Origin of the sequence: Paenibacillus sp. NPDC058367 (assembly GCF_042723305.1) — a bacterium.
GTDB lineage: Bacteria > Bacillota > Bacilli > Paenibacillales > Paenibacillaceae > Paenibacillus_AQ.
Map to the genome: position 1 here is coordinate 815,257 of NZ_JBHXIZ010000001.1, position 57,671 is coordinate 872,927.

Genomic DNA, 57,671 nt, shown 5'->3' on the forward strand with positions numbered 1-57,671 from the left:
GCTTGTTGCTCGAAGCGATCATGACATGAACTCGGACCATCCGAGAAAATCCGTGCCGGATCAAACATCGATGGTTCATTAATAAGATCCCAATCTACATTCGAAGACGCTTTATGACGAGATACAATAGAACGAATGAACCGCTTCTGAGCCTCAACACTTTGTGGGTCCAAATAAGGATTCACCCCACCCCACGTTTCCGGTGTGAAGGAGAAGAACGTGAAAGTCACCTGAAGATCATGCTTCTTGGCCGTCATGATAAAGGCATCAATCGCTCGCAGTACCTCTTCTGAAACATGACCATCGTCTTGCATCACGTTACGATAAGCAGTCCAGATTCCTGTTCGGATCCAGTTAATCCCTGCCTTCCGCATTTGACCCATATCGCGATCCCATACCCCAACGTTCGGCAGAAATAGAAATTTCCGTGCCACATCACTCGTCATATAAGTCATCCCCACAACAGGTAGCGGACGCCCATCTTTTATGAAATAATCTCTTCCACTCGTTACCGGTTCACCTGCTGCTAGAAGTTCAGGGGCATGCCCCCAGAACCCTTGACGTAGAATACGGACCTCACCATCACTGGCTTCCGCTTCGCAGATCACTTGGAACAGACCGCTCCTAATTTCCAGAGGAATAGGCACCCGAACGATGTTAAGCTCAGCATTAGCCTTCATCTCCAAACAATCGGACCAACGCAAGGAGGGATCGGATTCATGCTCAACATTCATTGTTAACTTCCAATTGTCTTCATTTCGCAAAGAAGGTTGTACCCGCTCAAGCTGCTGAATCTGAAGTGTCAGAGAAGCCCGTTCTCCTGACTCATATGACGCGTAATTTGGCTTAACCCACATTTCCGTTACACCCTTACTACAGAAACGAACCCACTCAGTCATCGCGGACAGCCCTTTTTCCTTCCATAAAGAAGCCGTTGCAGCCGTATTTACGAACAGCCAGCGTGAGCCTGCAAATAAACCAATCGTATTCTCCCAAAGAACTACTGGAGCAGCAGTTTCCCGCCCCTCATGCGTAATTCCCTTCAAAAGCGGGTAAATCCGTGTGCTCATCGGACCTGCTGACCCCATTTGATGGGGTAAATCACTCGTCTTCGTCGTATGTGGCACAAGGTTCCATGTCTCTTCACTCGCTATAAAAAGAGCTTCTTGCCCCTTAAGCAGAGGAATGACATCTGATGCAAGCAAGGACTGGTTGCGAGAACAATCAACACGCAGTACCTCATGAATAGACAGCTCTTGGTGATAAGAGGTCTGCTCTGCTTCCACATGCCATTGTTCATTTTTCCAGCGAACGGGTTGTTTGAAGGGGGCACCTCCAATGCTGATCAGCCCACCACCTCTTTGCAAATATCCAAGAATGTCTATCCATGCCGCTTTTGGAAAATAGGGTGCATGCAGATTAATGAAACATCCACCTTCGGTTTCCTTAAGCGTTGCTGCAAGCTGATTCGCATTCACAATCATACCGAACTCACGCATGGATTTAACCGCGTCACTAGGAATAGAATTGGAAATTGGGAAATCAGAATCATAGAATATGATTACAGGTCTGCTCATAGTAGTCCTTCCTTCATCGATTTGTAGACTAGTTGGGAGAACAGACTATTGGACCAGGCAAACCATTTTCTAGTGAATATATTCGGGTCATCGACATGAAATCCTTCATGCATAAAACCAGTCCCCGCATCCGTTGCCTCTAGCATCGCAAGCATGTCCAGCTTCTCTTCCTTCGTGGAAGCCGTCAAACCTTGCATAGACAATGCCATATGCCAGATATAATCTTTCGGAGTATGTGGACTGCCAATCCCTTTCGCTGCTGTTCCTTCGAAGTAAAAAGGATTCTCCTTGCTCAGCGCAAATCGCCGTGTATTCTGATAAATCTCATCATCTGCTGTAACATAGCCGAGATAAGGAATCGACATGAGCCCCGGTGTTCCCGCATCATCCATCAAGCAGTAGTTGCCGTAACCGTCGGTCTCATAGGCGTAGATTGGTCCGAATCTCGGATGACGATAAATACCATACAGCTTGATTCCATGATCAATGTCCGCTTCTAATGCTTTAAGCTCTTTTAGAAATTCAAGATCACGGAATACCCATTCTGCGAATTCCTGCATATGACGTAATGCAACAACGGCGAACATATTCCCCGGGATATTGTAATGGAAGTCGCAAGCATCATCGCTTGATCGGAACCCGGACCAGACCATCCCCGTGTAATTTACAGGCATACCAAGACCGTTGTTGCGTAACGTATCTTCAGGTATTCCATTATTACGCATAAAGCTGTAAGGAGATAATTCAGCATGGCGCTGCTCAGTTTTAAATAAGTTGTATATTTTGACCATTGCTGCCTTAAATCCGGCGTCGAATATATCAGTCTTCCCCGTTTCTTTCCAATAGGCATAAGCCAGACGCATAGAAAAACAGAGAGAATCGATCTCGAATTTACGTTCCCACACCCAAGGGGACATTTCCGTAATATCGCTAGTGCTCCAATGCCAATCATTCGCTGTTTCGTTAAACGCATTAGCATACGGATCAATATGTATATACTGAATATGTCGTTTAATTAGACCGCTAATGATACGTTGAAGATCCGGATCATTCTTCGCAAATGGCACATAGTGCATAACCTGCTCCACAGAATCTCGCAACCAGGAAGCAGGGATATCACCAGTAATGATGAATGTTGTTCCATCATCCATGAGCTTAGTCGTTGTCTCAAGTGTATTCGGGAAGCAGTTCTTGAAGAGCTGCAATAGTTTAGGCCGATGCGCTAATTTCTCCTCTGCTTCGTTCAATACTTCTTGAATCGATTGTGGAAGCGGAAGCTTCGGCATTGAGATGGTTGGCAGTCTGAATTGTTCCATATTCCCACTCCTCTTGATAAAAATGAGTATAGATAGAGAGACGGGCAGCATAGCTGCCCGTCTCCACTAATCCTATTTGTGTTACCTTTAGATTAATCGTAGGCGTGTTACGTTCAAAGCTTATTTCTTTGTCTGGTTCCACTCATCAAGTTGCTTTTGAACTTCAGCAATGACTTTTTCCAGTCCAGCTTCTTTAAATTTCTTGGTTGCTTTTGGCAGATATGTTTTAGGATCAACAGAACCTGTGTATAGAGCTGGCATAAATTCTTTAGTTACGTTGTTGATGGCCGCTACTTCTGTTTTTACAGGTGTAGGATCAAATGCAAAACCGAAGGTAGGGGCTTCTTTTGATGAATCATTAAACTTCTTGAAAGCATCCCATTTATCAGCAGGGTCATCAGCATGCAGATAAGTCAGTAACATATTTCCAAGCGTGAAGCCTGGCATTGCATAGCTATCTTGCATAGCTGGCAGATCTTCAATGACATTCTCGGAAATTTTCTTATAATGAGTGCCTTCGATACCATAGTTGAGCAAATTGCGTAAGTACTTATCTGTATTCAAAAGATTCAAGAACATCATAGCCCGTTCAGGATCACCTGAGGTTACGGAAATAGCGTGCATCGAACCTGCAGCGGACTGTGTATACACATAAGGCTCATGCATAGGCGAAGTTACAATTTCATAACCTGCTGAACGAGACCAACCTTTTTCTGCATAAGGCTGTGTGATTTCGCGATCGGCAAACCATTTACCGGTCTTAATGTTATCAATACCTTCAAGTGTTGCAACGTCTGGGCGTAAGTAACCTGCTGTGTAAAGTCTGCGCATCGTATCTAACGATGTTGCAAGTTCAGGTGTCTCCAGAATATTAACAACCTTGCCATCTGTGGAATCCATATAGACCCCGATAGGTAACTCATCACCTAGTACATAGTCAAATGGCATGAATGGTTTAAAGCCTTTAGGAACAGCTAGCGGTGTAATATCCGCAGGCTCATTCTCTTTAATCGTTTTAAGTAGTGGCTCTAGATCATCCAATGTACGAATGTTGGAAATGTCCATGTTGTATTTATCAACATATTTCTTATTGAAGCGCCATACCCATTGCTGTCCAAGCTCCTTATTTACAGGAACACCATAGATCTCACCTTTAATCTTAGTTCCTTCTAAGAAACGTGGGTCCAAAACCTCTTTTGTTTCCTTTCCATACTTATCTAGCAGATCGTTCAGACCCAAGAAGGTACCGTTAGCTGCATTACGGCGGAAATCATTTGTCCAAGAAGAGGTAAAGGCAATGTCATAAGGCTCACCAGAAGCGGTAATGACTTGCATCTTCTTATCGTAATCACCCCAATCGAACATCGTAATGTTCAACGTCGCATTAATTTTTTCTTGGGTATATTTATTAACTTCTTTTAATACAAGATCCAAATCCTTTTGAGGTCCACCAATTAAATACATCTTCAGCTCATATGGCTTTAATTCCGATGTACTCCCTGCTGAATTCCCTGCTGCTGCTGAATTGTTTGTTTCTTTAGCAGCATTTGTATTATTATTCGAACCACATCCAGCAAGAAGGCCAGAGAAAAGCATTGTTCCAGCAAGAGCGAGCGTTAAACTTTTTTTCACTTTCATTTCTATTTTCCCCCTTTAGTTTAATTAACTCTTTATTTATATCGACTCCTGTTCTAGCGATTCGAATAAATACATCTTAGTAGTGTTACTCTTTTAAAGAGCCCACAGTTAAGCCTTTTACAAAATACTTTTGGAAGAAGGGATACGCTAGTGCTATAGGCAAGGTCGCCAGTACAACCATCGCCATACGAACGGTTTCTGTCGGCAAGGTCGCAGCAATCTCAAAGCTTGATCCCATCTGCATGCTGTTCTGGATAACAAACTCCATATTATTCTGAATTCGCATCAGCATCGCTTGGAGCGGTACAAGACTCGCATCATCTATATACAGCAGCGCATTAAACCAATCATTCCAATAGCCCAGCGTACAGAACAATCCAATCGTTGCAATCCCCGGTAATGAGATCGGAAGTACAATTTGCAGGAATGTCCGAAACTCCCCTGAACCGTCGATTTTGGCTGCCTCAATGAGTGCATCAGGCACTGAAGTCTGGAAGAAGGTCCGCATCACTAGGATGAAAAAGGCATTCATCGCTATTGGCAATATTAAAGCCCATATCGTGTTGTACAAATGTAAAAACTGTGTGGCCACAATATAGTTTGGAACCATTCCGCCTGAGAATAACATCGTGAAGAAGGCGAAGAAGCTGAAAAAATTACGATAGCGAAATGATCTTCGAGAAAGAACATAGGCGTAAGTTGTAATTAGAAATAAGCTAATGAGTGTACCTAGTACAGTAACAAGTAAGGTAACTCCAAAGGAACGAAATAACTGATCACCTGTGTTAAAAATAAACTGATACGCCGCCATACTAAATTTTTCTGGAATTAAGCTAAATCCATTTAAAGCGAGTACTTTCTCATCTGTAAAAGAAATGGCTATGACAAACAAGAACGGAAACACACAGGTAAAGGCGAAAACTCCAATCACAATATTGAGTACCACATTCCAAAAAGGAGTAATGGCGTTGTTGTCGACTTCTTTCGGCTTACGTTTGAATACTTCCATAACGTCAATTGACTCCTTTCTAGAATATCGCGTTTTCTTTGCTGATCTTTTTCACAATAGAATTCGTTACAATTACCATGATAAATCCAACGATCGATTGATATAGACCCGCTGCTGTACTCATCCCTAGGTTTCCTGTCGTACTCATGCTTCGATAGATATAAGTATCGATAACATTCGTTACGGAGTATAGAACACCGGAATCCCGAGGAATTTGATAGAATAGACCGAAGTCAGATCTAAAAATACCACCAATCGCTAGAATAGTTAGCGTTACCATTAAAGGCTTAAGCAAAGGAAGTGTAATAAACTTAATTTGCTGCCATTTGCTGGCCCCATCAATCATAGCCGCTTCATAGTAGGACTTGTCGATACCCGCTATAGCCGCTAAGTAAACAACACTTGAATAACCAATTGATTTCCAAATTCCCATGAAAATTAGGATATATGGCCAAAAGCGAGTATCCCCATACCAGGAAACAGGATCGCCTCCGAAGTAAACAATCACTTGATTCAAGATCCCTTTATCTACACTTAGGAAGCTGAATGTAAAGAAGCTAATAATAACCCAAGAAAGAAAATAAGGCATAAACATCGCCGTTTGATAAACTTTGGCCATCCGTTTGTTCACAAGTTCGTTCAAGGTGATTGCAATGCCCACCGCAAGAACTAAACCGAGAGAGATCAACGCCACGTTATACAGTATCGTATTTCTTGTAATAATATAGGCGTCCTCTGTCGAGAACAAAAAGTTGAAATTTTCAAGGCCAACCCACTTACTATTTAAAACGCTTGCAAAGAATCCGTCCCGATGAATCTTGAAATCCTTAAATGCAATAATGGTTCCGAACATCGGTAAGTAACAAAAGATTAGGAACCATATTGTCCCTGGTAATACCATAAACCACAGTACTTTATCCTTATTTAAGCTTTTGAAAAATGCAGACACTATTCCACATCCCCCTTCTCTATCCCCAAACAATCCCCGTAATACCCTTTCGATCTTATTTCCTTGCCCCTTTAACTATCTTTAATTCTGCGCTATAAAAGCGGTTTCATAAAGTTGAAAAACTCCAGAATGATATGTAAAAATTAAAGATCGCAAGAAAAAACGACCTCCGTGAGGCTTGAAAATCCTTAAGATTTGAACAAAAAAAAGGAAACATTCCCGTGACCAACGTTCGTGAACCCTCCACTTGAACGTGATACCGGGGAACATTTCCTAAATCCTACGCCTTTTCTTTTTTATACATATTTCGAAGTTCTGTTGGAGATATGCCTACTGATTTTTTGAACTGGCGATAAAAATACGCTGGATCTAGATACCCTACTTCAGCTGCAATTTCATTGGTTAATAACGTAGTTTGAAGCAGCAGTTGTCTTGCTTTTTCAATTCGGAATTGGTTCACATAATCAGAGAAGCTTCGCCCCATCTCCTTCTGAAATAGCTGTCCCAAGTAAGAAGGATGCATATTCATTCGCTGACTGAGCGTCTTCAGAGATAGTTCTTCTCTATAATGTTTGCTCACTTGATCCACCATATATCTCATATTCGGACTGAGTTCATCACTCACTAGCGATAATTGGTCCAGCGTTTCATTCACACTTTCCTGCACATGATGGAGCAACTGCTCAATGGTATGGATGCGTAGCAAAGGATTAAACACAGCACTGAAATTACAGTTCTTCTCCATATTCTTAGCGATCAACATTAATTCAATCGCCACGTTGTAATTATCAATGCGTGTAATCACGCCACATCCGAACAGCTTTTGGAATGTTTCTGCGATAAATTGATTTGCCGCCTCACGCTCGCCAGATAATAATAGTTTAGTAAATGCTTCATAATCAATTTCGAGCTTTTCCTCATGTAACACCATCTTCGACAGTTGGTCCACATCTATAATCGGGTAGCCCGGCAGCATCAGATGATCCACATATAAACTTTTCGCTTTTTTATAACTTTGTGGTAATTCTTGAAAAGTATATTCCTTACTTCCTATCGTAATCCAGACAGACTTTCCTAATTCATGCATAATCTCACATTGCACTTGTTGCAGCATGCAATACATTTCTTCTTTGTTCTCATCTTCAGCCGACTCCGCAACAATAAGAACAAGATCACCTTCCATATCTATAAATACAATAACTGTTCCGCGCTCTGCTACGGACTGCACAGCGATACGATAACATTCTTCCATAAGTTGATTAGGGTGCAGTTGACCCTCATCCTCTTCATGTTCCGTAATAAGCCGAATCGCAGCCACCGTAAAACATGAACAGTCCAGAGAAATATTTAAGACTTTTGAACGATGCAATAGCTCCTGTCGATCTATATTTCCAGTGACCCAACGATTTAAAATATTGTTACGTAAAACTTGCTGATCCTCCTTCGCATGAAATTGTTCAACATCCTCTTGATTAAGGACCTCAACAATTTGCTCAATGGTTGATTCCAATTCTTTTATGTTAATGGGTTTAAGAATATAATTTTCAATGCCTAGACTCATTCCAGCTTTTAAATACTCAAATTGTTCATAGCCGCTTAAGATAATAAATCTCATTTTTGAATCAAAAGACTTAATTTGTTGAATGAGTTCAAGTCCCGTCAGCTTTGGCATCGTAATATCTGTAATTAATATGTCAATGGCTTCGTTATGGCTATGCAGAAACTCTAAAGCTTCTTCCCCATTACTCGCTTGCCCTGCGATTCTTAGTCCATAATCTTCCCATTCGATCACTGAACGTAATCCTTCAAGAATAAGAGGTTCATCATCCACAATAAGTATGTTGTGCATTATTTAATACTCTCCCTTACCACTGGTATATTCATGATGACTGTTGTTCCTACACCGATCTCACTAGCAATCGATAATCCATATTCAATCCCATAATAAAGCTTAATTCGCTCATTCACATTACATAGTCCAAGCGAGGAAGGTGGTGCATCCATTCGCATACTGACTTGAAGTGTTTTTTGAAGTTCCGTTAGCCTGCTGGGAATAATCCCATTTCCGTTATCTCTAATAGCAATTTGAATGCTACCGTCTGATTCAGTTACTTCAATGCGGATTAAGTTATCGGAGCGTTCGGGCCTGAATCCGTGAACAATATAATTTTCAATGACCGGCTGAATCAGCAGTTTAACGATAGAACAATTCATAGCCACTGGACTTATTCGCGACTCGATTTGAAGCTTATCTTTATGCCTAATCTGAAACAGCTCAAGATATAGATTGCAATATTCAATCTCATCAGCGATGGTAACAACCATACTTTTCTTAATCATCGTTCGGAATAACGTAGATAAAATGTAAATCATCTGACCTACATCCTTCGCACCTTGCGAAATAGCCCGCATCCTTATAGCTTCAAGCGTATTATATAAAAAATGCGGATTAATCTGCGATTGAAGAGCAACGAGTTCTGCATTTTTTTGCGTAATTTCTGAAATGTAAACTTTATTAATATACAGCTCTAGTCTTTCACACATATAGTTAAAATTGTTGGCAATGAGCTGCAATTCATCCTCCCGGTTAAGATGAATGCGCGTGCTTAAGTCGCCTTCCTGTAAGCGCTTCATAGATTTGACAATGATCTTCACTTTTTTAGAGAAACGTAAAATTATTCCGTATGTAATGGACATTGCCGCAACAATTAGTGCTGCCGTAATCCCGATAATCCAATTTCGTACTACCACCATTTCTTTATTGACCTGCGACTTCTGAATGATTCCTGCCACAATAAGACCTGAGCTATTCGTTGTATTTAAGTTAACTTTGGATAATCCATCCAGTGCAGTCCAGTTGTCTGAATAAAGACCAGCGATATGCGGATACTGCTGTCCCATATACCTTCCTAAGGAATCATATATGACGTCACCGCTTGGTGTTAGAACCAACACTTGACCATTATTCTCTGTACCTTTCGTACCAAGCCATTTTGAAATAAGTTCAGCATCAAAATCTATAATGAGCATACCGATCGTTTTCAATGAAATCGGATCTTTAAGCTCCCTAGTCATTGTATACAAATTGTTATTGTCTTCCCTTATTTCCTTAAGTAATAATTTTTTCTCATGCGAAACCCAACCATTCTTGGGTATGGGTGATTTCTGCTCCGAAATATCTATATCTCTTTTGTAGAGCTGTCGTGTATTATTTTTATATAAATAATAAAATTCTTTCTCAGTGCTGTATAAGATAACATCAGAAATACCACTTTTCTGATTCAAATACGTTTTGAAGTAAGTATCGAATGTATGGGGTACGAAGCTCCCAATTTCAGCAAACTGATCTAAACGATATTTAAGATAATCTCCATAATCATGTTGCAAAAAGTAGGACAAATCCTCACTTACAGAAGCATCACTATAAATTTGCTGGATGGCCAATTGAATCCCTTCGTACTGCTGATTCATATATAAACTCACGTAATCCAGTACCTCTCGATTAGCATCAACATGTTGACGCGTGATCGTCTGTTCATAGTATTTATAAACGGTAATGGAAGAGGCAATAAGCGTAATAATGATGATGGATGAATATATAGCTAAAATTTTATTAAACAGCTTTTTTCGTAAATGATTTTGATAAAATTTCTTTATATTCAACAAATTCACCTTCCTTCAAAATCTAGCCTTTAGGATTAGAAGCTTAACACCACCTTTCTTTTTGTGCAATGGGAGCGCATTCATTTTTAGATGTAAATCTTTCCTCCTTGCAACCTTTTTCTTTATCATGAGTTTACATCTCGCTAAAAATCGTCTATAGTTGGTTTCTACCCCCCAAACAAACCTGTAATCATCCTATACGTCTTATAATCCTCGTCCCCCATCAAGATAATGGAGGGCTATTACTCATGTTTCTAACCAAACGTAAACTCAACTCCCAACTAAACGAGATTTCCGAATATCGTTACCGGGATCGAATACACATTCCTTTTTTCAATTCTATGATTGACGAACAAGGTGAAATTGCAGCGGAACCACCCGTGGATGGAGAATGGTCTAAGCTACAGGTTGGCGATACCTGGAAAGGCCGCGATTTGTATTTATGGCTAACGACACAGATAGACGTACCCGCCTCTTGGGCAGGACGCAGGGTACTGGGTCGATTTGATTTTGGCGAGACGGGTGCCGGAAACAATTCCGGCTTTGAATCTTTATTCTTCTACAATGGTAAACCCTATCAAGGTGTAGATTCCAATCATACAGAAGTGTTCTTGCCGGATGAAACGGTAGGTACGCAGCTTCCACTTACCTTCCGTTTATGGTCGGGTCTAGAAGGTGGCGGTCCTAAAAAAGATCAAACACATGGCATTCGTATGGCAGAAATTTGTTGGCTGGACGATGCAACGGATGATTTCTACTTTACTGCACTTGCTGTAGTTGAGACGCTGAACGTACTCGATTCAAAAACACCAGAATATACACAGCTGCTAAGTACAGTAGACCGCTCGTTTCTTCTGATTGACTGGTCTCGTCCAGGTTCAGAGGTCTTCTACGCTTCGATCGAGGAAGCTCGTAATTATTTGCGTGATGAAATTAATAAAATGGAAAAGTCTTCGCCAGTTACTGTTACCTGTATTGGTCATACCCATATTGATGTAGCTTGGTTATGGCAATTGAAGCATACCCGTGAGAAATGTGCGCGTTCCTTCTCGACCGTACTCCGTCTGATGGAAATGTTCCCTGACTATACTTTTTTACAGACTCAACCTCAGCTCTATGAATACATCAAAAACGATTATCCAGAAATCTACGAGAAGATTCGTGAACGTGTTGCTGAAGGACGCTGGGAAGCTGGCGGTGGCATGTGGCTCGAGGCAGATTGTAACTTGACCTCAGGTGAGTCTCTTGTCCGTCAATTGCTATATGGTACTCGCTTCTTGCGTAATGAATTTGGTGTTGAATGTGATTATTTATGGCTGCCGGACGTATTTGGCTACAGCTGGTCCTTGCCACAAATTCTAAAAAAATCAGGAATTAATACGTTTATGACCACGAAAATTAGCTGGAATCAATACAACCGCATGCCACATGATACCTTCCAATGGCGTGGTATTGATGGCACTGAAGTATTAACACACTTCATTACAACACCAGAGCCTTGGTCTGAAGAAGATTCTTGGTTCTACACTTATAATGGCCGCATCATTCCTAAGACTGTAAAAGGAATTTGGGATACGTACCGGGATAAAGAAGTGAATCGCAATTTATTACTTTCTTACGGATATGGTGATGGCGGCGGCGGGGTTAACCGCGAAATGCTAGAGATGCGCCGCAGACTCAACGATCTCCCAGGACTACCGAAGATTGAAACAGGAACAGCAGGAGATTACTTCCGTAATCTGCAAGAAACCGTTGCTAATACAGATCGTTATGTCCATGTATGGGATGGTGAGCTTTACTTAGAATATCACCGTGGCACGTACACTAGCCAAGCCTACAATAAGCGGATGAACCGCAAGCTTGAACTGCTATACCGCGAGGCGGAATGGCTAAACGCACTGCAAAGTGTTGTGTCTGAAGATTGGTCGAACTATCGTCAGTCCGATTTAGACGAGGGTTGGAGAATTATTTTGCGTAACCAATTCCATGATATTATTCCTGGTTCTTCAATTCGTGAAGTGTACGAAGACAGTACGATTGAATATGCTCAAGCCGAAGCCATTGGTCAATCTGTATGGGAACAATCTACGAAGGCACTAGTGAACGGAAGTGAAGCCGGTAAATATACCATCTGGAACAATGCTTCTTGGGAATTAACTGAGCTCGTAGAAATTACTATAGAGCCTGGCATGGAAACAGGACATTGGATAAACACAGAAGGTAAACCATTACAAGCTCAGCGTGAAGGTGACCGTTGGATCATTGAAGTGTCCGACATTCCTTCTCTCGGATACACCACCATTTCCTTCGTGGCAGATGTGAATTCTGAGCCACTAAGCACTCCATTCAAGCTGAATGAATCAGGAATTTCAACGCCTCACCTTGAAATAGCGTGGAACGAGCAAGGTCAATTGTCATCCATCTATGATAAACACGAACAGCGTCAAGTATTAGCTAATGGAAGTCACGGTAATGTGTTCCAAGTGTTTGAGGATAAACCATTAGCACATGAAGCTTGGGACATTGACATCTACTATCAGCAAAAAATGCGCGAAGTGATCGACTGCACTAGCATTGAAGTCATAGAAAATAGTTCATTGCGTTGTATTGTGCAATTCACATGGAGCTATATGGATTCCACGATTAAACAGCAAATGATCTTACACGCTGGGCATCGTCGTATCGACTTCGTGACGAACGTAGACTGGCATGAGAAAAAACAGCTAATGAAAGTTGCCTTCCCTGTTGCGATACGAGCTACCGAAGCCACTTATGATATCCAGTTCGGTAATGTTAAGCGTCCAACACACTGGAACACTAGCTGGGATTACGCTAGATTCGAGACTGTGGGTCATCAGTGGGCAGATTTATCAGATCGTGGTTATGGCGTTAGCTTGCTGAATGACTGCAAATATGGCTACGACATCAAGGATAATGTGATGCGTCTATCCCTAATCAAATCGGCAACACACCCTGACCCTGATGCGGATCAAGGCGAACATTCATTCACCTACTCTATCCTGCCTCATACTGGGGATTGGCTACAAGGTGATACCGTCCGTCAAGCCTGGTCCATCAACAATCCACTGCGGAGCACCATGGGGCAAGCTGAAGTAGAAACAAAGTCCATGATTCGTCTTTCTACGAATACGGTTATGGTTTCTGCCCTTAAGAAATCTGAAGATGGTCAAAAATTAGTTGTACGTGTTCACGACTATTCCGGAAGCCGCCAGCAGATTGATATGACGAGCGACTTGAACATTATTTCGTGGCAAGAATGTAATCTAATGGAACGTCCTGAAGGTGAGGTTCACACTGAACCTGTCATTACCTTTGTACTTGAACCTTACGAAATTAGAACATTTGAAATCAAAGTATAGAATCTAATTAAATGAAGTAACATACAAAATCGGGGTGTCCCTGTAGCCATGTATAAAAGGCTGCGAGGACACCCCGTTTTTCGATTATGATTGTTTATTTTGAATTTAAGTATACACATTGCGCAATGAGTTAACGTAGCGTATACTCCAATTAAGGGAGAGATGTATATGAGAAGAATGGGGAAAATTACGATATTCACATGCATTGGATTATTGAGCCTTGCTTTGATTGCTATTCTTGCGATTAGCGCTTTTGTGATCAAGAGACCGGCCACCGCCACCCCCGTAATCACGGAAGTGAAGCCTTATGAGTGGAATAAAGTCAAGCTGGACGGAAATGTCATTTCAAGTGATGGATCAGAGTATTTTATCTGGAATAAAAAGGGAGAGACTAATAACTGGATCATCTTCTTTTCCGGGGGAGGGGCCAGTTGGGATGCCCAAAGCGCCGCGCACCCAATCAAGCTAATGAACTTCATTAAAGGTGGAGATACGGGCAACTATTTCCAGAACATCCCCTTCTATATGCTGACATTGCTGAGAGGCATGATGGATACGGATAACCCTGCCAATCCTTTTCATGGATGGAATGTGGTCTACCTTCCCTATTCGACGGGTGATTTCCATATCGGTAACCGTACGGCTGAATATAAAAAAGAGGACGGCAGCACCTTTACAATGCGTTATAACGGCAGCAATAATGTGCGAAGCAGCCTTGATTGGATATATGCCAACGTGGAAAAGCCCGGCAAACTGCTAATTGCAGGTGAAAGTGCTGGTGGATTCGGGTCCGCCTTCTGGGCTCCGGAGATCGCCTCTCATTACAAAGACTCCGAGATCTTCCAATATTCAGACAGTTCCTTCCTGAAATCAGACAAGTGGCCAAATGTTGTGAATAAGGAATGGCAGGCAGACTTCGTTAAGAATTTTGGGTATACCCCTGAAGCGGATATCATCGGGGCAGCATTTAAAGCGAACGGTCATCTACTGCCTGCGAATACGGTAATATTGCAATCCTACTCGGTATTTGACGAGATTCTGATCCACTTTCAGAACAACATCAACGATTACAAGGGGCCCAGAGATCAACGCATTATTAATGAATGGTCACAGGAAATGCGGCAATCTGTATCTTCTTTAGCTGCCACTTTACCTAATTATTATTACTATCTGACCGACTATGGGCTAAATGCTAAGACGGGTACAACCCCGCACACTTTTGCAACCAGAGAGACCTTCTTTCAGGCTGAACAAGATGGTGTGAAGCTTCTGAAATGGCTAGGTGATGCAGTCAACCATCAGAAACCCTATTCAGTTGGGAGCAAGTTCCTCATGACGTCGAAGCCAGCTCAGAAATAGCACAGAATTAGCGAAATACTCGCACAAGGCAGGAGAGAAAATTAATGAATTTGCGTGAAAAGCAGATGCAAATGACGAGGGAGATCATTAAGGATACAGCGCTCAGCTTGTTCTGTGCTCAAGGTATTGAGCGCACGGATATGGCTCAAATTGCAGAACAAGCCGGGGTCTCCCGGCGCACTTTGTATCATCATTATAAGGACAAAGAAGAATTAGCCGCTCAAATCTATGTCCTTAACCTGGAGCGGATGTTTGGACAGCTGCTGTTTGATTTTGATTTTGAACAGCCGGTACAATCACTGGAGAACATTCTGGATAAATATTTGGCGCTAAGAGATCATCAGGAATCACTGATCTACTATGATGCCATTTTTGGAGTTTACTACAGCACGCTTTCTAAGAATCCTGCAGAACTGCCTGACTTTAAGAAGGCTATGGAAGGCTGGTATTCGCGACTTATACTTCTTGAGACAATAGCAGTGGCTCCAGAGGAAAAAAATAAGTGGTTGAACATTCTACAGAAGTCCACCCACCTGTATTTCATGTATTTACAAAAAGCCGTTATTATTACGCATCAGCGGGGCGGTGTGGTTACGGAGGAAGACCGGGCAACGGACCGACAATTCAAGGATTTCATTATGCATGGCGTACGGCATTCCCGATGATTAAAAGGGTCTTTTCGTAATAGGTTTCATTTCGGTATAATATACCAATCGGTATTCATGCGGCTCTAGTTATATGGAAGGAGCAATGGCTGAAATGGACATTGGCAAATATGAGAATCTAGTTCCGAATGTTTTTTTGTTCGTCGACCGCAGATCCTTCCCGGATTGGGAGATAACGAGGAGCAAAATTGATTTCCATGACCTTACCTTCATTGTGGAAGGGAAATCAAACTATTTTATTAATGGGGAGAAATTTACGGTTGAAGCTGGTGATATGCTCTATGCACCTTCCGGAAGTATTCGGGAAGCGCAGACCTTTAAGGAGGCACCCATGCGTTCTTTTGCGTTTAATTTCTTCTGGCAGGGGGAGGACAATCATGTGCAGCTCCCTTTTGAGACCGTAACTAAAAACTGGAGAACTAAAGAGATCCTAGCGGACATCAAAGATTTCTCGCATGTATGGATGGGCAAACAGCCTTTTTATAAAATGAAGGCCAGAGCCATTTTTCAACTGATCGTGTATCGCCTGTTAAGCATAACCCACCATCAAGAGACACCTCTGATCGATCTGAGAATCCAAAAAGTAATGACCTATATTATGGATCATTATTCGGAGGAAGTTGCGATCAAGGAACTAGCTGATTTGGTTGCCTTAAATCCTGTATATCTTGGCAAGCTGTTCAAGCAAAACACCGGTTCCACCTATAAGGAATTCATAAATAAAGTACGGGTGAACAATGCCGAGATGATTCTGTCCGCAGGTGGCTTCAATGTGTCCGAAGTAGCAGCGCACTGTGGTTATCAAGATGTCGCCTACTTCAGTAATGTTTTCAAAAATATCAAGGGTTATCCTCCGTCATCTGCCTTGAAATAACGGAGGACCCTGAACCATTCGGGGATTCAGCCCTTCAATTAGCTCTAACTATGAATTAGTGCGTCCCCCTAGTATAGAAGCTCTCCTCTGGGCCCAAATAGGAATACGGCAGCTCCGCAGCGGACAACACAAGCTTTTGCAGGACCAGGCCCGCATCCAATCCGTAAAAGCGGAGGGTATGGATCCCCTTCGTTAAAGCATGAATGGTGGTCACGGTATGGATATTATTCATAACCGCGCGGCACCACGGTTCATTATCATGATTGCCGCCCGCAAAATCCGTAGGTAAAGCATCCGTAATCACTGCCGTCTGTGCATCGAAGCCTACCGCATATTTTAATCCACTGAACTGTGACAGGTTGTTTGTCGGAGCAATATACGCGGTTAAGCTGTAATCTGCATTCTGCTGTACTAAAACCTGATATTCCAGATAAGGCGCATTCTCCGGCTGTTCAAAAGATACCGTATCCGGAAACATTTTAACCGAGGATAAAGAACGCCCATAGTTAGCAATGGTCTTCCATTCCACCCCTGATTGTGCAACACGACTTGAGGTATGCTCCGCTTCAATGGACACTGTATTATGCGTCTCGATAAAGGTCATCGCTGGCACATCCTGAATGTCAGAGAAGTTCACAGCTACACTAACCTTAACGGTGCCTCCGGCACCAGAGATCGTAATTTCACCCGTCGATATCTCGTGAACTTTTTCCCAATCTACAGAAACCTGTAAGGTCTCCCCAGCCTTGATCCACCCCGATGTTTTCTCAAGCTTGATCCAAGCTGCACTGCTACTTGCCTGATATTCAAAGCCCGCTTCTCCACCGTTGCTGATAGTAATGCAATAGTTTTCTTTTTGCAGATTTGTAAATACCGGAAGCTTTGCCGTCCCCGCAACATACGCTTGCTCCGTACCTTCAACATCAACAATCAATATAGAGCCTTTAGAGGGAATCAACGTGCTCACCTCTGGATATTTCCACCCCTCTGCATTCCAGTGAACATACCCGACATGAGGGGAACTCATCATTCCTTGCCATTTTCCTTCTGTAATTCCGCTATTATAAACCTGCTCCAGGTGTTTATCCCTATCGATGGCTTCATGAGTCAGGGTAGCGTAGGTATTGGCCAATACACTGCCTCGTCCAGCATATAGCTCGTTAAGTCCAGCATATATTTGCATTTTGAGCACATTGGCTGATGCAGCAGCAGGGAAATATACAAGCTGGTAGTACGCATCTTTTAATGATTCAGGAATAAGAGCATAGTATTGGTCAGCGGCATTCTCCATCCTAATCGCCTGCTTCAGCACTCTCTGTGCCTCATTGTAATGGATTGGACTGAAGGTTGACGGATAAATAATCTCTGGCTTGCGGCGGCCGTTCATTCGGGTATACTCACTCAGCAATTGCGCGATGCCCAGGCATGTCTCATGTTCCAGTGCATATCCGAACTGCTGCTCAACCCAACGATTGGTATATTCCACAGTCCGGTTAATCGCTCCAGTACCCCAAGCTTCAAAGTCATAGGCCAATTCCATAAAGTAGGAAATAGGCAATTCCATAGGCTTCAAATCCCCGACGTTCACAATCCATACATCACGGATGCCATAGTCGAATGCCATACACATTTGCTCCCAAACCTTCTCCAGCGGAATCGTGTTTAACCATTCATAGGAATGTGGACCCCCATGATAGTCAAAATGATAGTACATCCCCCACCTTGCACTTCGATCGCGTTCGTGTTCCGTTGGGATTTTGCGGAGATTGCCAAAGTTATCATCTGCCAGCAGGATCGTAACCTCATTCAGGACTTCCCAGTCCTTCAAGCCTTCAACCTCAGCAGTGCCATACCAATACTTCTCCACTTCCTTGTATACGGCTAGAATTTGGGGCGAGTGCTCAAGATTATATTTCTTTAATAATTCTTTTTGCGTAAGGATGATATCCTTCAGCAGGTCAATATTCTCCTGGTCGGAGCCCTCCAGCGCAGAATCACTTTCTCCCCGCATCCCTAGTGTGATTAAATTGTCAAAGTCCTGATTCCGTTTGATTCCATCTTCCCAGAAATCCGTAATAGCTTGTTTGTTTCGGGCAAAATCCCATAAGTTACTTGTTCCATATTGGTTGTATACCTTCTGCCATTCACTGCCTGCCCGAAATAAAGGTTCATGATGGGAGGTTCCCATTATAATGCCGTATTCCTGTGCATGCTGGGCGTTGGCGATTGGATTGCTTTTACCGTTAAGGCTGAATTCGGCACTCCACATCGCTGGCCATAAATAATTCCCCTTTAATCGAAGAATTAGTTCAAACACCTTGTCATAGAAATCTTCATTAAAATCACCAAATCTTTGAGTTACCCAAGAGCCCAAGGACGGCCAGTCGTCATTCAAAAAAATCCCTCTGTATTTAACCGAAGGTTCTTTGGAAATCCTATGTAGCTGGCTATCAGGTAAGATCAAATCTGCTTTTTTCTCTGGTATAACATCTGCCCAATATTTCCACGGACTAACGCCAATTTTTTCAGAGATAGAATAAATCCCGTACATCGTCCCGCGTTTATCGCTTCCCACAATGACGAGCGCCTTGTCCACTCCTGCTGTCGGTTCTTCAACTACCTGAATTTTATAACATTCCCTTTTCCCTTGGATGGCGGACACATCCACTGTCCCCTTCGCAATTAAACGATCAATAAGCTCATTACTTCCGATCGATCCAGCGATTACAACGGTTCCATCCAATGCCTTCAATTGTGTATGTATTTCAGGTTCAACCTCTGTTACCTGTTTAACATCTGCTGCAAAAGACTGAGCCACGCGGCGCAAACCGGCATAATCCTTCCCTTTGGGATCCACGTAAATCTTAGCAGCTTTGCCCTGCTTCACAAGGATTAATTCCTGCGTAGGCATGATTATTCTCCCCTTAAGCATCCTATTTTCGTATGACTAGGCACATTATATAAGTAAGCGATTTCAACTTCCATGTGTAAACTAGCAAGTTTTTGTAATTATTAAATGAAACTTTGTTTATTGGTTGAACAATCTAGATATTTGGTGTTACTGTTAACAGGTATTCCCTTGTAGCAGAATCATTTCTTTTGCAAGCGTATCCATAACAAGAGAACCTTATAAAGCGAGGATGATCCATATGGAAAAGAATAACGAACTCATTGCACGCGAACAGATTGAAGGTCCGAAGGCTCCAAAGGACCCGGCTGATCGTAGAAACGGCTTTTTTGTGCTGTATGAAACAGCAATTGAAGCAACAGCAAGAGCCGAAGGCAAACCGTCACAAGAAGTTTATCTGGAAGGCAGCTATCTGATCGATAAGACCAAATTTATAGGCGGCGTCACAAATAAAGCAATTCTGGAGCTTCTGGGGAGCAGTGCAGGATTTCGCAAATTAGTCCACAGTATTGGAGTATCCGTGAGAAGGACTAACGCGCAGGAAGATCCAGTCACTTTTTTATTGCAGCACTGGGGCAAAACTAGTAAATATGAAACCGGCAGTTATTTACGTGTACCCTGCCCCGCCGATGGTTCAGAGGTTATTTTGAAGTTAGCAGATAATCCGGGTTCTGAAGAAGATGATGTGCTCGGAAAATTTGCTTTTGAATTTAATCACGCAGGCGAACTGGCGATTGCGAGTGTTATTTTTTATTTGCATGACGGTTATTCTGTTCCAGAGCTAATCCTTGAACCACCAGTTGCTTTTGAATCGAATGAGTACCAAAAGATCATTACACAATCCTTGCTGCATGCTGGCAATAATAAAAGATTAAAAGCTGCCATGAATAAGGCTATAAAGGGCGAGGAAGTCACGATCGCTTATATTGGAGGTTCCATTACTCAAGGAGCCGGTGCTAAGCCGATACACACGGAATGTTATGCCTATCAGTCGTATTTAAGATTTAAAGACTTATTCGGCACAAATGGTGGCGAGAACATCCATTTTGTGAAGGCTGGGGTCGGCGGAACACCCTCCGAGCTTGGCGTCATCCGCTATGAAAGAGATATTCTTAGAGACGGTTCCGTAACACCAGATATCGTGGTAGTGGAATTTGCGGTAAACGACGAAGGGGATGAAACGAAAGGCAATTGTTTTGAAAGCTTATGCTTAAAAATACTTTCCGCCGATCATCAGCCAGCCGTAATCCTTCTGTTCAGTGTGTTTATGAATGACTGGAACCTGCAGGATCGGCTCTCCCCCATTGGCCGCCATTATAATCTTCCTATGGTTAGTGTAAAGGATGCCGTATCCGAGCAGTTCCGCCTGAGTAAAGCTGAAGGCAACATCATCTCTAAACGGCAATTTTTCTATGATATCTATCATCCGACAAATGAGGGTCACCGGGTAATGGCTGATTGTCTCGCATATTTATTCACCGAAACCCATAAATCACTAATGAATGAAGATGAGATCTTATTGGATCAACGACCGGTTATCGGGAATGATTTTACAGGAACCCTCCTGCTGGATCGAAAAAACTATATTGACGCAGGTAAGATCGAAGTAGGCGGATTTTGGGGGATAGATACCGATTTGCAGCGGGTAGAAATGGATGCTGACTCTCACGGTACTCCGGAATTCCCTCATAATTGGATGCATTCAAGGGCGTCTGGTGAAGAAAGCTTCAAGCTGACAATAACGAGTAAAAATCTCATCCTCGTATACAAGGATTCCGGCAGCAGCGAATTCGGCAAGGCGGATATCTTCGTAGACGGCAGCCTTGCAGTTACTGCTGATCCTCACGTGAACAACTGGACACATTGCAATCCGGTAATTCTATATCAAAACGAAGCTAGCAGTGAGCATCAGATAGAAATCAAAATGGTGCCCGAAGATCAGGATAAGTGTTTTACTATACTAGGCTTCGGTTATACCCTTTAATCAGTTGCACCAGTTGCAAGACAGCCCCGATGTATTCTTCATCAGGGCTGTCTTTATTGTATCGCTTGGAATTTTGTCCATTTCCCACTAATATACCGCCAAATAAACAATGCTGCTTTAATCAACCAATCACAATAGACTGCAATCCACGTTGCAAACATATCCATATGAAACCAATATACTAGTGCATAAGCGAACGCAATTCTACAACAAATCATAGTAATCATGCTTACGACCATAGGAAATTTCGCATCTCCTGCCGCCCGAAAAACACTTGGCAGTGCATTTCCAAAAGGCCATATCAGCATCATGACGATCGCATGGCTCCATACGATCATGGTTGCCCATTGCTCCGCTTCCTCTGAAAAATGATACATACGTAGTAGGCTTGGAAACAAAGCTAGACTTACAACAGAACTAACGATCTGTGCCACATAGATCATGCCAATAATCTTCCTTGTATAATACCTAGCCTGAGCATACTCGCCAGCACCCACACATCTCGAAATCACAACAGACATTCCTAATCCAATAGCCATTCCAGGTAACGCTTGCAAGGAAGCGATCGTACTGCCAACTGAATTTGCTGCAATAGCCGCTGTTCCAAATGTGGAGACTAAACTCAATATCAATAACCGTCCAATATAAAACATTCCATTTTCCATTCCATATGGTACACCAATTCTCATCATCTGCTTGATCATCTTGCCATCAAATTTATGCCGCAAGGTCTTTTTCAAAGATAAGAGATTCTTTGGATTAGATACTAGAACAAGAATACAAACTGCAGCCCCCATTCTGGAAAATAACGTTGGAATAGCGATACCTGCCGTTCCCATGTCAAGTCCATATACCATCAAGGCATTCCCTGCTATATTCACAAGGTTCACAACCAACATTATTTGCATGGGTAGTTTGGAGTTCCCCATCGTTCTGAATACGGCTGCACCTGCATTATAAAGCGCTAAAAAAGGAACTGAAACCCCAACAATTAATAAATAAGTATTCGCGTGTCCATACACTTCAGTTGTAATCGTTCCAAATAAACCATGTAAAATAAATCCTTTCAGTAAATAAATCAAAACCATAATCACTAGCCCCACACTACCAACAAACAAAACTAATTGATTCGCTGCTTCTCTAGCCTGATTCTCCCGCTTACTTCCAAGATATTGACCCACAATTACAGTACCTCCAGTAGCGAGCGCTGCAAATATACTAATCAACAGTAACATCACCATTTCTACTAAAGATACACCCGATACTGCTGACTCCCCAACAGAGGCTACCATGACAGAATTCACCAATCCCATCATAGCTTCTAATAATTGCTCTATCATTAAGGGGAGAAATAATTTCTTTAGTTGTAGATTGGAAAATAATAATGGTTTCGTGATTGCAGTTTCTAGTTTGCTCATATGTTTAACTCCATTTTGTAGTCGTTTTAAGTCACAGAACTCATACTTCCATGGTAGTTTCTAAAGCAATAAATATCTAATGCCTATGATGAATTACGTATCATGCTTAATACGTATCGTTTAATCCGGGAATTCTAGATGTTATTATTAAATGAGGTAACAACAGAGGAGGAATGAACAATCATGGATGTTCGTGTTCTCAGATATTTTTTAACAGTGGCTAAGATAGGCAATATAACAAAAGCAGCAGAAATCCTCCACATTACCCAGCCCACTCTAAGCAGACAGCTAATGGATCTGGAAGAAGAATTGGATACCCGCTTGTTTATTCGGGGAAAACGGCAGATTACTCTAACAGACAGTGGACTTCTGTTTCAACAACGAGTAAAAGAGATCGTTTCACTACTAGATAAAACAGAAAGAGATCTGGCAGAACAAAAAGATTTGCTTGGTGGAGTTGTTTCTATCGGATGTGTGGAGTCCACCGTATCCAGGGCGTTGCCGGAGTTATTAGAGGAATTTTCCAATCGACACCCTAGGGTACAATATGAATTGTATAGTGCGGATGGGGATGATATTCGGGAGAAGCTGGACCGAGGTAATATTGACATAGGTATATTATTAGAGCCCATTGAAGCCGCTAAATATGATTATATTCGCTTGCCTTATCAGGAACAGTGGGGAATTCTGATGCGACGAGATGATCTTCTCGCCCAGAAGTCTTCTATTGGTATTCAGGATATTCTTACTTTACCGCTAATCCTACCTCGACGTACCATTGTGCAAAATGAGATTGCAAGCTGGCTTGGGGTCGAGAATGAGAGTCTTCGTATCTTTGCCTCACATAATCTTTTGACAAACGCCATGCTTCTAGTAGAACGAAAGCTTGGCTATGCCATTTGTGTGAGTGGCTCATATTCTATCCGGGAAAGTGAACGTACTTGTTTTGTTCCATTTGAACCTGAACGAACTACAAGTCATGTTTTGGCTTGGAAAAAAAATAATTTATTTAGCTTAGCCACTGCACATTTTATTCAATTTATAAAGGATACCTATAGTGCATAACATACTGAATAACCCGCTTAGTAAGCGGGTTATTCAGTATGTTATATGGACAGAATTGCTCTCATTCTTGCTCTCCTTACTCCAGCTCGGTCCCTATCCCCTTTTCTCTCGCCTTGTTCACGTAATACACCGCTGTAGCGATATCAAAGACGGCCATCCCCATCGGGCAAAAGAAGATCGGTTCATCTTCGCCGAATTCAGCTAGGCTGTGGCGCAAGACAACATCGGTAATCATCTGGGTGTCAGCACGAGTGAGCCCCTGCTCCAAATGAAGCTGCTCAATATCCGTATTCTCACGGCACACTTCATCCCAATCGTCGACGATAATGGCTTTTAACGAAGCTAACGCCTCCGGCTTATAATCACGCAGTGAAACATTCAACAGAAGACTACCTTTTTCAGGATATAGATCGATATACCGATGTTCGGATACAGTACAAGTAATAAAGATATTCGAATGCTGATAAACGTCCGCCCACGTCTCAGCCACTTCCATCCTATCTCTATAGAGAGATGAGATTCCTGATAAATCTACTCCCTTGATATCGAAAATCCGGATACGTTCGACTTGATCCCCATACAGAGCCATAACCATTTGACAATGAACCTGCCCAATCGGTCCCCAACCGATAATGCCTAGATGAATCCGCTCCACTGAACGCGCCTGCAAAAAGTAACGAATCATCAGTCCGCTGATGGAAGCCGTCCTAATAATACTGGGAAGCGGAGAGTTCAAGACGGCTGAAGGCTGGCCTGTACTTGGTTCATTCAATACAATGATGCTATGCGCGCGAGGAAGATCAGCCTCAATATTATCTGGGAAGCTAGAAATCCACTTTATCCCTGCCGCGTTCACCTCTCCCCCTACGTAAGCGGGCATTGCAATAATCCGGTTTTGTGGACTCTTATACCTTAGGTAAGGCTTTATCGGCTGCACATAATCACCTGAATCGATGATACCCACAGCAGTTTCTAACGACTCCACAAGAATAGGCCAATCAACACCTACTGCCCGTATATCTCGATCATTTAAGTACAGCATACCGTCACCTCCTTATGAAACATATCGTTTCTTACATCTCAGGGAGATCACCACATTCAGCCAATAGCTCCTGACCGAATTGGTTCTGAATCCATGAGTCAGAATATACGGTATCGAGGTAACGCTCTCCCTTATCATGCAGAATGACTGCGCAGACAGCTCCCGGGGTCAATTCTGGCTCCATCTGCTTAACGGCGGCAATGATTCCCCCGGAGGATGCGCCAGCCAGGATGGATTCGTTCTGTGCCAACATCCGGCAACCTTTTACGATATCCGAATCCGAGACATGCACGATATGGTCGATTATATCTGTTCTGCAAAAAGGTGGCACGATGCCTGCACCCAGTCCCGGGAAGCGCCGTGTACTCTTATTTCCGCCAAAAACCGCACTTCCCTCTGCATCAACAGCCACGATCTTGGTCCGAAGTCCGTGATCTCTTGCGTATTCCGCAAGACCCCGTATGGTTCCGCATGTACTAACGCTGCAAAATAAATAATCCACTCGTTCAAGATCAGTCACGATTTCTTTGATTGTCGTATGGTAGTGAGCTAAATAATTATTTGCGTTCGCATACTGATTCGGCCAGTAGCTGCCCGGTATTTCCGTCAATAACTGCTGTACACGGTTCAGCCTAGCAGGAAGAAACTCCCCTGTTACGGGATCGGGATTGGCGACATAGTCGATTTTGGCATCCAACGCCTTCAGAATTTGCAGATTCGTTTCCGTGGTTCTAGGATCAATAACGCTGATAAAACGCATCCCCAAATACTTACAAATCATGGCCAAGCTTATCGCCATATTACCAGAGCTCGATTCAATGATGGTGGTTCCAGGGCCTATTGTTCCTTCCTTCCATGCCGCTTGGATCATCCGCAGGGCGGGACGATCTTTGGCGCTTCCCCCCGGGTTCATCAGCTCCATTTTTGCATAGACGTCAAACTCACTTTTATAAAACAAGCTCTTCAGCTTGATTAAGGGTGTATTTCCGATAGTCGACAAAATACCGTCAGTGAAGGCCATCTCTGCGCGATCTTTATTTTTCTGGTAATATAGCTTTTTGTTCTTAACCTTTCCGCTGTCCATCGGCTCGTCTTTGCCTACTATAATGACCTCAATATCGTCCAGCAGATGGTTTCGAATCATCATGCCGATTTCCGGAATGCATTCCCTAATTTCCTCTTTGATCTTCGGGACAATGGTGTTATCCGCAGATTTACTTTTGATATAAACGGTCAGCGCATTCTTCCTCACTTTGACCCGAATGATCGCATCTTCAAGATGTCGGTATACGACCTGTTCGATATCGTACAGGCTTATTTTCTCCCCGTGCTTCAGCTCCCGACCCACCCGTTTGACGATGGAACTAAAGCTCTGCTTCTCCACACCATCTATCATCACAGACCTAAAGTCCCTTACAACATCATAGGTAACGAAACGAATAGCTGGCAGCATTTTGCGAACCATGGAGGTAAGAACAAGAACACTTTCATCATTACTAAGCGGACTTAGTTCTTCGCCAATCTCCTGCGCCCCGACCCCTTCCGCAAAAATCCCATCAGCAAAAATATACCTGCCAAGATCATGTGAATAATAAGCAATCGTGCCTATTTCAATAGAGCCATACGTATCAATGATGTCGCGCGGTTCAAGACCGAACAGACGGGCCATATTCCGCTGCCAACCTAATGAGGCGATTTCCCCAACCAAAATAATCTTTCGGATTCCAAAAGCCCGCGGATCTCTAGTAGCATGTACGATATGATCAAGGATGGAAGGCATTGTGTAGAGTAAGTCAGGCTTGAAGGTTTGAAGCTGTTCAATATGCTGCTCGATCGGCAATTCGAAGGGAATTGAATGATGTTCCAATCCTAACCGCTCAAAAATGGACAGTGCAGTGTTCGCCGCATGCCCAGTACCCATATCCGCCAAAGCGCTAACACATCCGCTTCCCGCAATAAGATCACCGTACAGCCTCGTTTTAATATCTATATAGTGCTTATCGTCTTCCTTAGAGTAAAGTATAGCTTTTCGACGGCCAGTGCTTGTACCCGAAGTCAAATATACGGTCAAAGAAGGATCAAAAGGTTGATTATAATAATAGGTATCTAGCGTTGTCGACGTCATAAGCGGAAGCGTGTCTAAGCTATAATTCGCTCTTTCGCCGCCGATCAGCCCCTTATACCAGGGAAATGCCTCAATTACTTTAAGTAACTTATCCTGCAATTTGTCTTTGTCGAGCAGCATGATGGCCGCCTCCTGTTGACCGCAAGCTGCAGCCCATAGATAAATACCTACCATAATCATATGTAGAGTTCTTTCAGTGTGTTCTACGATTCGGTGGTTGCCCAATCAAAAGCTGAGGCATTTCCGTAATATAGCCTATGGATCTTTTGAGACGGAGGGACAAAATGATGAAGCAGATAAGTCGTATATCCAATAAGCTGACGAAGACAAGGGTGCTGGTTAGAAATCAAGAGTTAAATAAACATGTCCCGCTCACAAAAAAAATGGATAAGAACACTCTCTATGAAATGCTACAAAAATATAAGATGGTGTACATTAAGCCTTGCTGCGGATCTTTAGGACAGGGCGTGATACGGGTTGAACATACTCGTGCACAATACAGCTATCAGTCCGGTACCCACGTACACAAATTCTCTAATTACGACGCGGCATATCGGGCCCTCTTACGAGAAGCCCAAGGGAAGTCCTATTTAGTTCAAAAGGGGATCAGGCTGTTGGTGTACGATGGCCGCCCATTCGATATCCGGGTGATGGTGCAGCGAAATTCTAAAGGTGGGTGGGAAGCAACAGGGGTTGCAGGACGCGTGGCGCATCCTCGCAAAGTAGTTACAAACGGGAGTCAAGGAGGAACAATTTATCCGGTTGAGGAATTATTGAAAGCCTACACAAACACAGAGAATTGTACAATATTGATCCGATCCCTGAAGCAAATTGGAGTGAAATCCGCCAGACAGCTTAGCACTGTCTATCCCGGCCTTCAGGAAATCGGTGTAGATATTGCCTTAGATCAACGTCTCAAGCCATGGATCTTGGAAGTGAATACGGCTCCTGATCCGTGCCCGTTTACTAAGCTGAAAGACACCCGTATGATTGACCGAATTGTCAGATATGCAAAAGTATACGGTCGCACATACAATCTTAAGTGCATGAAATCAAAACAGGGTGTCGTGTGAAGCATAGTAGAATCCATGTGCCGCGGCGAACTGTGAATTTACAAGTCCACAGCTCGCTTTTTGTACGGAGTATAGGGTCTGTGTATTCAGAGGATAGACGAAAAAAGACGAGAAATCCCCTCTTTAAATTTGATTATAAGGGATCTTTCTCTATAACGCTCAGGGGTAAGCTCTGTACTTAACTGGCTATCTTCCTGAAACAATTCTTGAAGCTGTTTAGCAACTTGCTCATCATAAACAATTGCATTAACTTCGAAATTGAGTCTAAAGCTCCGGGAATCAATGTTCATTGTCCCTACGGACGCTACTTCTTCATCTACCACAATCGTCTTGGCATGCAAGAAACCATTTTCATATAACAGAATTTTCGCTCCATAATTCAATAATTCACCTGCATACGCCCAAGTTGCCCAGTATACAAAAGGGTGATCAGGCTTATTTGGAATCATAATCCGTACATCCACACCGGATAGGAGTGCAATTTTACATGCATCCATAAAACTGCTATCTGGAATGAAGTATGGCGTCTGAATATACACACTCCGTTTGGCGTTCAAGATCAGCTTAATATACATATTTTTCAGATGCTCAACTAGCGAGTTAGGACCACTAGACACAATTTGAGCGGGACTTGATCCGGCATGACCTCCAGTAGTAAAGGAAAATTGATCGAAGCTTACCTGCTCGTGTTTCCGGGCATGTTTCCAATCCAGAAGAAACCTGCCTTGAATTTGATTAACGGAACCACCCTTCATTCTAAAATGTGTATCCCGCCAATATCCAAACTTTTTATCTATCCCTAAGTATTCATTTCCCACATTAAATCCACCAATATAAGCAATTTCCCCATCGATGATACATAGTTTTCTATGATTTCGATTATTCATTCGAAAATTTATCGGTCTAAGCAGTGATGGAAAGAATACCTCTACTTCTCCACCAGCAGAAAGTAGTTCTTTAAAGAACTTAAGAGAAAGTCTCTTGGAGCCGATTTCGTCATAGAGAACCCGCACTTTTACGCCTTCTTTGGCTTTTTTAGTTAATTCATCTCTTAATTTTGTCCCTAAATCATCAGGCTGGATGATGTAATATTGAATGTTGACCTCTTTTTTGGCATTTCTAATATCATTAAATAAAGAGTCAAACTTTTGTTTACCATCGTTAAAAATAGCTATCTCGTTATCTGTTGTCATTAGCGCATTCGATGAAACAAGGTTCATATGAATTAAATCAGCATATTTCGTTAACAAAGCGTTCTGATTCTCGCGTTGATCCTTTAATGTAGCCAATTGATGATCTACAGTTGATTGTAGATATTTACTTTCTTCAGCTGAAAGGCCAAAGAAATTCTTTTTTGCTAAATTACGACCAAGAAAGAGATAAATAATAAAGCCCAAAATGGGAATGAAATAAAAAACCATAAGCCACGCCCACGTATAACCAATATCTCTCCTCTCAAAAAATAAAAAACCAGCAGAGAGCAATATGTTTATAATCATAACAAATGAAAGTATCCACGTGACCAGACTGCCGTTGTCCATAAGGAGTTCCTGCCTTTCTTATCTTTCTATAGATGTCGGTATTTCTAGTTTTGCCAAAAGTCAGTTTATTCATCGTCTGATAAATCAATACTTCTGTAAATGACTAGATAGAGTACTATAGCATAATTGTCCATCTAAGAAAACATTTGATAAAAAACTCAATAATTAAAAGATAAAATCATAAAAATCCACATAAAAACAATAGCCCTAGTGCAGTAGTTCTGCATCAGGGCTATTATTGTGACTTTTCAATTAGTGTGAGAAATATTCAACAAACTCATTATATATTAAGAACGATTTCTCTCCCAAAATGAGTGACAATGGTTAACGTTCCCTCGCTGAACTTAACTTTCAAATCTTGCTCAGGTGAATGCTTGAGGACCTCATCAGCTTGATCAGCCTGAATATCCAAAGCCCCCTCTGAGGGACAACCATAGACGGCCGAAGCGTGCCAATGAATTCCCGGCTCAAGGGTGCTCGTCAGCATCGGCAGCACCGTTCGAGGGTGAAGCAGGTTCGTATTGGCGTTCGGCCAGACCAGCTCACCCTTCCGACAACCTAGCAAATCCTTGATTGCGCTGGTTCCCCAAGCAGTGGAGGCCATCGCACCAGCCACATCGATCTTCGATATCATTTCATTCTCTTGGCCAAGTGCGAATCCACCCTCTGCGGTATCCAGCGACCGTCCAGTTTCGACTCGATGAATCCGAATATGCCAAGGAAGTCCGGCGACAACCCAAGTCTGAACCTCGACATTGGCCCACGGTTTCCAGACGGAACGTAGGACGTTGTCTATCATCTCAGACTCTATATTCTGGCGTCGTACCCGGTATAAGTTGTCTCCGCGCTCGCTCAGCGCAAGCATAGCGTCGAACGCTCCTTGGGAGAGCCCCCATTCGGAGCGGGGCACGCTGAAGCCGAAGCCTGTTGAATACACGAATTTTTCGTATTTGGCCGAGGTGTGGGTATGTTCATTCGTGTATAAATGTCCGCTGTTGAAGGCTGCCACATGACCGGAAACGGAATCGCGGACGATGACAAGATGTGCAGGCTTCTGAACCATGACAGCCGGAATGGACGGTAGCGGCAGTTCCTCTTCCTTCCAGAACGGATGATCCACCCCTAGAGCCAGCGGCAAGAAAGTCTTTAACGCCCAATACGGAGATCCGGGGGCATTGTAATTCTCCGCCATGACCAGATTCGGGTAAGTATATCCGATGGTCAGTACGCCATCGGCGTCAACAATCGGCTGGCTGAACCACCAACGCAGATTTCGCAGCACTAGACCTTTCACCACGCCTGCGGGAAATCCTTCAACATCTGCGTAGGCAACGGCGCTCCAAAATGCCGACTGGGCAAAGCGGTAAGTCAAGCTACGTCCATAAGGAAGTGCGGAACCGTCGGGTGCGAACCAGCCGATGAAATCGACAGCAAACAATCGAGCCCGTTCTTTGAACACACGGGAACGTTCAGGGTCTTCCTGTTCCATCAGCTTTGCGTACAGCAGTGCGTAGTAATGAATAGCAAAAGGTACGTAATAATCGCTGTGACCATTAATCCCGTCGCTGTACCAGCCCTCTCCCAAATAGAAATCATCCATGCGCTTTAAATTGCTCTCCAGTTGTCCTGCGTCGTAGGGACGACCGATTTTGCGGAATCCGATATTGACTAGAACGTTAAAGAACAGCCAATTGCAATCATAGCAAGGATGGGCGTTTATTTGATTCAGCCAACGGTATAATTGATCCTGCTCATTCGGAGCAAGCGGCAACCAAATCTGTTCCGGAATGGCTGCCAATGCGAAGCCGAAGACCGCCATTTCGACCAAACGCTGATCGTAGTCCTTCACCTCTCCCCAATATTCTTCATTAGAAGGATCGGTGCCATGCCGAATGCCATCCAGCACGATGTCCCAGAGTTCGCTGTCTCCACCACCAATGAGCAGGGGTACCAAACCCCACAACACCCGTGAGAAACCTTCCATTTCAGCAGTTCCTGCCGAATAGCTCGCCCCTGTTTTGCCAATTTTAAGTCGTGAGCCACCTTTGCTGTAGAACGGCCGAAGTGGATCCGTAAGCTGCTCAAGAGCGATCACCAGATCCTCACGGGTCTTTAGCGGATTATCGCCAATACGAGAAAAAGATTTCTCATTGTTCATCATAATCCCCCCTATTCCCAATAGAAGGGTCCTGCTGCTTTTAGCCGAGCCAGTGCTTCGACATAGAAAAAATCACCGTAGATAAGAGGAACATCTATATTCCGGTTCTCAGGGTAGTTACTTGTACCATGAAGCAGCAACCCTTCCTCGTCCGCATTGTCCCAACTGCCATAATTCCTGTAGAGAGATTCCACTATTCTTATAGCCCCGTTCCGGTACACATGGGACTCCGAATCATCCACCTGGTCGGCTAGCAGCAGCAATCCACTCGCTGCGCAGGAACCAGCGGAGCTATCACGTATCTCGCCGACTTCACCGGGAGCGCGGAAATCCCAATGTGGAACGTGATCATCCGGAAGTCGGGTCAAGAAGAAATGCGCTACCTGCTTGGATGCATCCAAGTAGCTTTGCTTTCCCGTATGATGATAGGCAAGCGCTAGGCCGTAAATAGCCCAAGCCGTGCCGCGTGACCAAGCCGATTCGGGCGCAAAGCCTTGCCCACCAAGCTTCTCCACCACTTCACCCGTCTCCGGGTTGAATTTGACGATGTGGTACACGGAGCCGTCCGGTCGGATAAAATGCTCCAGCACAGTATCCATATGCGCCTCTGCGATATGACGATAGCGGGGATCACTTGTTGTCTCGGAAGCCCAGAACAACAGGCTGGTGTTCATGCAGCAGTCGATAATAGCAACTCCGCTATTGTCCTCCCCTTCACTCCATGGATTCCAAGCCCGAATATAATGTCCTTTCAGATTGAAGCGGGCTGCCAGGTAGTTAGCTGCCTTTAATGCCCGAATTCGCGACGCTTCGCTACCCGTTAACTTATAATTTGCCACACTGGTAAGAATCCACATGAAGCCTAAATCGTGATCCAGCTTATCGTAGCCGTCCAGTACCTCGTCGAGTCTCTCTTCGCAGCGCTCCGCGATCATTTTAAGGCTTTCGTCCCCACTTTCAGAATAAAACTGCCAGAGCATTCCCGGCCAGAACCCTGCTGTCCACCAGTTCGGTGCTTCAAGCAAGTATTTACCACCTTGACTCGCGTGTGGAAATTCTGCACCGATCTTTCCACTGTTACATCTTGTCTTTTCAAGTGCCTTGTTCCAAGCTTCATCCAGCCAAGTTGGGTTTTCCGTTATATTCATTTCAAACACCGCCTTCTTAGAATGGTCCACTATTTCTTTCATCATTTATATAAATTGAAAGGTGAATACTAATTTTCCTTCAGAACCGGGCTTAAGAGCATGAAAGTCTAGCGTATGCCAGACCGTATCCCTGCCAAAATGATCCCGGTACTCACGTGCAGTAATCTCTGGCTCAACGATCTGAACATCATAAGTCAGTTCCACTCCGCCTACTCCAGTTCCGGGCAGCAGCACAACACCAGCACGCAGCATTTTCGGACGACGCAAGGTAACGAACCGCTCTGTCCAACTCACTGACTTACCGTTATACTGGTACTCGTCCATTAACTCCAAGCGAGGATGCTGCCCCTTGTACCAAACCATAGAGCGGATCAGGGATTGAAGCTCTTCCACTTCGTATGCCTGAGACAGCTCCAGCTTCAGTTCATCTTTTTCAACCGCAGCCGACGCGTACAGAACTGTAGCACTATGCTTCCTGCCAGCCAGTTGATACTGGCCGCCGATGATCGGAACCGAATGTCCCTGCGAGCCGTTACAATCATATTGATAACGGCCAGCCCCAAAATATTCAGCCGTATACTCTCCACAGCCGAGATCAGCTGCATAGATTTCGCCTCCACCTGACAGAATGAACTGTCCCAGATCATTATGATTATGAGGTTCAGCGTTATGCCCTCCCTTAGCCGCAAAACCGAACGAACTTCCTCCGGACTGATAACGCGAGACAAGCCATCCCGCATCAGGAAGATAATAACTGGCGGCTCCCCAATCCTGATCCTGTTTCTCATCGCCGGTCCTTCTCCAGATGAGATTTCGAAAAGCCGGAGCCCAGCGGCTGCAGTGATCCTTAGCGTAAGGAGTGCGAAGCACAGGCGGAGGACATTCTACTTCTGGATAGGTATCAGCTAAATAATGGGACAAGCCCATATGTATGTGAATTCGAGGCTCTGAGTCAGAGAAATTGGCGACAAAATTGCCACCGATGAAAATTTTCTGTTGGAACTGAGCGATACTTCGCACTTTGTCCGTTGCAAACCAGTCTACTCTTCCTTCACTTCTAACCCGGAGAAGATCGCTGTAATACGTGAAATAGCCAAATCCGTAGTTCCAGTAACTCAGACCTTCCAGGCAGGCCCCATCATCCCCGAAGCCTTCCAGATAGTAGCTCATGCTGCGCTCTGTCTTCAGCAGGATATTCGTCAGCGCAGCAGGATCATCCAATATCAATAAGGCGGCTGCCCCGATCGACCCTGCGCACACTGCTGCCCAGTTATGACGTGCAGTCTCCCATTCATAAGGACCACATTCAATAAAAGGTCGAAATATTCTCTTTTCTACTTCATGTCTGATTCGGGATCGAAGAAGCAGCGGAAGTCGTTCTCCCAGTAATAGAGAAATTTCGGCAAGGGTAAAAGCGGTCTCCGAGGAGAACAGATCAATAAACTGATCAATATTCTCTGTATTATGATCTGCAGGAAGATGGGCTGGCAGGCACCATGTGTACTCTTCGCATATAGACCATAGGATATTTTCCAGGTTCTCCAGAAGTCTGACATTATCCGGCTCAAGCAAGGTCATAAATACATATGTATTCAGCCTTCTTCTCCGTTCGAAATAGACCCGTTCATATTCCAACCTCGAACCTGTGCGCGCAAAAATTGAAAATAGCGTATCCGTCAGCTCTGATATAGACTGGCTGTCTAATCTTTGAGCCTCCTCGCGGATTTGGCTGATATCTTCCTTTAATGTCTCGGATAATAAGGCTTGTTTCCAAAAAGCATCCGACTCTCCATCAGCATAATACAAGCTCAGATCTGCTGGCTTCATTTCTTGGACAATTCCGAAAAGCTCCTGTCTGTTCATGCTTTTCCCCTCCCTTTGACCGATTAGATCAGATCCCCCTATCTACTTAAGGCATGATCTCTCATAACATCCTCTCCGGCTGCAATTCTTTGTGCTGTCCATTTCAGTTCTGTCCCTGCCCAGAAAGGATCTGAAGGAAGTAACCCCAGAGGAAGAAATACTGAAGCGCATAAATAGAGACTTCCCGTATTGATATAGCTCTCCGCAAGCTCGGGCTGGTAACCATACACCCCCGGACGTAGCCACCCGTCCTCATCCAGCGTCCCTGGAAATCCCATAGTCCGTGTGATTACAGCGGTCAAGGCGCAGCGTACCTGTGCGGGTGATAGCGCATCCTCCAGAAAATGCTGTAGCGCCGCTTGTGATAGCAGCTGAAACGCACCAAAACGGTAAACGATAGAGCGCCCGATAAACGGATACGTTCCGTCCGGCGCAATCATCCGTTCCAGAACAGTTGCGTATCTTTGTGCCCGCTCCAGAATCAATGGCCTCAATACGGAGTATTGCTCCGAGTCCCGTTCAAAAAGTGTAACCACATCCACAAGCATCGGCTGAATGACAAAGCTATTGTAATGATCCCAGTGAAAGTCCTTGCCATCCCCGTAGATACCATCGCCTTTATACCAATCCATGAACATGTGGATCGCATAACCAACACGCATCCGGTCATATTCTGAATCGCCGAGTATATACAAAGCTGCTTCAACCATTGCGCTAAACAGCAGCCAATTGCTCCCGCTGGGTGCAGTCCGGCGTGTTCGCTTCAAAGCTGTTATTAAATTACCTTTGACCCGCTCATTCAGCCGCCCGGCAAGCTGCTTCGGTGCACGCACCAACGCGTGAGCGAGGAATGCCGCATCGACCAACGGTTGGCCTTCGGACTTAAAATCCATATAGTCAGGTGATGATGGATCAACAGCAGCATCGATGCATTCCAGCATCAATATGACATAACGAGCCCTGAGCTCTTCTTCTTCACCCTCCAGCCCTTCAAGCTCTAGCCATGGGGCCATTCCACAGGCAAACCTGGCGAATGCCTCCAAATGCGCAAACTTGCTCCTGTCACTATGAAACTCGGTGGGCAGCCGTTCCTTTAATTTTCTTTGCGACAAGGCGTCAAGTACTGGGTTCCCGATCTGTAGCATCGTATCCAACCAATATTTGCGGTGTTTCGTACTATTCATACACCATCCACCCTTTCAATTGCGTCTATTCAGCAGATGCAGATCCGTCCTACTCATATTCAGACCAGCTATATACTTGGTTTATTGCGTAATCTTCTTCTATAGTTTAGTGTTGTATTATTGCAATGTCTTTGCGATTAATGATTATTTATTGCGTTTGTTGCTATTAATCTGAAAGGGTTTATCCGGATGAAACATGCCCAGTATTATCAGCCGTTCGAAGGCGACATACTGGCGGGCATCGGCAATTCACCGATCTCACCCACCAAAGATTTTCATATTCATGATCACTTTGAAATCTTCCTATTTTTAGGCGGCACGGTGAACGGATTTGTGGATCAGTACAGCTATCCGCTTCAACGTGGCAATGTGCTCTTATTCAACAATCACGAGATTCATAAAATCATTAATCTATCTCCGGAGCCTTACGAACGATTAACAATTCATTTCAAAGCTCCACTTGTATATCCCTTCTGCACCGCAACCACAAATCTGCTCGCCTGTTTCCAGAACCGTCAGCCCGGAGAGCAGAATCTCGCTCAAATGGATGAAACACTGCTTGCAGAGTACATGACCCTTGCTTATCGCCTGATTGCAATTTTGGAGAATCCTCAATACGGCAGTGAGGTTCTGGCTTTAACTTATCTGATCCAGATTCTGGTCCTCATTAATGAGCTATATAGCCGTACTAGTTCCACCATACCCAGTATTATTTCATCGCATATTCAATCGGCCATGCGCTATATCGATAACCATCTGCATCTGAATCTGTCGCTAGAGCAGATCGCTGGTGAATTAAACATCGATAAATATTATCTTAGTCACCTGTTCAAGCAGCAGACAGGAGGAACGATCTACCGGTACGTCCTGCTTAAAAAAATCGCTTTATCCAAACAGCTCCTATCCTCCGGAAACTCCGTATCCGAAACCTGTTATCTATCCGGCTTCAATGACTATGCCAATTTCATACGTACTTTCAAGAACATCACGGGCATTCCACCTGGAAAATACGGCAAAAAAAGCTGACATTGCCACTTATCGACGCCTCGCAATTGTATAAACCCTTCTTTGAACTTATAAAAAAACCTGGCACCCGCTAAATGCAGCTGCCAGGTTCATGGAAGTGCGGCTTACAAATATCCCAGCAGATTGGCGATGACTTGCGCACTTTCGGCACGGGTCATCATCTCTTGCGGTGCGAATTGCATATTGCCGCGTCCTTTTATCAGCCCTGCCTGCTCAGCGAAACTTGCTGATTTCTGTGCCCAGTCATGAATTAGGGAATAATCACTGAACGAGCTTGCTGAAACTTCATTTACCTTGCTGCCTTGTAAATATTCATAAGCCCTAACGATCATTACGGCCATTTCCTCGCGGGTAATGCTGCGGTCCGGTGCGAATGAATCCGAACTACGTCCGAGCACTATGCCCGCTTTGCTTACGGCTGCAACGTACTCTGCATACCAAGCTTTGGAGTCCACATCAATAAACGTTGAATGACTTCCCGCCTCTAAGCCTAGCGCTCTTGCAATCATGGTCGCGAATTGTGCTCTTGTCACTTTCCCTTGCGGATTAAACTCAGTATCGGAAATACCTTGGATAATATGTTTAGCCGCCATTGTCTTAATAACATCCCTCGCCCAGCTATCCGTACTGACATCCAAGAATGTCTTGTCATATTCTAGGACTGCAAACTGGCTTAAATGCTGTATTTCCGTACTCCATTTTCCATCAGCTAGCGTTCCGCCCATAAATTCAAGAGCTCCGTTCCCGGCTATATTGTAGATGCCCAGCAAATTAGGATTGGAATCTGAATCTACTATGAAGGTAAGCGTCAGTGGCTTATCAAAACGGGTTACCGGTACGGCAGTGCCATTCGTACTAATAACTTCCAAACTGAAGTTAATTACATCACTTGCAGCAGATAACTGAACCGAGCCGTTGACAGCTGGGTTATTCATAAGCTGTTCCACGGCAACTCTGGATGCCTTCACGGCCGAGAGTTTGATTCGTGCTCCATCCACTTGACCTCCTGCAGCTTTCTCCTGGATACTCTTTAGCGCTTCTGGGGTCAGTTGGATAGCAAATGTATTCCATACGAGACGCAGCGTGTTCACTCCGATAATATTTGACACTCCCACAGGAAGCAGTACGGAATCAGTAGCATCTGTGAGCTGAACTGTTATTCCCCCTCCAACCGGAGCCGTGAAATCGTCACTGTTAAGAATACGCGTGGTCTGCGGTAGCGGTGTTGGTGTTGGCGATACCGTCGGTGCTGTGGTCGACACCGGCCCTGAGGTTACTTCAGGTACAGGTGTTGGTGTAGGATTTGCTGTGGGTTCAACTGTCGGTGTTGGTTCTACCGTTGGTGTTGAAGTCGGCGGTTGCTGTGCTTCTCCCACTGTAACTATTCTTATAACTTCAACAGCCGTATTGCCCGCGGAATCGCTCACATTATAATGATAAATGTAAGTGCCTGCTGATGAGGTATCTAACGTCTCCGTATGATTCCCATCCTTCGTAATCGTCGCCACAATACGTTCTGTAATATCGCCATCGCGGTTATCCATTGCGGTGGCTCCGGCATCTGTATAGCTTGCGCCATTGTCCAGTTGAACAGATGGTTCACCAAGCAGTGTAATGACCGGCTTCAGTACATCTGGATCTTCCGATACGATTACTTTTCGGGTGACTTCCGCAGCCGTGTTGCCTGCGGCATCGCTGACATTGTAATGGAAGGTGTAGATATCCGCTTGCGCTGTATCTAACTCCGTCAGACCATACACTTCACTGCTGACCGTTGTATTGATGCGGTCTGTGATATCACCGTCTTGGTCGTCATACGCAGTGGCTCCTGCATCCGTATATTCAGAACCCATCTGCAGATTGACTATGGCTTCACCTATCAAGGTAATCTCCGGCTGCTTCATATCTGGCTCCGGTAGCTTAATCGTTCCGCTGGCCGCAGCTTCTGCCTTCGCCTCGCCCTTGTTCAGTAATACTGTGAAGCTGAAGCTGCCGGCTGTGTCATCAGTAGCTTCCTGGAACGAAGATAGGGTGATATCACCCATCGTAACCCCCGTATCACTGAACCCGATTAAACCGTTCATCGTTTGGAGCAGCCAGGTCCGGACTCCATCTTCGCTGTTAGCTGTTTCCTTCTGCACGCTATATGCAGCACCTTCTATAATACTTTTAGCCTCGTTTACAGCCTGCTCATTGACAATGCTGACCCTGTCCTTCGCCACTGCTAAGTAACTGATCACAGATGCCTGACTATTCGTATTGTTTATCGAATATTTCACGACGCCGCTCACCGGCAGCGTAAAGTCATGAGTGATCGTGACGCCATTAGGACCTGCGAGTACACCGGTCTTGACCGTTTCGTTCACTGTCTTCCCTTCAGCATCAGTGTAGCTAAGCGTGATATCCATCGTGCGGTTGCTCATATTCCACCAGTCCCGATGGAACGATGTAATCGTGTACTTTCCTGCGCTCAGAGGGAAGGTGTAGATCAGAGGTGTATTCTTTGTATTCGAGCTGTAGACACCTGTCTGAGTTTTATCCGTGATAACCACGGCACCGCCAAGCCCTTTGAGATTATAATTTGCCCCTGTATTGATATGACCCCACACAGCGCCTGTTGATAGTTGATCCGCGGTGCTATTCAGAAGGCTGTCGCCCACGAAATTCTTGATCACCGTATAGGGTGGTGTGACGACATCCGCCGAAACACCGACATCCAAAAAGTACACGAGACCTTCTGGCACTACTTCCACATTAGCAGTGGTTTTTAGATTGCCATAAGTGCCGGTTACAGCTACTCTTTCATAGGGTGTGTTGAAGCTGACCGCGTCTAAATTCCACTTCACAGACACCTGCAATTTGGATCCATCTTCTCGGGTAGCCTCCAACTTATCTGGAAGATTCGGCAGTTTCCCGACATAAGTGGCAATATCCTGAGGAGCAGCAAGCTCCCGTATATCCCCTGTTGTCAATTGGTTCTGGGCAGAGATCAGACGTACCGCGAGTTGCACAGCTCCTTCCTGATCCAGTCTGAAATCAGCAGCATTGTCTAGTGCTTCTTGGGCGGTGTTCTGTGCGGCTGCAAAAAGCTGCCAGTCTCTATCCGAATATTCATCCCGTTTGGTAAATTCTTTCGCTGCTATTACCGCTGATTGAAGAGCAGCTGTATCCACAGCACCCTTTACTTCACCGGAAACAACCGCTACCGCGTCCACAACCAAAGTACCGCTTAATACCTTTATCTGAACGTTATGCTGTCCATATTTAAGTCCGCGAAGCGTGTACGTTTGGTAGAGTTCTTTAGAGGCCATCGTATCGGCTGACAGTGTGACAATTTCATCATCAACAGTCACTTCTAACTTAGCCGATCCATTATTCGGTCCCAGAATATCTAACCCGGTGCCTTCAAAAGAATATTCCATCGTAGCAGCTGCACCTTGACTGGTAGATAGGGAACGTTGATAAATATACATACCAGCCCCGTTTTGATGACTCCACAAACCGCCGTATTTTAATTTAGGGTTTGGTGTAGCAGCCAGATCATACATTTCAAGATTATCCAGTAATTCGGAATAGTATGGCGTATAGCCGTCAATCGTCTCGACCTTCAGATTATCGAAACGAACATGATAATATCCACTGGCTAAATCTACCCGACCAGACAATTCAGGGTTCGGATCAGTATAAGAAGCCAGTTTCACATCGTCCAAATAGGCAGTCACATTATCACCTGCAACCTGAATGGCAATGTTATGCCAGGCATCATGTGCGGTGTTAAATCCATCCAGCTTTACTCCACCGGAACCGCTCACTACATTGCCACTCGCTACTGCGCTATTATTGACCAGCAGCTGCCAACCTCCGTCAAACCAGAACTTCAGTACATAAGGTGTGCCGTTTATAGTGTGAGAGCTGCCGCCTCCTTGATACCGTGCGCCAATCGCAGCATAGTTAGCTCCGCCCTGCGTACTGTTCGTCTCGAACGAAACATCTACACTGGCCTTGTAATTCGTCCACCGGTTATCACCGATAGCCGTTACGGGATCTCCACCGTTCCAAGTACCACCCAGCCCCATAATTTCCGTATCCAGCTGTTGGCGCAGAACATAGTTGTCAGACCCGTCCGGAAGATACGCCTCAAATGCACCGTTGCGGTCGTGCGTATACCTTGGTATCACACTTTTGGAACCGCCGCGGGATTCAATATAGCTTTGGGTGCCAGCATTCTGCCCACCTGCCCCGATCTTCACAACGGATTGATTGGAGTAGTCAAAATCATCGGCGTACAGGATATTGTCCGCTGTATTTTGAATCCTCCCTGTGGCGTCGGTATCAAGCACGATGCGGTCGCCTTCTACAGGTAACGGTGTTTGATACGCCTCATTGTCCTTGTTCTTCAGAGTGGTCACAGTCAATGTCGAATATGGTTTGACATGAATGGTATAAACCCCACTGCCATCAACAGCGACATCCCCGAGATATTTCATATAATTGCTGTTGAAAGCTTCGCCCGCGTCTGCCGCACGAGTCTCCCATACTTCCAATGAGGGATTACCCACAAAGTTCATATTTACCGTCTGAAGCTTATAGGTTTTGGCATATTCACTATCGTTCACGATAACGGTTGAAAAATCGCTTCTGTCAGGTGAAGCAAGCGTCATATAGCTAGGAGAACCGTTGCGACCGCTAACAGGGTTAGTGCCTGTTGCTCCCGTGGAGCTAGCCTTAGGAACTGCTCTCCAAATCCCTGCCGTATTATCCTCGTTCTCCCAGCCCACATTGGCGAACCAGCTGTAATGCTGCAGAGCAACAAGACCTGCATCATAATGAATCCATCCCGACCACGGATCACGTGCGCTAAGTAGTTCCTTAAACGAATATTGTCCACCTTCGTAGAAGGAGCCGATTGCCGGCTGATAAATAAAGTGCGTCCGGCGGGAATTGACGAATCCTTTAATAATCGTATTGCTCATCTCCAGTGGACTGCCAACACCGCCGATACCGGTTCCTTCCACTGTAGGGTCCTTCACATTATTGTTGGGACGGAAGGCGGAGTTACTGAAGGTGGACTGTGCCTCACTGTTCCATACTTCAATATCATATTGTTCCGCGAGCTTTTTGAAATTCCCTGCGCTGTCGTCGTCAGTGTTATAGTGATATCCGGCGATCGGAGCCGCATCCCTTAGAGAAGCGTCGCTTACCATACTGCCGCCAAATGAACCAATCCCTACTTCATCAGAGATCACAACTTTGATCTGGTTATAGAGCGCTTGCTCTTCTGGGCTTGTAAAACCTTCGTTATCTGTTTTAACACGCTCAGCGTACTGCTTGGTCCAGGTCAAATCAGGCGTATGCTCGTTGATATGAGGATTGACGTAGTCGACCATATAGCCATACTCACGGTAAGCAGCAAGAATTGTATCTTTATACCAGGTATAGATTTTATCATTGTTGCTTGCCCAGGCCGGAGCACTCCATCGAAGGATGCTGACCTTGAGATCCGGATTCGTAGCCTTGGCGTCAGCCGCAAGCTGGAATCCGGGATGCCTAGTGACATTGGCTTCTTCATCGGCCGTACGCATAGTAGCCGGGTCCGGGCCGGTAGAGTTGTTACGGTCATTGCCCATCTCGATTTTCACATGCGTCATAATGGGATGCTCTCCACCGAACAGAATCCGCAACATTTCTGCGTAAGCTTCCGGATGCTCAGCCTTATAATCCATCAACAGGGCACTGGTGCTGTTGGCACTTAGTACGCCAAATCCCTTGAACGTTAGGCCGTTGACATTGTCCACTTTAATATCGTTGCCGTCGAGTAGAACCTTGACCATGGAAGCTGCATTCTGCCGAGCATCTTCGATCTCTTTTTGAATCCCGCCTTTGGCAACGGCGAACCAGCTCAAGATTGGTTTCTCACCGGAAACATAGGCATAGGTCAATGTCATAGGGCTACTAGCGTCGATATCACCGGGAATAGTGAATTCGCCGGAAATAAGCGGAGTCACATTAGTATTGAATTGTGCAAACGAGATCGTCTTTGCTGCCCCATTTGTATCCTTATATTCGATCTGAGGCTGTATTACTCGAGTGCGGCTGCCATACCAATCATGGAAACCACTACTGAGTGTATAGGTTCCAGCTTCTGGAGCCATTAATTTATATACAATATGATTGCTAGTAGGGTCGGCACGAAGTCCTACTGTCCATATGGATGGATCAGTTGCAGGATCGGTAAGTCCTCCGTCTTTGGAGTTCTTCACCTTGTTTATGGAATCATCAAATCCCCAGGCAGTCGTTCCGGTGACATATTTCTGATCTGGTGACGGGTTGAGCAACGTGCTACCGGACAGCGTTTTGACTGCTTCGTACAGTGGCGAAGAAGTAGGACCATTACCTACGGAATCGCCCCCCCTGCCGCTATCCACAAAGTAAACCAATGGATTCCTTGAAGGTGGAATAACTTCTACATTGGCAACAACCGGCCCACCATTCGCTGTACCCGTGACTGTCACTGTGTCATAAGGAACAGCAAAGGTATCTTCACCTATATTCCATTTCACAGTCGCAGACTGGCCTCCAATGTCAATGCTAGCAGGCAAAGTAGTGTCAGCAGATGTCTTCGCCCCCATATAGGCGGCTGCGAAGATAGTATCCACTGTAGCCGCAGATACAGACGGCATATGGAGTGCCGGAAACATTCCAACTACAAGCGCAGTGGTCATCATCATTGAGAATAGCTTTTTTCTAACGAAGTGTTTTCTGCTCATTCTTTAATCCTCCTTTTGCTATAAATGGTCTCTCGACATGTTTCATGCATGATTTGACTTTATCGCCCAGCAAACAAAGAAAGCGCATTCATTTCATTAATAAGCTAAAAAAAACTGGCAGCATGCGAAAACTGCAACTGCCAGGTTCAAACCTGTCTAGCCTTTAATACCAGATGCTGCGACGCCTTGAACGAAGTACTTCTGAAGTGCCAAGAAAACAATCACAACCGGAATAATGGAAACCACACTTGCAGCCATTATCAGACCGTACTCGGCGGAATATTGCGAAATGAACATTCGTAGTCCAATTTGTATAGTCTTGAGTTTCGTATCCGTCAAATAAATCATCGGCCCCAAGAAGTCATTCCAAGTGGCAACAAAGGTAAAAATCGTCAAGGTGGACAAAGCCGGCTTGGATAGTGGCAGCATAATTCTCGCCCAAATCCCATATTCGCTCAAGCCATCGATTCGGGCCGCCTCGCATAATTCATCTGGGACTCCCTGATAGAACTGGCGCATCAGAAATACTCCGAAAGCCGAGAATGCCTGCAATAGAATGATTGCCAGATGGGTATTGTTAAGTCCCATGTAACGCATCAAGATAAATTGCGGCACCATATATGCCTGCCAAGGAATCGCGATCGTAGCGATATATCCAAGGAATAAAACATTTTTCCCTCTGAATTGCAGTTTGGAGAATGCATACGCAGCAAAACTTGAAGTCAATAGCTGCAAAATCGTTACGATAATTGATAATTTCGCCGTGTTATAAATGAAGCGGTCCAGTGGAATACGGGTCCAGATATCCACGAAATTTCCCCAGCGCGGATTCGCCGGAATCCATTGCATCGGGAATGAGAACACATCCTTGTTCAGCTTGAGCGAAGAAGACAACATCCATATATATGGAACAAGCATACAGAGCACCGTAGCAAACAACAAAATATACACTAGCACCATCGTGCCGATTCTAATTCCTTTATTTGTACCCACCATATCTTTTGAATCCTCCTATTGTCCGTATTTCTTCTCGCCGCGGAACTGGACGATGGTGATGCCAAGTACCAGCAGAAACAATACAATGGCCATGGCGCTGGCATATCCGTAATCAAGCGAACGGAACGCCGTATTGTAGATTTGATAAACCATAACCCTTGTAGAATCGTTCAACTGGTTATCAGCGCCGGCAAATAGGTTGATAAAAATATCGTAGACTTTGAACGAATTGATGACTAGAATCATCAGCACAAAGAAGGATGTAGGCGCCAGTTGAGGGACCGTCACATTGCGGAATCTTCTCCAGGCGTTAGCACCATCAAGTTCAGCAGCCTCATACAACTCAGGGTTGATCCCCTGTAGTCCTGCCAAGTAAATGACCATGTAATAACCCATGTTTTTCCACACAGTGAACAGTATTACTGTGAACATCGCCCAGTGTTTATCCGCCGCCCAGCGGGGAAGATCCTCTAGTGGGATACCGGTAAGGGTATGCAAAATATTGTTGATCGGCCCCATCGTAGGGCTGAAGATAAAGTTCCATACGGCAGCAACGGCTACCAAGGATGCCACATATGGGAAAAAGAATACGGTTCTCATGAAATTGCGGGCCATAATCTTCTGATTAAGCAAAATCGCCAGCGCCAGCGCAACAATCATGGTGAACGGTACTACGCCAATAGTGTAAACAATGGTATTCCATAATGCTTTATGAAATGTTGTATCTTTAATAAGCCGGGTGAAATTGTCCAATCCGATATATTTCATTGGATTGGCCCCATCCCATTTCACAAAAGCTAGGATAAAGGCAAAAAACATGGGTACTAGTGTAAACACGGCAAATCCGATAAAGTTCGGCGCAATGAAGCTGTACGCTACCAGGTTTTCCCGGACACCTTTTGACAAATGACGTTTAGGAATTTTTTTTGTATCCAATATGGTTTCGTTCTGCATTCTTTCTCCTCCAAACCTTTCTATAAAAGGCGGGCTTTCACCCGCCCTTAGAATTCACCAACTCTCTTCAGGTTAATTGTTCAAGAGCTGCTGTACGCGCGTATTCATATCCTTCAAACCTTCGTCGATCGAAGCGTTTTTGGTCATAATGTTATCGTGGGCTTCGTTTAGAATTACTTCAATGTCCGCACTCTTTTCATGCATTGGCATTTCCAAATAAGTCTGAACCGTAGTCAGTGCCGCTTTGCTGTTATCATCCGAAGGGAAACCGTCAATCGAAGTAATGGAACTGATAACTTCATCGTTCTTAATCGCTGGAATGGTTCCGGTGGAAGCAATGACCTTAGCACCTTCTTCACCAGTCACAAAGTTCATGAAATCAAGTGCCGCTTCTTTATTTTTGGATTTCTGATTTACAGCGAGGGAAGTAATTGTACCCAGTGTTGTACCCGCTTCCACACCATCCGGATGAGGATATTTCACGATTCCCCAGTTGGTCGATTGGGACTCGCCGCTTTTCACCTTTTCAATTTGAGTCGCGATAAACCAACTGCCCATGTTCATCATCGCAACGGAATTGTTGTAGAACACACCGGAATAATGCGTGCTTGAAGTCTTTAGTGTGGCGTAATCCATAACGATACCATCTTCCTGTTCTTTCAAGATCCGTTCATAGGTTGGCTTCAGGAAATCGTAGTTTCCACCGACAACGTTGTTCTTACCGTCAAGAATACCGAACAATTGAACCGCGCTCCGCCAAGTATGATAATGGGCTCCGTATACTTTTTCAGAACCGCTGCCGGAGGTCATTTTTCTAGCAAGTTCATCATATTGGTCGAATGTCATATCATTACTTGGATACTCCACTCCCGCTTTATCGAACAAGTCCTTATTATAGTAGACAACCCAGAAATCACTCCGGAAAGGAAGCGCATACACTTCATCGTTCACTTCGATCTGTTCTACAGTACCGCCATAGACAGATGGATCAATGTTTTTGTCTCCCATGAATCCCTTGAGCGGCTCCAAGTGATTTTGTTTCACAAGGTTTGAGTATCCAGGAATATCCTTAATCGTAAGAACATCCAGATCTGCACCACCGGACAACTGTGTACTTAGCATTGTCATATAGTCGGTGGAACCAAGATCGACATATTCGATCGTTACATTCGGATGCTCAGCTTTATAGGCATCGATCAACGGCTGATAGTATGCTGTGGCTTCCCAATCCCACAATGCCCATTTCAAGGTCACAGGGTCCTGTTTCGGTTCAGCGGAAGCGTTTGCAGTATTGCCCGTTTCTGGAGCAGCTGTTGCAGCACTGCCTTCGTTGTTGTTATTACCGGAACATCCGGCTAGCGCACTTAGGGAGAGTATTGTGGCAAAAGTCATGCCATAGAATCTTTTCAATTTCATATAAAAATCCCCTTTTCCTTCTGATTGTTTACACTGATCGGCTCATCCGATCTATTTCAAAGTTTAAGACTTTCCCATCTAGAATGGCATGTATTTTCAAACTCAGTTCATTCACTTTTCTTTGTTCTTCTCTTCCTCCTTGCTTCAAACCTGTAAAATCCTATTTAAAACATGCAAATTTCTCAGCACCTCTGCCTTCCACTGTATGGAATCACAGGAATATGCTATGGTGTTAATATGGATATCGGTAAACTAGTTAAGCATATTATAAATAGAAGATTAACTTTGAACATGCATTAATTGAAAGATATTTTTGAAACCGCTTTATATTTTTCCGCATTTTGTAGAGGAGTGTTCAATACGGTAAGAAAATCAACCATTAAGAGCCGCATTATTCTGATCATGACCATCTTTGCGCTACTGATCGCCGCTCTGCTATCCTTTTTCAGCTATGAATTGATTACCTATTATCAGCGTAAAACAACCATCCAGGCGACTGAGTTCAACCTGCAGCTAGTTTCCCATATTATTGAACAAGATTTGATTAATCTCTCCTCATTAGCGATGACCAGTAGCACCAACTCGTCCACCAATACATTACTCACTGATTATTTTGTATCTCCAAAGGCAAGCGCCAAGGATGCTGTTAATGTATTTAACTCCATGCAGGAGGACTTTCGGATCAATCGCTCCAATAGCTATGTCCGCCGCTTGATTGTTACGGGTAACAACGGAAAGTTCCTGCAGGTGGATAATTCCGTCAGCACTTCAATTCCACTTACTGTGCACAATATCGGTCAAATTCCCGGACTAAATAAAGATGCTGTGGAGCAGTGGGAACAAGTAATTAAGGACCCGCTCTCCACCACGAACGGAATTCCTTTTGTTCTACCTATTTACGGAGATGGGGCTGCCCGGATTGGAACGGTCTACTTACTCGCCAATACTTCCTTAATTACCGACAAGTTGAAGGGGTATTCCCTGCCTAAGAATTCCCGAATGCTGTTGACGCTCGGCAATCATCATTATCAGCTCATTGGCGATAAAGTGACTGCAATGACTACGCCGTATGAACCTGTGGCCTATACCGATGATAAGCCTGTCGGTCCACAAACCGAGCTGTCCATGATCAAGCTGGAGGATGAAGAAAGCCAAATCGTGGTCTCTTATCCCGTTCGGAGTGGAGTGATTCTGTCGCAGACCTTATCCAATGATCAATTCGCTCCCAAAGCAAATATATGGATTCTGGTAATGCTTGGCGTTTGTTTACTTGTCATCGTCTTAAGCGGCATTATTACTTTGTACTTAACCCGTAACATCAGTCTCCCGGTAGAGAAATTAAAGAAGCGAATTGATAAGATTGCCCAGGGCAACTTCTTGCTGGACCGCAATATCGAATGGAACAGTGAACTAGGTGATGTTGGTCGAGGTATCAACCGCCTATCACAGGACATTGTTGCGCTCATGGATAGCCGGCTCGCTGACGAGAAGCAGAAACAGGAGCTAGAGTACAGGATGCTGCAAAGTCAGATCAATCCCCACTTCTTGTACAACACACTGAATTCGATCAAATGGATGGCTACGATTCAGAATGCTACCGGCATTGCAGAAATGACTACTTCACTCTCCAGACTGCTGCGGAGCATCGCCAAAGACAACCGGAGACTAATGCCACTGAAAGATGAGTTAAGCCTGCTCGATGACTATTTTCTGATTCAGAAATACCGGTATGGCAGTACAGTCTCGATGGTGAAGGAAATTGAAGATGAGGAACTGCTCTCCGGCCTGATTCCCCGTTTCACGTTACAACCTCTGGTTGAGAATGCTATCTTCCATGGCATCGAGCCCAAAGGTAGAGGAGATATTCTCATCACGGTGAAAAAAAGCGGCTTTGCCGATATCCTGGTCACGATTGAAGACAACGGTGTAGGCATGAAGGAAGAACAAATCTCCACCATTCTGTGTGAATCGGAGGATGGAACTAAGGGAGTTTTTGAGAACGTTGGACTCCATAGTGTAAATGAGCGTTTACGGCTAGCCTTTGGGGAGAATTACGGTCTTTCGATTGAGAGTGAAATGGGCCAGTATACTCTAATGAAAATCCTTCTACCATTTATACAAAAAGAGTAGAATGGAAAATCTAGCAAGGATGTGGTCAAATTGATTAAATTATTAATTGCCGACGACGAAGCTCTTGTCTGTATCGGCTTGCAGTCTATGCTGAAATGGGAGCAATATAATATAGAGATTGTCGGTATCGCGCACAACGGTGCTCAAGAAGAAGAGATGATTGACACTCTCCGCCCGGACATCGTAATCAGCGATATCAAAATGCCAATTAAGAGCGGTTTAGAGGTTGCCGCTTCAATACGTCAAAAATATGGTCGACTTCCGCTCTTCATTATGTTGACTAGTTATGAAGAATTTCAATATGCACGCGCAGCTATAGAGGTGCAGGCCACGGATTATCTAGTAAAGCTGGAACTCACTCCGGAAACACTGGCCGAATCCATCCGAAAGGCCATTTCCTTTCTAGAGAGTTACCAGACGATGGAAAGCTACCCAAAGCTTGTTCACCGCGGCAACCTTCAGGCGCAGCGTGATAAATTCTTCATTCGTCTGTTCAATAATCTGTTCGAGAATAAGAACCAGTATCTCCTGCAGAAAGAGGATTTGGCGTTAGAGTTTTCCGAGCCCGCCTACCTGGTCTGTACTTGCCGCATTCTAGGCCCAGACACTGTCCCTCCCCGTGGAGATAAGCTGGTTGCCTTATGCTCAAGCACTGTACAAATGGCAAAGGACACGCTTACTTCTATACAACCCTGCTATGTCACCAGTCTTGACTTACGTAATTTCGCCGTTGCTCTACCTGTCCCCGAAGTCAATCCCCGTCACTGGATGTCTGACATTGAGAAGCAACTTACCGACATGGCATCCGTATTACATAACTATTTCAATGTAACGATTATTGGTGCCATAGGGTTTGCCGTCGAGGACCCTTATTTAATGCGGGAGAGCTACCTAGCAGCTCGAAAGGCATTGCCAGTTGCCGTGCAAGAACGGTCTTTTGTTTTCTTCGATGAGAATGAACCTCTAGAGCAGGAGCATCCGTTGTTTGATTTCTCTGAATCTCGTTCGGAAATCCGCCGTGCTTTTGAAGAACTAGATACCCTTGCTTTATACACCATCATCTCCAAGATGATTGAAATCTTCGAAGACCGACCTGACTTACTGGTGCCCGCCACTGATGCTGCCTGCAATATTCTGTATATGGCCACTTCGCTTCTTGCGGATGGAGAAAACATTGTAGAACATATCTTTGAAAATGAACCTGAAGGCTACCGGGCCATCTATCAGATGCATACAATTGAAGAGATCGCCGGCTGGTTGATTCAGTTCCGTGATGGCTGCTCGGAAATTCTCTCTACTCGAAGACAAAGCTATAAAGAACAAATCGTCAAAAATGTCCAGGAATACATCAAAAGAAATCTCGGCACTAAGCTTTCACTGAATCAAGTAGCAGATGTCTTCAATTTCAGTCCAAACTATTTAAGCCATCTGTTCTCCAAAGTCGCTAAGGTCAATTATGTAGAATATATCACGGAGACTAAAATCACTGTGGCCAAGGAAATGATGATGCGCGGTGAAGGTCGTATTTACGAAATTTCCCAAAAACTCGGTTATGAAAGTGCCTTCTATTTCAGTAAGGTCTTCAAGAAAGTGACGGGGATTTCACCCAGAGAATATATGCAACAAATTGAAGCAGGCTGATAGTGATCGCCGGCCCCTCCAAAAAGCAACAGCATTCTTTAGCAATAATAGTGACACTCCGTCCGACAACAAAAAATCTCGTTTCCAAGACAAATGTCTAGGAAACGAGATTTTTTCGTAGTACCATCCCTTTTCGGCAAGCTATCACTAGGGACAAGCACCAGTAACTATTTCATTTGAGCTTGTTCTTCTCGAGTAGGACCAATTACGCCAGGTACACGAAGACCTGCTTGACGTAAGAGAACAGTCATTTGACCACGATGATGTGTCTGGTGATCTATAAGCGATCTAAGCATTGCACCACGAGGCATTAATCCAGCAAAGGTCTGTACACTCTCAACCATTTGCTCGTCCGTTAATTTCTCAACCTCAGAAGCAATATTAGCCGCAATATTCTTATACGCTTCAACAATCACAGCCGCATGAGCCGGAACTTCCTTCGGATTGCCTACTGGAGTAAGTGTTAACCCTACCTGACCACCAAAAAACATCGGACAGGTTGCCAAGTGCCAACCTAACCATCCCAATGAGTTGTGACCTTCAACAATTACCTGATCTAATTTATCATCGGTAAGTGATTCAAGAACGCGAATTGTCCCTGCAGAAGCGCTTGCCCATTCTCCTAGAAAATCTTGAACTGTTCTGTACATTTGAAATCCCCTTTATTGGTCGTTAAATAACGATTACTTAGTCATACCAATTAAATTATAACCTGTCACAGGGTCTGTTACAAATAATCTAAAGGACCAACATATTTTTTCACTTAACTTGAGAAAAAGGGGACTTTCGGAGTATTCATGATTTTCGCATAATAAAATCTGGTCTATGGTTTGGGATGCTACATTTCTACTCGATTATATCGCAATCTGAAAGTATTTCCGGTTTATGGCGCATGCTATCCTGATTGGTTATTTTACGGATCACCTTACACGGTACACCTGCAGCAAAAGAATTTTCTGGAATGTCCTGAGTCACGACACTACCTGCACCTATTACGCATCGATCACCAATCGTAACACCTCCACATACAGTTACATTTGCTGAGAGCCAAACATCGTTACCAATGCTAACAGGCTTAGCATAGCATAAAGACGCAGCATCACCATTTTGATCAAGCATTTGTCTACGCTCGGAGGCAACGAATGGGTGAATAGGCGTAACGATGGTTACATTAGGTCCAAAACTCACATGATCACCTATCGTAACCTGTGCATCATCCTGGACTGTAAGGTTATAGTTTCCAAAAAAATGATCACCAATTTTTGTATGAACACCATAATGAAAAAAAATGGGACCCTGGATAAAACAATGCTCCCCTATGCTATCAAGTAACTGTGACAATATCGCTTCCCGCTCCTCTGTCTGATCCTCAAATGTTCGGCTATATTGACTACTCAAATTGTGGGCGAGAAGCTTTTTACGCTTTAGCTCTATGTTACCTGGATTGTATAATATCCCTTTGAATATTCGTTCTTCTTCTGTCAAATTGTTCACCTCTTTTAGTTTTTAGACAGTAAGTTCAATTTGAATATTTTCTGGCCCTAAAATACTGCTTTCATAATATCCGTCACCTGTGGTCCGTGGTCCACTTAACGTTCTAAATCCCGCTTCTGCCAATTGCTTGGTCAGCAGATCGACTTGTTCCTTACTGCCTAAGCTGAAAGCTAAATGAGTTAAGCCCGTCCGCAAGAGATCATGAACTCCTTCTACCATATCCGGTCTGCTCATAATCTCCAATCTCGCGCCGCCCTCAAACGTGAGAAAATAGGTTCTTAATCCCGTTTTGGGATTATGGTATTGTCGATTTGACTTCGCATTAAAGAATTGACTATAAAATTGTCTGCAGCTTTCTAAATCTTGTACATACATAGCAATATGTTCAATTTTCATAAAAATCTCCTTTCCGTCCCTACATGTATTAGTTTTGAACATAATTCCTCGTAATATCGTTAAGCCATTTAAATTTAAAATAACGCATTAAGGCAACCGGGGCTTTAATAACCTCGTCTAAATTGATGATAATAAATATCGTTAGAGGGGAGAGATGCCACACAAACGCACTCATGTATCCTAATGGTAATATGATGCCCCACATTACAATCGTGTCACACCAAAAGCCAAATCTAGAATCTCCTCCAGCAACAAATATTCCTCCAATCGTCGTGGAGTTTATCGATTTCGGAATACAACAATAAGCACAGACAAGAAGCATTCCACTCAAATATATTTGTGCTTGATCATCCAAATTAACAAGTAGAAACACTATAGGCTTCAGTAATAGCAAAGTAATACCTGCAACAATGCCAAACAAAATAGCATATACATTTAATATTTTCCCAGCTCTTTTAGCCATTTCAATTTCGCCATTGCCTAGATATTTACCAACAAGTACGGAGCCACCACTTGCAATACCTCCACATAATACAATGACCAGATTCTTAACGACTGAGGCAACTGAATTTGCAGCGACCATATCTGCATTGATATGTCCAATAATTGCAGATGTCACAGTTAATGCGCATCCCCAAACAATATAATTTCCTTGGACGGGTAGTGTATACCTCAAAAAATCCTTAATCAAATTACGCTGAAGCATGTCACGTAAAGGTAACCTAAACTTTATATTTGATTTGATCGAGTGGATGATACAGCAACCAAATTCAACGATACGTGCCAAAACTGTAGAGAAAGCAACTGCCACTATAGCCTTTTCTGAATTACCCGGATAAAGTATGAAAATACTTATTACATTCAAGAGAATGTTCAATATAAGACACATAGAACTGATCCAGGCACTCACACGGGCATTTTCCATGCTTCTAATTACACTAAAGTACATTTGAGATATTCCGCTTATCAGATAGGAGAACGAGATCACTCGCAAGAAACTCGATCCATATTGAATTAACTCGACGTCATTTGTGAAAAATCGCATTAATTGATCCGGCATCAACAGCGATATCCCAAAAAAGATAGCGGATATAATAATAGACATCGTACATCCAATACTAAAGACTCGTTCAATTGTCATTAAATCTTTCTTTCCCCAATACTGTGCAGTCAAAATCCCTACACCTGCTGCCAATCCCATGTAAAACAGTGTTAAAACAAATGTAATTTGCCCAGCCAACGATACAGCAGACATTGTAGACTGGTTAATAAAACCTAACATGAATATATCTATTGTCACGGCTAACGATGAAATGAGGTTTTGTAAAGCAATCGGAATGACCAAATTAAGCAATTGACGATTGAAATGCTTATCTCTCATCTCAAGCGTGCTTCTTCATCCAGATCTTCCTTGGTGATCTCTTTGTCTTTGTAATAGTATTTTTGGTCGTGTTCATTAATGGTGCGCATCACCCTGCATGGATTACCAACAGCAATAGAGTTAGCCGGAATATCTTTTGTTACAACACTGCCGGCACCAATAACGGTATTTTCTCCAATTGTGACTCCTGGACAAATTGTAACATTCGCCCCGATCCAACAATTGTTCTCAATTTTCACCGGATCAGCATACATATATCCTCTGTAATCTGGATGGATTGGATGTCCTACTGTAGCAATCGTTACAGATGGACCAAACATAACATTTTTTCCGATAATAATTTTAGTGTCGTCAACAAAATTACAATTAAAATTGATGTACGTTCCATCTCCAATCTCAATGTTCGTACCATAGCAAAAGTAAAAGGGCGGCTCGATCCACACCTTCGTTTCTTTACCAAATATCTCTTGCATGAGTTGTGTACGTTTTTCTAAATTATCTGGCGCTGTTATATTAAAGGCATGCATTCTTCTTTTTGCCTGTAGTCTGTCTTCAGGCAGTCCCTCACAGTAATCAGTAAATAGTTTACCGGAGGCAATACGTTCTCTCATCGTCATATTCCTGGCTCCTTATAATATCTTTTGGATTTTGTATTATTGTCGAGCAATATCAAAATTGTATAATTTCTTAGTAGTCCTATCCACCGAAATCAAATATAATTCTATTAAAATCGTATATTGTTTGAGGGAGATGTGATTGTGAGTGCAGAGCTGGAAGTATTCTCTGATTTATCGGAAGAACTAAATTATAATCTTCCTGATTTTCCGCTATACGTACGAAAAGGAGCACTTAATCATTTCGATAAATATGCAGCAGCATGCCATTGGCATCCGGACTTGGAATTTATTTTAGTGCTAGATGGGGAGATGGAGTATTTTGTAAACGGAGAAATTGTACTGATTGAACGAGGTAACGGAATATTCGTTAATAGCAAGCGTATGCATTATGGTTTCTCCACCAATAAATTGGATTGTACATTCATTGTCGTTGCTGTCCATCCTTCACTACTCGGAATAAACACACATGTAGGTAAAGTATATTGGGATGAGAAATTCGGTTCTAATACTGAAGATTATATTATGATTACTTCGCAAAGCACGTGGGAAAAGGAAATCCTGCATTCCTTACATCGGATTTATGAAGAAATGAACAGTATTCCTTGCAACCCACTACGCCTTCTTTCACTGGCTACATCACTTTGTGCAGACGTCGGAGATCATATACAGAGGGTTCCTGGGCAGATAAATGATGACCAGTCATGGATTGCCGTTTGGAAAATGACGGGATTTATTCATCATCATTTTGACCTTAGAGTAACCCTGAATGACATCGCTACCGCTGGGTCTGTTTGCAGGAGCAGATGTTGCGAGTTGTTTGGCACATACATTGGCCAAACGCCTAATACTTACCTAGTGCGATATCGTATTCAAAAGAGCTCCGAGATGCTGGTAGGAACTAATAGATCGATTAGTGAAATTGCGATGAACTGCGGATTTCAAAGTGCGAGCTATTTTTCATCAGTTTTTCGTAATGAGACTGGATTGACGCCTCAGAATTACCGAAAGAAATCTCGAACACCTTCCCGTTCAAATTAGCTTATTGACGGTGCTTCCCAAGAATAGCTTATTTTTCGGTTTGGCACTCGCGACCTCAAATCCACCCTCGCGAATGCCAAAGAAGCCAATAAGTCCAAAGATATCTTGGGTTATTGGCTTCTTTCATTATAATTAAGATACAACGTATGATTCACCTAATACACGCTTAATACTGTATGACCCCTCTATCATTTCAGTGGCTATAAATGACTCCATATCACTAGATTCAATATCATACAACACTTCAATTTCCTTGGAGAACAAAATGTTTCCTTCTTTGATAAGTTCAGAGAGAGATGGAACATTTTCAGCTTTCACATCTCCATTGTAAACTTGTTGAAGTCCGTCGACATAGGCTTCTAATGATCGTGCCCCCACAATTTTAACACCTTTATTTTCTTCATTCACCATGATAATGGTTGGAAATCCACGTACACCAAGTCTGCCTGCTAACTCAAAATCCTGCTCTAACAAATCTTGTGCCGATCCAAGAGCAGCATCCGCCACTATTTCTTCGCCATTTAGCCCAATGTTGTTGACTATATCAACTAATGTTTTCTCCTCTCCAATATTCTGATTGAAGGCGAATACAGCTTCTCTTGCCTGACGCAAAAACTCATTTTCTTTACCCGGATATATATTTTGTATAACCTTGTATACTCTAGATGGCGGGTACGAAGAAAGAATCGGATTGTTTTTCCACAAAGAACCATCGATAGGCATACGTGAATGTAAACCGACTTCTCTCCAATGCTCCGCAACATCTGAAGGCTGTTGAATGCCATTGGAGACATCTGCAAAACCATGCCAGCTAGAAAGCAAACCACCCATAATCGTCTTCACGTTAAAATATTGACCATACTGCAGAATAAAACGATTGAGTACCGGCTCAAGCGCCCAACAGTGGGAACAGATCGGATCTGTTGCATAGTAAAGTGTGATTTTGGGGGACTGTAGATTAAAGTCGATCATTTTCATTTGCTCTTCATCCCCTGGCCCACAGACACCGGTTTTAACGTCACACATCATATTTGAATTATTCATATATAAATCACCTTTCGCTGGAGAATCAAAGAAAGTGCCCTCTTGTAGAAGTTCTTTGTATGGGAGTATTATAATACCAATACAAATTCAAACAAGTACGTTTATTTTTAATACTAAGTATCTTTAATAATACTATTGGACAGGAGTTATGTATGAAATACGAATTTAGACTTGATCAATTATGTCCTGCAACCTTTGCATTCCATGTAATCAGCGGAAAGTGGAACCTCCCGATCCTAGCCATTCTAAGTGAGAACGACAACATACGCTATAACGAGTTAAAAAGAAGACTGCATGGAATAACAGGGACTACCTTAACCAACTCACTGAGGGATCTTATAGATTATGGAATCATTCATCGGGAGCAGTATAACGAAGTGCCACCAAGAGTTGAGTATTCTCTGACTTCATCTGGAAAAGAATTAGTGCCTTTAATTGAATCCGTTGTTGAATGGGGACAAAGAAATATTGGGGTGAAGGATAATTCCTAGAATGCTTTCTCACTCCTATTCCTGAATCTCCAAATGCATATACGAAGGCGCTTCATCCCAAGGAACGCTATATCCCGCTCCCTTTGCACAGAACATAGAGCTGGAGGTGTACTCAGGATCAGCGCTACGGTCGTATCCGATCCTTGCGATGACCTGTTCCGGGTTATGACATGGCTGATAACCGCCTAACTTCATCGAGATTGCTCCCTTGCCCTTCGTGAATGAAGCAAGCTCTACTGCATAATGCATGAACGTCGCGACAGGCGCACGTCCCTGAATAAACATCGATTCACCTAGCATTTCTGGCGGGTCAAATTCACCATGGGCCAGCTGTATATCAG

At 43.9% G+C, this 57,671-nt stretch carries 39 protein-coding genes (2 of these 39 only partly in view); 12 read left to right on the top strand and 27 right to left on the bottom strand.

What is annotated here, in order from left to right:
- The 7 genes from ACFWMP_RS03815 to ACFWMP_RS03845 all read right to left on the bottom strand — a co-directional run.
- Positions 1 to 1,577, bottom strand: partial view of a beta-galactosidase gene (locus ACFWMP_RS03815; protein ID WP_379422041.1) — the 5' portion only. 1,573 nt of this gene lie to the left of the window's left edge; the window shows 1,577 of its 3,150 coding nt (coding positions 1-1,577); the start codon lies at positions 1,575 to 1,577; the stop codon falls past the left edge of the window.
- Positions 1,574 to 2,893, bottom strand: coding sequence for a glycoside hydrolase family 125 protein (locus tag ACFWMP_RS03820; RefSeq protein ID WP_379422043.1), 1,320 nt, complete (start codon positions 2,891 to 2,893; stop codon positions 1,574 to 1,576). The genes ACFWMP_RS03815 and ACFWMP_RS03820 overlap by 4 nt, the downstream gene beginning before the upstream one ends.
- Positions 2,894 to 3,013: 120 nt before the next feature.
- Positions 3,014 to 4,531, bottom strand: a complete 1,518-nt coding sequence (locus ACFWMP_RS03825; protein ID WP_379422045.1) for an ABC transporter substrate-binding protein — start codon at positions 4,529 to 4,531, stop codon at positions 3,014 to 3,016.
- An 85-nt stretch (positions 4,532 to 4,616) separates the two neighbouring features.
- Positions 4,617 to 5,540, bottom strand: a complete 924-nt coding sequence (locus tag ACFWMP_RS03830) for a carbohydrate ABC transporter permease (RefSeq protein ID WP_076283087.1) — start codon at positions 5,538 to 5,540, stop codon at positions 4,617 to 4,619.
- Between the two features lie 19 nt (positions 5,541 to 5,559).
- Positions 5,560 to 6,441: an ABC transporter permease gene (locus ACFWMP_RS03835; protein WP_042193664.1), complete on the bottom strand. Its 882-nt coding sequence runs from the start codon at positions 6,439 to 6,441 to the stop codon at positions 5,560 to 5,562.
- A 328-nt stretch (positions 6,442 to 6,769) separates the two neighbouring features.
- Positions 6,770 to 8,338: a response regulator gene (locus ACFWMP_RS03840; RefSeq protein ID WP_379422047.1), complete on the bottom strand. Its 1,569-nt coding sequence runs from the start codon at positions 8,336 to 8,338 to the stop codon at positions 6,770 to 6,772.
- A complete protein-coding gene (locus ACFWMP_RS03845; RefSeq protein WP_052404244.1) occupies positions 8,338 to 10,152 on the bottom strand; it encodes a sensor histidine kinase in 1,815 nt (604 codons plus the stop codon). The genes ACFWMP_RS03840 and ACFWMP_RS03845 overlap by 1 nt, the downstream gene beginning before the upstream one ends.
- A 248-nt stretch (positions 10,153 to 10,400) precedes the next feature.
- Between ACFWMP_RS03845 and ACFWMP_RS03850 the strand changes: the two genes are divergently transcribed.
- From ACFWMP_RS03850 to ACFWMP_RS03865, 4 genes are all read left to right on the top strand, one after another.
- Positions 10,401 to 13,532 (top strand): alpha-mannosidase, encoded by a 3,132-nt coding sequence (locus ACFWMP_RS03850; protein WP_379422049.1) that lies wholly within the window; start codon positions 10,401 to 10,403, stop codon positions 13,530 to 13,532.
- Positions 13,533 to 13,700: 168 nt separating this feature from the next.
- Entirely contained in the window at positions 13,701 to 14,891 is a 1,191-nt protein-coding gene (locus ACFWMP_RS03855) for a pectin acetylesterase-family hydrolase (protein WP_339247092.1), read from the top strand.
- Positions 14,892 to 14,935: 44 nt separating this feature from the next.
- A complete protein-coding gene (locus ACFWMP_RS03860; RefSeq protein ID WP_339247090.1) occupies positions 14,936 to 15,556 on the top strand; it encodes a TetR/AcrR family transcriptional regulator in 621 nt (206 codons plus the stop codon).
- A 94-nt stretch (positions 15,557 to 15,650) separates the two neighbouring features.
- Positions 15,651 to 16,430 (top strand): helix-turn-helix domain-containing protein, encoded by a 780-nt coding sequence (locus ACFWMP_RS03865; protein ID WP_379422051.1) that lies wholly within the window; start codon positions 15,651 to 15,653, stop codon positions 16,428 to 16,430.
- 55 nt (positions 16,431 to 16,485) lie between these two features.
- On the opposite strand, the gene ACFWMP_RS03870 is transcribed toward ACFWMP_RS03865, so the two are convergent.
- On the bottom strand, positions 16,486 to 19,341 hold the full coding sequence (locus ACFWMP_RS03870; protein WP_379422053.1) for a glycosyl hydrolase 115 family protein: 2,856 nt from the start codon (positions 19,339 to 19,341) through the stop codon (positions 16,486 to 16,488).
- Positions 19,342 to 19,579: 238 nt separating this feature from the next.
- On the opposite strand from ACFWMP_RS03870, the gene ACFWMP_RS03875 reads away from it, so the two are divergent.
- A complete protein-coding gene (locus ACFWMP_RS03875; RefSeq protein WP_379422055.1) occupies positions 19,580 to 21,322 on the top strand; it encodes an SGNH/GDSL hydrolase family protein in 1,743 nt (580 codons plus the stop codon).
- Between the two features lie 53 nt (positions 21,323 to 21,375).
- Here ACFWMP_RS03875 and ACFWMP_RS03880 read toward each other — a convergent pair whose 3' ends face one another.
- A complete protein-coding gene (locus tag ACFWMP_RS03880) occupies positions 21,376 to 22,740 on the bottom strand; it encodes an MATE family efflux transporter (protein WP_379422057.1) in 1,365 nt (454 codons plus the stop codon).
- A 183-nt stretch (positions 22,741 to 22,923) separates the two neighbouring features.
- Here ACFWMP_RS03880 and ACFWMP_RS03885 point away from each other — a divergent pair, with 183 nt between their 5' ends.
- On the top strand, positions 22,924 to 23,805 hold the full coding sequence (locus ACFWMP_RS03885; protein WP_379422060.1) for a LysR family transcriptional regulator: 882 nt from the start codon (positions 22,924 to 22,926) through the stop codon (positions 23,803 to 23,805).
- 76 nt (positions 23,806 to 23,881) lie between these two features.
- On the opposite strand, the gene ACFWMP_RS03890 is transcribed toward ACFWMP_RS03885, so the two are convergent.
- Together ACFWMP_RS03890 and sbnA are read right to left on the bottom strand one after the other, a co-directional pair.
- Entirely contained in the window at positions 23,882 to 24,847 is a 966-nt protein-coding gene (locus ACFWMP_RS03890; protein ID WP_379422062.1) for a 2,3-diaminopropionate biosynthesis protein SbnB, read from the bottom strand.
- A gap of 31 nt (positions 24,848 to 24,878) precedes the next feature.
- A complete protein-coding gene (gene sbnA, locus ACFWMP_RS03895) occupies positions 24,879 to 27,197 on the bottom strand; it encodes a 2,3-diaminopropionate biosynthesis protein SbnA (RefSeq protein WP_379422064.1) in 2,319 nt (772 codons plus the stop codon).
- Positions 27,198 to 27,256: 59 nt separating this feature from the next.
- Here sbnA and ACFWMP_RS03900 point away from each other — a divergent pair, with 59 nt between their 5' ends.
- Complete coding sequence (locus ACFWMP_RS03900) at positions 27,257 to 28,045, top strand: YheC/YheD family protein (RefSeq protein WP_339247073.1); 789 nt, start codon at positions 27,257 to 27,259, stop codon at positions 28,043 to 28,045.
- Positions 28,046 to 28,131: 86 nt separating this feature from the next.
- On the opposite strand, the gene cls is transcribed toward ACFWMP_RS03900, so the two are convergent.
- From cls to ACFWMP_RS03925, 5 genes are all read right to left on the bottom strand, one after another.
- Positions 28,132 to 29,586, bottom strand: coding sequence for a cardiolipin synthase (gene cls / locus ACFWMP_RS03905; protein ID WP_339247071.1), 1,455 nt, complete (start codon positions 29,584 to 29,586; stop codon positions 28,132 to 28,134).
- A 280-nt stretch (positions 29,587 to 29,866) separates the two neighbouring features.
- Positions 29,867 to 31,747 (bottom strand): DUF2264 domain-containing protein, encoded by a 1,881-nt coding sequence (locus ACFWMP_RS03910; protein ID WP_339247068.1) that lies wholly within the window; start codon positions 31,745 to 31,747, stop codon positions 29,867 to 29,869.
- An 8-nt stretch (positions 31,748 to 31,755) separates the two neighbouring features.
- A complete protein-coding gene (locus tag ACFWMP_RS03915; RefSeq protein WP_339247066.1) occupies positions 31,756 to 32,892 on the bottom strand; it encodes a glycoside hydrolase family 88 protein in 1,137 nt (378 codons plus the stop codon).
- Positions 32,893 to 32,937: 45 nt separating this feature from the next.
- On the bottom strand, positions 32,938 to 34,755 hold the full coding sequence (locus ACFWMP_RS03920) for a heparinase II/III family protein (RefSeq protein WP_379422068.1): 1,818 nt from the start codon (positions 34,753 to 34,755) through the stop codon (positions 32,938 to 32,940).
- A gap of 38 nt (positions 34,756 to 34,793) precedes the next feature.
- Positions 34,794 to 35,939 (bottom strand): DUF2264 domain-containing protein, encoded by a 1,146-nt coding sequence (locus ACFWMP_RS03925; RefSeq protein ID WP_379422070.1) that lies wholly within the window; start codon positions 35,937 to 35,939, stop codon positions 34,794 to 34,796.
- A gap of 189 nt (positions 35,940 to 36,128) precedes the next feature.
- On the opposite strand from ACFWMP_RS03925, the gene ACFWMP_RS03930 reads away from it, so the two are divergent.
- The gene (locus tag ACFWMP_RS03930; RefSeq protein ID WP_052404241.1) at positions 36,129 to 36,965 is read left to right on the top strand and encodes a helix-turn-helix domain-containing protein; all 837 of its coding nucleotides are present in this window, start codon (positions 36,129 to 36,131) and stop codon (positions 36,963 to 36,965) included.
- A gap of 104 nt (positions 36,966 to 37,069) precedes the next feature.
- Here ACFWMP_RS03930 and ACFWMP_RS03935 read toward each other — a convergent pair whose 3' ends face one another.
- The 4 genes from ACFWMP_RS03935 to ACFWMP_RS03950 form a co-directional block, all read right to left on the bottom strand.
- On the bottom strand, positions 37,070 to 43,732 hold the full coding sequence (locus tag ACFWMP_RS03935) for an S-layer homology domain-containing protein (protein ID WP_379422073.1): 6,663 nt from the start codon (positions 43,730 to 43,732) through the stop codon (positions 37,070 to 37,072).
- Positions 43,733 to 43,888: 156 nt separating this feature from the next.
- The gene (locus ACFWMP_RS03940) at positions 43,889 to 44,728 is read right to left on the bottom strand and encodes a carbohydrate ABC transporter permease (protein WP_081392974.1); all 840 of its coding nucleotides are present in this window, start codon (positions 44,726 to 44,728) and stop codon (positions 43,889 to 43,891) included.
- A gap of 15 nt (positions 44,729 to 44,743) precedes the next feature.
- A complete protein-coding gene (locus ACFWMP_RS03945; protein WP_076283100.1) occupies positions 44,744 to 45,682 on the bottom strand; it encodes a carbohydrate ABC transporter permease in 939 nt (312 codons plus the stop codon).
- Positions 45,683 to 45,754: 72 nt separating this feature from the next.
- Positions 45,755 to 47,098, bottom strand: a complete 1,344-nt coding sequence (locus ACFWMP_RS03950) for an ABC transporter substrate-binding protein (protein ID WP_379422076.1) — start codon at positions 47,096 to 47,098, stop codon at positions 45,755 to 45,757.
- Positions 47,099 to 47,449: 351 nt separating this feature from the next.
- Here ACFWMP_RS03950 and ACFWMP_RS03955 point away from each other — a divergent pair, with 351 nt between their 5' ends.
- Both ACFWMP_RS03955 and ACFWMP_RS03960 read left to right on the top strand, forming a co-directional pair.
- Positions 47,450 to 49,228, top strand: a complete 1,779-nt coding sequence (locus ACFWMP_RS03955; RefSeq protein WP_379422078.1) for a sensor histidine kinase — start codon at positions 47,450 to 47,452, stop codon at positions 49,226 to 49,228.
- A gap of 30 nt (positions 49,229 to 49,258) precedes the next feature.
- Complete coding sequence (locus ACFWMP_RS03960; protein ID WP_379422080.1) at positions 49,259 to 50,869, top strand: response regulator; 1,611 nt, start codon at positions 49,259 to 49,261, stop codon at positions 50,867 to 50,869.
- Positions 50,870 to 51,036: 167 nt separating this feature from the next.
- On the opposite strand, the gene ACFWMP_RS03965 is transcribed toward ACFWMP_RS03960, so the two are convergent.
- The 5 genes from ACFWMP_RS03965 to ACFWMP_RS03985 all read right to left on the bottom strand — a co-directional run bounded on the left by ACFWMP_RS03965 (position 51,037) and on the right by ACFWMP_RS03985 (position 54,757).
- On the bottom strand, positions 51,037 to 51,519 hold the full coding sequence (locus tag ACFWMP_RS03965) for a DinB family protein (protein WP_042186968.1): 483 nt from the start codon (positions 51,517 to 51,519) through the stop codon (positions 51,037 to 51,039).
- A gap of 196 nt (positions 51,520 to 51,715) precedes the next feature.
- A complete protein-coding gene (locus tag ACFWMP_RS03970) occupies positions 51,716 to 52,363 on the bottom strand; it encodes a sugar O-acetyltransferase (RefSeq protein ID WP_256721566.1) in 648 nt (215 codons plus the stop codon).
- Positions 52,364 to 52,375: 12 nt separating this feature from the next.
- Positions 52,376 to 52,759 carry a VOC family protein gene (locus tag ACFWMP_RS03975; RefSeq protein ID WP_042186963.1) on the bottom strand — a complete coding sequence of 128 codons (384 nt, stop codon included), beginning with the start codon at positions 52,757 to 52,759 and terminating at the stop codon, positions 52,376 to 52,378.
- A gap of 28 nt (positions 52,760 to 52,787) precedes the next feature.
- Positions 52,788 to 54,140 carry an MATE family efflux transporter gene (locus ACFWMP_RS03980; protein WP_379422083.1) on the bottom strand — a complete coding sequence of 451 codons (1,353 nt, stop codon included), beginning with the start codon at positions 54,138 to 54,140 and terminating at the stop codon, positions 52,788 to 52,790.
- Positions 54,137 to 54,757, bottom strand: coding sequence for a DapH/DapD/GlmU-related protein (locus tag ACFWMP_RS03985; protein WP_042186958.1), 621 nt, complete (start codon positions 54,755 to 54,757; stop codon positions 54,137 to 54,139). The genes ACFWMP_RS03980 and ACFWMP_RS03985 overlap by 4 nt, the downstream gene beginning before the upstream one ends.
- A 141-nt stretch (positions 54,758 to 54,898) precedes the next feature.
- Between ACFWMP_RS03985 and ACFWMP_RS03990 the strand changes: the two genes are divergently transcribed.
- Entirely contained in the window at positions 54,899 to 55,795 is an 897-nt protein-coding gene (locus ACFWMP_RS03990) for an AraC family transcriptional regulator (RefSeq protein ID WP_379422085.1), read from the top strand.
- Between the two features lie 132 nt (positions 55,796 to 55,927).
- Here the strand turns inward: ACFWMP_RS03990 and ACFWMP_RS03995 are convergent, their stop codons facing one another.
- The gene (locus tag ACFWMP_RS03995) at positions 55,928 to 56,839 is read right to left on the bottom strand and encodes a DsbA family oxidoreductase (RefSeq protein ID WP_379422087.1); all 912 of its coding nucleotides are present in this window, start codon (positions 56,837 to 56,839) and stop codon (positions 55,928 to 55,930) included.
- Between the two features lie 152 nt (positions 56,840 to 56,991).
- Between ACFWMP_RS03995 and ACFWMP_RS04000 the strand changes: the two genes are divergently transcribed.
- Entirely contained in the window at positions 56,992 to 57,330 is a 339-nt protein-coding gene (locus tag ACFWMP_RS04000) for a winged helix-turn-helix transcriptional regulator (RefSeq protein WP_341125599.1), read from the top strand.
- Between the two features lie 15 nt (positions 57,331 to 57,345).
- Here the strand turns inward: ACFWMP_RS04000 and ACFWMP_RS04005 are convergent, their stop codons facing one another.
- Positions 57,346 to 57,671: the 3' end of a GTP-binding protein gene (locus ACFWMP_RS04005; protein WP_379422089.1), read on the bottom strand. It continues 1,663 nt past the right edge of the window; the window shows 326 of its 1,989 coding nt (coding positions 1,664-1,989); its start codon lies beyond the right edge, outside the window — the gene reads right to left on this strand; the stop codon is at positions 57,346 to 57,348.

What these genes read in the sequence shown, in the direction of transcription:
- ACFWMP_RS03820 (WP_379422043.1), bottom strand. Translation starts at nt 2,893, where the DNA reads ATGGAACAATTCAGACTGCCAACCATCTCAATGCCGAAGCTTCCGCTT.
- ACFWMP_RS03825 (WP_379422045.1), bottom strand. Translation starts at nt 4,531, where the DNA reads ATGAAAGTGAAAAAAAGTTTAACGCTCGCTCTTGCTGGAACAATGCTT.
- ACFWMP_RS03830 (WP_076283087.1), bottom strand. Translation starts at nt 5,540, where the DNA reads ATGGAAGTATTCAAACGTAAGCCGAAAGAAGTCGACAACAACGCCATT.
- ACFWMP_RS03835 (WP_042193664.1), bottom strand. Translation starts at nt 6,441, where the DNA reads ATGGTATTACCAGGGACAATATGGTTCCTAATCTTTTGTTACTTACCG.
- ACFWMP_RS03840 (WP_379422047.1), bottom strand. Translation starts at nt 8,338, where the DNA reads ATGCACAACATACTTATTGTGGATGATGAACCTCTTATTCTTGAAGGA.
- ACFWMP_RS03850 (WP_379422049.1), top strand. Translation starts at nt 10,401, where the DNA reads ATGTTTCTAACCAAACGTAAACTCAACTCCCAACTAAACGAGATTTCC.
- ACFWMP_RS03855 (WP_339247092.1), top strand. Translation starts at nt 13,701, where the DNA reads ATGAGAAGAATGGGGAAAATTACGATATTCACATGCATTGGATTATTG.
- ACFWMP_RS03860 (WP_339247090.1), top strand. Translation starts at nt 14,936, where the DNA reads ATGAATTTGCGTGAAAAGCAGATGCAAATGACGAGGGAGATCATTAAG.
- ACFWMP_RS03865 (WP_379422051.1), top strand. Translation starts at nt 15,651, where the DNA reads ATGGACATTGGCAAATATGAGAATCTAGTTCCGAATGTTTTTTTGTTC.
- ACFWMP_RS03870 (WP_379422053.1), bottom strand. Translation starts at nt 19,341, where the DNA reads ATGCCTACGCAGGAATTAATCCTTGTGAAGCAGGGCAAAGCTGCTAAG.
- ACFWMP_RS03875 (WP_379422055.1), top strand. Translation starts at nt 19,580, where the DNA reads ATGGAAAAGAATAACGAACTCATTGCACGCGAACAGATTGAAGGTCCG.
- ACFWMP_RS03880 (WP_379422057.1), bottom strand. Translation starts at nt 22,740, where the DNA reads ATGAGCAAACTAGAAACTGCAATCACGAAACCATTATTATTTTCCAAT.
- ACFWMP_RS03885 (WP_379422060.1), top strand. Translation starts at nt 22,924, where the DNA reads ATGGATGTTCGTGTTCTCAGATATTTTTTAACAGTGGCTAAGATAGGC.
- ACFWMP_RS03890 (WP_379422062.1), bottom strand. Translation starts at nt 24,847, where the DNA reads ATGCTGTACTTAAATGATCGAGATATACGGGCAGTAGGTGTTGATTGG.
- ACFWMP_RS03900 (WP_339247073.1), top strand. Translation starts at nt 27,257, where the DNA reads ATGATGAAGCAGATAAGTCGTATATCCAATAAGCTGACGAAGACAAGG.
- cls (WP_339247071.1), bottom strand. Translation starts at nt 29,586, where the DNA reads ATGGACAACGGCAGTCTGGTCACGTGGATACTTTCATTTGTTATGATT.
- ACFWMP_RS03910 (WP_339247068.1), bottom strand. Translation starts at nt 31,747, where the DNA reads ATGATGAACAATGAGAAATCTTTTTCTCGTATTGGCGATAATCCGCTA.
- ACFWMP_RS03915 (WP_339247066.1), bottom strand. Translation starts at nt 32,892, where the DNA reads ATGAATATAACGGAAAACCCAACTTGGCTGGATGAAGCTTGGAACAAG.
- ACFWMP_RS03920 (WP_379422068.1), bottom strand. Translation starts at nt 34,755, where the DNA reads ATGAACAGACAGGAGCTTTTCGGAATTGTCCAAGAAATGAAGCCAGCA.
- ACFWMP_RS03925 (WP_379422070.1), bottom strand. Translation starts at nt 35,939, where the DNA reads ATGAATAGTACGAAACACCGCAAATATTGGTTGGATACGATGCTACAG.
- ACFWMP_RS03930 (WP_052404241.1), top strand. Translation starts at nt 36,129, where the DNA reads ATGAAACATGCCCAGTATTATCAGCCGTTCGAAGGCGACATACTGGCG.
- ACFWMP_RS03935 (WP_379422073.1), bottom strand. Translation starts at nt 43,732, where the DNA reads ATGAGCAGAAAACACTTCGTTAGAAAAAAGCTATTCTCAATGATGATG.
- ACFWMP_RS03940 (WP_081392974.1), bottom strand. Translation starts at nt 44,728, where the DNA reads ATGGTGGGTACAAATAAAGGAATTAGAATCGGCACGATGGTGCTAGTG.
- ACFWMP_RS03945 (WP_076283100.1), bottom strand. Translation starts at nt 45,682, where the DNA reads ATGCAGAACGAAACCATATTGGATACAAAAAAAATTCCTAAACGTCAT.
- ACFWMP_RS03950 (WP_379422076.1), bottom strand. Translation starts at nt 47,098, where the DNA reads ATGAAATTGAAAAGATTCTATGGCATGACTTTTGCCACAATACTCTCC.
- ACFWMP_RS03965 (WP_042186968.1), bottom strand. Translation starts at nt 51,519, where the DNA reads ATGTACAGAACAGTTCAAGATTTTCTAGGAGAATGGGCAAGCGCTTCT.
- ACFWMP_RS03975 (WP_042186963.1), bottom strand. Translation starts at nt 52,759, where the DNA reads ATGAAAATTGAACATATTGCTATGTATGTACAAGATTTAGAAAGCTGC.
- ACFWMP_RS03980 (WP_379422083.1), bottom strand. Translation starts at nt 54,140, where the DNA reads ATGAGAGATAAGCATTTCAATCGTCAATTGCTTAATTTGGTCATTCCG.
- ACFWMP_RS03985 (WP_042186958.1), bottom strand. Translation starts at nt 54,757, where the DNA reads ATGACGATGAGAGAACGTATTGCCTCCGGTAAACTATTTACTGATTAC.
- ACFWMP_RS03995 (WP_379422087.1), bottom strand. Translation starts at nt 56,839, where the DNA reads ATGAATAATTCAAATATGATGTGTGACGTTAAAACCGGTGTCTGTGGG.
- ACFWMP_RS04000 (WP_341125599.1), top strand. Translation starts at nt 56,992, where the DNA reads ATGAAATACGAATTTAGACTTGATCAATTATGTCCTGCAACCTTTGCA.